We start from the raw sequence: 56,834 nt of genomic DNA, 5'->3' as shown, positions 1-56,834 counted from the left end.
GTTGCGGGAAGGGGTGGGCCCGGTGAGAAGCTAATGACGCGCCCATGACATGTCTATGGTTGAGGCGTGAATCTTTCGCGGGGAAGCCTGAGCGGGGGCGTGGCGTACCCTGGAGGGCGCAGAAGGGGAGTAGCCCTACGCCGGACCGTCGACATACTGCTCAGCCCGCTGAGCCGGCGCCCGGAGGCCGACCACCGCGAGACCGCGGGGGTGGGCCGGCGAGACCTTCGGCATGCAGTGCACACCCGTGCCGCACGGTACGGGTGCCGTGCGCACTGCCGTGCCGAGGTGTCCGCGGAATCGCACAGCACTCTCGGCGGGGCAGTCCCGACCGATTGAGGAACCGTTGATCAGCCTGACCGTGACGGCCGTCGTCTTCGGCGTCGTCTTCCTCGCCGAACTGCCCGACAAGACGGCGCTCGCCGGACTCGTCCTCGGCACCCGCTACCGCGCCTCGTACGTGTTCGTCGGCGTCGCCGCCGCGTTCGCCGTGCACGTGGCGCTCGCGGTGGCCGCCGGCAGCGTGCTCACCCTGCTGCCGCAGCAGCTCGTGCAGGTGATCACGGGCCTGCTCTTCCTGGGCGGCGCCGCCGTGCTGACGTTCCGCAAGGACGAGGACGAGGAGGAGATCCGCAAGCCGGAGAACCAGTCCTTCTGGAAGGTCTCCGGGGCCGGCTTCATGCTGATCCTGGTCGCCGAGTTCGGTGACCTCACGCAGATCATGACCGCCAACCTCGCCGCCCGCTACGACGACCCGCTCTCCGTCGGCCTGGGGGCGGTGCTGGCGCTGTGGTCGGTGGCCGGGCTGGGCATCGTCGGGGGCAAGGCGCTGATGAAGCGGGTGCCGCTGCGGCTGATCACGCGGATCGCGGCCCTGCTGATGCTGGGCCTCGGTGTCTGGAGCCTGTGGGAGGCGGCGACGGCGTGACCTGCCGCCGGGCAGTTCCCGCGCGGGCACTGCCCGGCGGGTCACGGCCAGGGTGCGCGGTCACGGCCGTGGGCGCGCGGGCGGTGCGGGGCGGTCGCCGCGGGCCGGTGATCCGCGCGCCGGGGGCAGGGGGCCGGCTTCCGGCGCCGTTCCGGTCCGGGGTGGTCGCCGTGGCCCGGTGGTCCGGGGTGCCGGTCGGCCGGGCCGCCGGGCCGTGGCGGAGCCACGCCCCGCCGTTCGGGGGGCGGCACGGGTGGTCCGGGGGTGAACGCCCGGCGAACGGATCGTGACCTCGGTGGCAGGTCCGGGAATTCTTTTGTACCGTGGATGAACAAAGTGGCTCCCGCCCGTTCTCCCTGACCGGCGGGCGGGGCCGCCTTGTTTCGCCTTGTTCCCCGCCCCGCCGGGGCCCGGTCCGTCCCGTCCGGAGTCCGGCCCGCGACCTCCTGGAGCTGCCGATGACGGCCCCCCTCGTGCTCACCGCCCGTGCCCTGCTGCTCGACATGGACGGCACCCTGGTCAACTCCGACGCCTCCGTCGAGCGCGTCTGGCGGCGCTGGGCGGCGCGGCACGGGCTGGACGGGGACGAGGTCATGAAGGTCGTCCACGGCCGCCAGGGCTACGCGTCCATGGCACTGCTCCTCCCGGACCGGCCCATGGAGCAGAACCACGCCGACAACGCGCGCATGCTCGCCGAGGAGACCGCCGACACCGACGGCGTGGTGGAGGTCCCGGGCGCGGGCGCCTTCCTCGCCTCGCTCGCCGGTCTGCCGCACGCCCTGGTGACCTCGGCCGACGTCGCGCTGTCCACCGCTCGCATGGCCGCCGCCGGGCTCGCCCTGCCGGACGTGCGGGTGACCGCCGAGTCCGTGGGCGCCAGCAAGCCGCACCCCGAGGGTTTCCTCAAGGGGGCCGCCGAACTCGGGGTCGACCCCGCCGACTGCGTCGTCTTCGAGGACTCCGCCGCGGGCATTGCCGCGGGCCGCGCCGCCGGGATGCGGGTCGTGGGCGTCGGCCCCCGGGCGCCCTTCCTCGACCCGGACGTCGCGGTGCGCGACCTCACCGGGGTGCGGGTCGGGCCGGCTCCCGACGGCACCCTCCGGCTGACCGTGTCCGAAGCGGTGCCCACCCGCCCCGACGCCACCGCCTGAGCCGGCCCCCGCCCGGCGGCCCGGCCCGCCACCGGTCCGGACCGCTCCCGGCCCGCCCTCGGCCCGGACCGGCCCCCGGGACCGGACCGGCCCCCGGGACCGGACCGGCCCCCGGCCCGGACCGCCGGGACGCGGTGGCCGGGCAGCGGGCGCCGAACGGGTCCCGGGGGGTGGGCGGCCGGTCCCGGGAGGGTGGACGACCCGGCGGCGGGTTCCGGAACGGCCGCTGGGCTGCCCGCACCCTCGGGCCGGAGGGCGTCCCCGGGAGGAAGACGCTCCTCGCACCGGGCGCACCCGTCACCGGGCGCACCCGTCACCGGACGCACCCGTCACCGGACGCGCCCGCCGGCCGGGTGCTCACGGCCGGGCTACGGCTCCCGGGTCTCCGACTCCAGCCGGTTCCGGGTCTGCGGGCCGTAGGTCCCCATCTCCCCGCGGAGGCCGCGGGCCCACTGGTAGGTGCGCAGGGCGTCCTCGACGCGCCGGTTGAACTGCCCGTGGATGTCGTCGTTGTACAGGAACAACTGGCGCAGCCTCTGCTGGAGTTCGACCACCTCGGGGCCCCGGTCGCCGCGTCGCAGCACCGGGCCGGCGCCCTGGCCGTCCCCCTCGGCGTCGCCGTCCCCGGGGGCGGCTTCCGCCGGGGTGGCGGACGTCGCGGTCGCGGACGGTTCCGCCGACGGCGACGCGCTCGCCGACGCCTCGGCGGACGCCGACTCCGAGGCGGACGGCGAGGCGGACGCGCTCTCGCTCTCCGACGCGGAGGCGGAGGCCGGGGCGGAAGACGGGGCGGACGGGGACGTGCCGGTGGCCGGTGCCGAGGAGGGCGGGGCGGTCGGCGCGTCCGGCACGCTCGCCCGGACGTCGTCCGGCAGCGCTCCGTCCCGCGAGGGCGTCTCGTAGGAGAACAGGCCGCTGGCCCACCCGGCCGCCCCGATCACCAGCACCACGGCCCCGGCGGCCGAGACCAGTGCCGTCCTGCGGCGCCGGCCCCGCTGAGCGGCGGTGGGAGAGGCGGGGGAGGTGTCCGGTGTGACGCCCGTCGCCGGGCTGGACGCCGGGCCGGACGGACGGGGCTCGAACAGGTGCAGGTCGGTGGCGCTCGGCTCCGTCGTGGGCGGTGCGAGAGGGGTGGGGAGCACCGTCGTGGCATCGGCGGCACCGGCCGGACCGGGGGTGCCGGCCGGGTTCTGCGGGCCCGCCGCACCGTGTCCGGGCGAGGCCGCCGGTCCGGCGCCCGTCGTCCCCGCGGCCCGCCCCGGCCGGGCCGCCGGGGTGTCCGAGGGCCCCGGGGTGACGGCGCGCAGGGTCATCGTGGCGTCGGAGGCCGGTGGCCCGGGCCGGCTCCCGCCCGGCAGCGCGCCCTCCGCCGGACCGCCGACCGGACCACTCGAGAGTCCACCTGCGGGGCCCGAAGCCGGGCCCGAGGAACCACGCACGGGGCCGGCACCCGGGCCCGGCGGATCACCTACGGGGCGGGCCTCCGGGCGCGAGGAACCACCGGCAGGGCCGGAAGCCGGGCCGCCCGTCGAACCGTCCGCCTCGCCGTCCGCCGCGTCGCCCGCCTCGCCGTCGGCGGAACCGTCCGCCTCGGCACCGGCCGGAAGGGCCGCCGGACCGTCCTCCGGCCGTCCCGCCCCACCCGTCGGCGGACGCCCCGCCGCCCTCCCGGGCGAACCGGGCACCGCGCTCCCCGTCGCGTCCCCGGCCGAACCGGCGGCAGGACGCCACGACACGTCGGAGGCCGAACCGGTCGCCGGCCGCCCCGCCGCGTCCTCGGGCGAGTGCCGTGCCGGGCCGTCCAGTTCGACGTAGGGCCGGATCCGGAGCGGGTCGAAGTCCTCGGCCGCCGCCGCCTCGGCGGTGCGGGCGTCGCGCAGGGCGTCGGAGGCGCGCTCGGTGCAGGTGCAGGAAGGGGTGTTGTCCCGGTTCCTGGGCGTGCCGCATTCAGGGCACGGGGATCCCGTCGGTCGGTCCACGCGTCGTCCCTCCCCTCACGAACTCCAGAGATTATGCAGATCATCTCCACACCGCGGTCCCCACGCCCCCGGAATGCAGGCTTCCGGGAGGACTCAACAGGCCATAACGGGTCACACCGATCACGATGGGGGAGGACCACCGGACTCTGTGGAGGGCTTCATGGCCGGGGACGCGCACGGATCGACCCACGACGCGGGCCGCGCGCAGCCCGCACCCGGCGCCGGGCGGCCGTCGGGTGCCACCGCCCGGCCCGCCCCGAAGGGCGCGGCGGGCGCGGCGCACGGCACCGACGGGGGCGCGGCGCCCCCGGACGGAGGGCCGGGGGCGGCGCCCCCGCAGGACGGCGAGGCCCCCGGACGGGTGTCCGGCAGCATCGTCCTCCCGATCGGCGCGCTGCTGCTCGGTCTGCTGCTCGCGGCACTCGATCAGACCATCGTCGCCACCGCGCTGCCCACCATCGTCAGCGACCTCGGCGGTCTGGAGCACCTGTCCTGGGTGGTCACCGCCTACCTCCTCGCCTCGACCGCTGCCACCCCGCTGTGGGGCAAGCTCGGCGACCAGTACGGGCGCAAGAAGCTGTTCCAGATCGCCATCGTGATCTTCCTGGTGGGGTCCGTACTGTGCGGCGCGGCCCAGGACATGGCCCAGCTGATCATGTACCGCGCGCTCCAGGGGCTCGGCGGCGGCGGACTCATCGTGCTGTCCATGGCGATCGTCGGCGACCTGGTGCCGCCCCGCGAACGCGGGCGCTACCAGGGCCTGTTCGGCGCGGTGTTCGGCACCACCAGCGTCCTCGGGCCGCTGCTCGGCGGGCTGTTCACCGAGCACCTGAGCTGGCGCTGGGTGTTCTACGTCAACCTGCCCGTCGGAGTCGTCGCGCTCGCGGTGATCGCGACGGTGCTCCACCTGCCGCGCGCCTCCTCCCGGCACGTCATCGACTACCTCGGCACCTTCCTCATCGCCTCCGTCGCCACCTGTCTCGTCCTGGTGGCCTCCCTCGGCGGCACCACCTGGGCCTGGGGTTCACCGCAGATCATCGGCCTGGCCCTGCTGGGCGCGGGCCTCGCCCTCGCCTTCGTGGCCGTGGAACGCCGGGCCGCCGAGCCGGTGCTGCCGCTGAAGCTGTTCGGCATCCGCACCTTCACCCTCGCCGCCGTGATCAGCTTCATCATCGGCTTCGCGATGTTCGGGGCGATGACCTACCTGCCGACGTTCCTCCAGGTGGTCAAGGGCGTCAGCCCGACCATGTCCGGTGTGTACATGCTCCCGATGGTGGCCGGCATGCTGCTGGCGTCGACCGGCTCCGGCCAGATCGTCAGCCGCACCGGCCGCTGGAAGGTGTTCCCGCTCGCCGGCACCGCCGTCACCACGCTCGGACTGGTCCTGCTCCACCAGCTCCACCCGGGCAGCAGCACCGCCGTGATGAGCACCTTCTTCTTCGTCTTCGGGCTCGGGCTCGGCCTGGTGATGCAGGTCCTGGTGCTGATCGTGCAGAACGCCGTCTCCTACCAGGACCTCGGCGTCGCCACCTCCGGCGCGACCTTCTTCCGGTCCATCGGCGCCTCCTTCGGCGTGGCCATCTTCGGCACGATCTTCGCCGGCCGCCTCGACGACAAACTGCTCGACGCCTTCCGCGGCGCCCCGCTGCCGCCCGGTGCCTCGGTGGAGGGGCTGGAGGCCGACCCGCGCGGCATCGAGAACCTGCCCGCCGCCCTGCGCCCGGCGGCCGTCGACGCCTACAGCACCGCCATCACCGACGTCTTCCTCTACGCGGCCCCGGTCGCCCTCGCCGGGTTCGTCCTCGCGTGGTTCCTCAAGGAGGACCCGCTGCGCGGCTCGGTCACCGCTCCCGACGGTACCGAGACCCTGGCCAGCAACCCCGTGCACCGCTCGTCCTACGACGAGGTGTACCGGGCGCTGTCCCTGCTCGGCACCCGGGAGGGGCGGCGCGAGATCTACCGCACCGTCACCGAACGCGCGGGCTACGACCTGGCGCCCGCGGCGAGTTGGCTGCTGCTGCGGATCCGCAGGCACGGCGAGGTGGAGCCGGCTCTGCTCGCCGAACGCAGTCCCGTCCCGCTGGACGTGGTCATCGAGGCCGCCCGCCAGGTGGAGGTGCGGCGCCTCGCCGTCCGCCGGGGGCTCGGGCTCGTCCTCACCGACGAGGGCCGGCAGGCCGCCGAACGGCTGGCCCGGGCCCGTGAGGAGTCCCTCGCCGAACTCCTCGGCGACTGGTGGGGACCGGACCGCCCGACCGACCTGGTCCACCTGGTCCACGAACTCACCGACGAACTCTGCGGCTCCAGCAGCGAACGCCCGCACGACGAACGGGCGGTGACGCGGGCCCCGTGACGGCCGGGGAGCCGGGCGCGGACGGACGTCGCGCGCTCCGGAGGGCGGCGCCCAGCCGCCCGCACGCTCCAGCCGCCCGCACGCCCCGCCGCCCGCCCGCGCAGCCGCCCGCCCGCTCAGCCGAGCGTCTTCGCGAACCAGAGCTCGGCCGTGGGCTCCGCGTTGTGCGGCTCCGTCTCCCCGTACCCGAGGCGGGCGTACAGGGCGCGGGCCTCGACGAGGTCCGCGCGGGTGTCGAGCACCATCCGGGTCGCTCCCGCCGCCCGGGCCGCCTCCTCCACGGCGCCCACGAGCAGCGCCGCGCCGCCGGTGCCGCGCCGGTGCGGGCGCACGAACACCCGCGTCATCTCGGCGGTGGAGCCGTCCCCGAGCAGGCGGAAGCCCGCCGTGCCGGCCGGCTCGCCCGCGTACCGGCCGACCAGCAGCCGGCCGGTCGGCGGGGTCAGCTCGCTGCCCGTGGCGGCGGCGATCTCGCGCTCCAGTTCCTCCGGTTCGGTGCGCCGCCCCTCGTGCAGCAGGTACCAGCGGTCGCTGACCTCGGTGTAGTACGCCCGCCACAGGGCCAGCGCGTCGGCGGAGTCGTACGGTTCGGGGGCCACGGTCCAGTTCATGCCCGTAGCGTGCGAGGAACGTGCGCCGGTCCGCAAGCGGGTGACAGGGCCTCCGCCCCGCTCCCGGGTTGCGGACCGGCCCGGTTTGTGGCACGGGCTTCGGGACACCCGCAGAAAGGAACCGGCTCGCGAGGAGTGCCGGTCGGACCGGAACCCGGAAGGCATTCATGTCCACTGGCCTGATCATTGCGTTGATCGTGATTGTTGCGGTCGTCGCCGTCGCCGCGGCCCTGCTGATGCAGCGCAGCCGCGGGCCCCGGCACGGTGTCGGCCTGAAGCGGCGCTTCGGACCCGAGTACGACCGGGCGGTGGCCCGGCACGACGGGGACACGAAGGCGGCCGAACGGGAACTGGCCGCTCGCGTGGAGCGCCACGGCGACCTGCGGGCACGGCCGTTGGAGCCCGCCGAGCGGGAACACTACGAGGCGCGCTGGACGGCCGCGCAGGAGCGGTTCGTCGACTCGCCGGGTGACGCGGTGGCCGAGGCGGACCGGCTGCTCGCCGAAGTCGCGGGAGCCCGGGGCTTCCCGGACGCCGGCCAGTACGAGGAGCAGCTCGCCGCGCTGTCCGTGCACCACGCCCACCACGTCGAGGGCTACCGGCGCGTGCACCGTGTCGCGCAGGCCCGCGTCAACGGCGGCCACGAGGGCGGCGCCGGCACCGAGGAGCTGCGCGAGGCCATGGTCGACGCCCGCGCCCTGTTCGAGGACCTCGTGCACACGTCCCGGCACGACGGCGGGCGCCACCACCGCGCATCCCGTGACGACGGCCACCGGGCCCCGGCCGCACGCGGCTCCCGGATGCCGTCCCTGCTGCACCGTCGCCAGGCGAAGGAGAGCTGATCCATGTCCGACACGACCCGCCGCCCCCTGGACGAACACCACGGGACCGGCCACGACCTCCACCGCGACACCGTCGGCGGCGACCTGGCCGGTGCCCGCGAGGGCGCCCCGGACCGGCAGGCCGGCCCGACGGGTACCACCCGCCCGACCGGCGCGACCGGCGTGCAGGACGGCACCTCCGGTCTCCGCGACGACGCGTACGGCCGCACCGACGGCCGCACCGGGACCGGCACGACGCCCGGCGACGGGCAGCCGTCCGGCCCGGCGGCCACGACCGGCCGCACCACCGCCCCGGCCGCCACGCCGGGTGCCGCCCCGGCCCCCGGTACCGCCCCCTTCGGGGACGGCGGCACGCGAACCGGCCCCGACACCGGGCACACCCCGTCGGCGCACGGCGGTTCCGGCGGCACCCTGCTCCCGCACGGCGAACTCGACGCGCTCACCGCGCAGTTGCACCACGCCGTCACCGGGTTCGTGGACGCCCCGCGGGAAGCCGTCGAGGAGGCCGACCAGGTGCTCCAGGAACTCACCGCCCGCTTCACGGAGGCGGTGACCGAACGCCGGCGCACCCTGCGCCGGTCCTGGCAGACCACGGACGGCTCCCCGGAGCCGGCCGCCGCGGCGACCGACACCGAGCAGCTGCGGCTCGCCCTGCGGGACTACCGCGAACTGGCGGAACGGCTGCTGCACGTCTGAGGCGTCCGGGGCGGGCGTCCGGGGCGGCTGCTACCCGCCCGCCCCGCCCGCGTCCGCCCGGCGCTCCCGCCACTGCCGTACGACGTCCTCGACGTCGTACGGCTTCCTGCCCAGCGGGGGGCCGGGCGGCGGCTTGTACATCATCTCGCGGATACGGGCGTTGATCTCCGTGAGGATCTTCCGCACGGCCCGTTCCGAGGGGGCCGCGAGGGCCGCCTCCAGGGCGTCCTCCGCCTCCTTGCGCAGGGCCAGCCCCGGCGGCAGGTACGAGATGCCCTCGCGGGCCATCTTCCGCTTCACCCACCACATCTCGTCGTAGGCCGTCTCCACCTCCGGCGGCAGCGGCCTGCCCGCGCCCGGCAGCCGCTCGAACTCCCCCCGGCGCTCGGCGTCCCGGATCTGTTTGTCCACCCAGGTCCCGAAGTCGACGCCCGGTGGCTTCCGCTCGGTCATGAGCCCCATTGTGCCGGACGCCGTGCGGCCGGGCGTTTTATCATGCGGCGGCAGCGAGCCGTTCCGGCCGCCGCACCGGGCCGACGCGGCCCCGGGGACCGGGACCGTACGGGGCCCGCCAGGACTGCTCAGGAGGAGCGCACGTGCTCGAACTCACCATGGCCGCCGTGTCCGCGGCGGAAGAGGGCGCCACGGCCGGGATGCTCATGGCCGACGCGCCCAGCGAGCCGGGTGCCGTGCTGCTGGTCGGGCGGGACCGGGCGGTGTGCCGGCTGTCGACACCGGACGACTGGCTGTTCGTCTCCCGGGTGCACCTGGAGTTCCAGTGCGGGCAGGACGGCGGCTGGCACCTGACCTGGCTGCGCGGATCCCTGCCGGAGCCGTCCTCCGAGGTCCGGATCACCGTCGGGGAGCACGCCCACCCCGTCCCGTACGGCGGCAGCGTCGCACTGCCCCGGGGCGGGAGCGGCGAGGTCGTCATCCAGGACCGCGCCGCGCCCCGCAGCGTCAACGTGGGCTTCTACCACGAGGTGTGATCCGCCGGGCCCGGCACGCTCCCGCGCCGCCCCGGCTGCCCGCGCCCGCCCCGGCTGCCCGCCCCGCCCCGGCTCCCGATCCCGCCAAGGGCTCCCCGCCCCGCTCAGGCCACCACGCGGGCCAGGGCGAAGCCGTCGTAGCCCTTGACGCCGACCGTCTGGATCGCGGTGCCGTCCAGCCGCGGGTGGCGGCCGATGAGGTCGAGGGCCGCGCGGGTACCGGTCACGTCGGGGGCGTCGTCGTCCGGGTCGGCGACCCGGCCGCCGCGGACGACGTTGTCGACGATGATCAGCGAACCGGTCGTGGTCAGCTTCAGCGCCCCCTCCACGTAGTGCGGGTTGTTGGCCTTGTCGGCGTCGATGAAGACCAGGTCGAACGGCTCCGCGCCCTCCTCGGCCAGCCGGTCCAGCGACTCCCGGGCCGCGCCCACCCGCACCTCCACCCGCTCCGCCAGCCCGGCACGGGCGAGGTTGCGGGTGGCGACCTCGGCGTGGTGCGGGTCGTACTCCAGGGTGATCAGCCGCCCGTCGTCCGGCAGGGCGCGGCCCAGCCAGATCGTGCTGTACCCGCCGAGCGTGCCGATCTCCAGGATGCGGCGGGCGCCCTGCACCCGGGCGAGGAGGTGCAGCAGCTTGCCGTGGGTGGGCGCGACGGCGATCGGGGGCAGCCCGGCGGCCTCGCTGTCGCTCAGGGCCGCCGCCAGGGCGTCGTCGGGTTCGCCGGTCAGGAGCCGGCCGGCGAAGTAGTCGTCCACGTCGTGCCACAGCTGCGCGTCGTTCAAGGTCCCGTGCCTTCCGGTCAGGTGAGGGTCGCCGGTGTCCACCGGCGACCGCCGAGGAACATACGCCGGGGGCCCCGGACCCCGCAGGGCTTTCCGCCGTGTGTCCCGGTCGCCGCACCGGGCCGCACTGCCGGGCCGCGCCGACGGGGCCCCGGTGACGCCCCCGGCCGCGCTCGGGTCGTGGGACGGGGAGGCGGGTCGGCGGTCCGCCGTCTATCGTCTTCCGGACAAAAGCGGAAGAGACGTCAGGTGAACCGCGGGTGCACCGCGTCTCTCCGGGGGGCGGAGCGAGCCCCGTAGGGTTCGTGGAGGATCCCGCGCGCCGGAGCGCGCGGCGACGGGGCGGGAGGCCGACGAGGCGTGGCGAATGCGGAGCACAGAGGGCGGCCGGCACCTGCGGGGGGCGCGACCGCCGTCAGCGGGAACCCGGCACGGCTGAACACGCTGCGCCTCGGACTGTGGCTGGTCGCCGCCCTCCTCGCGGCACGCCAGGTCGCCCTCGTCCTGACCTCCCCGCGCGGGGAGCGGCTCACCGACCTGGAGACCTGGCTCGGCCCGGAGGGCGTGCTGCGGGTCGGCGGCTCGCTCTACGACTCCACCAGCTTCACCGGCACCCCCTTCAGCGGCCTCGTCCTCAAGCCCTTCACTCGTTCGGCTGAACAAGCCCTCGGCTGGGGGTGGACCTTCGGCACCCTGCTGCTGGTCGTCGCCCTCGGCCTGGTCGCCGCCCGCGCCCTGCCCCGGCCGGTCGGCCGCCGCACCGCCCTGCTGGCCGCGCCCGTCGCCGTCAGCCTGCTGATGCTCTCCCTGCCGGTGCGCAACACCCTCTGGCTCGGGCAGACCAGCATCCTGCCCGTCCTGCTGGTCCTCCTCGGCTGCTTCGCCGTCCGCGGCTCGCGCACCAGCGGCGTCCTCGTCGGCCTCGCGGCGGCCCTCCAGCCCACCCTGCTGCTGTTCGCCCCGCTGCTGTGGTTCACCGACCGCCGCCGGGCCGCCGCCACCACCGGCCTCACCTTCGCCCTCGGCACCGCCCTGGCGTGGGCCGCGATGCCCGAGGACTCCACCGCCTACTGGACGCGGCACATCTCGGGAGTCGGCCTCGGCGGCCCCGCCGACGCCCTCGCCAACCAGTCCCTGCACGGCGCCCTGCTCCGCCTCGGACTGGAGGGCCCGCTCGAGATCGGCCTGTTCCTGATGATCGGCGCGGCCGTCGTCGTGCTCGGTCTGCGCCGCGCCGTCCACTACGCCCGGGACGGCCAGCTGCTCCTCGCGGTCGCCGTCACCGGCTGCGTCGCCATCGTCGTCTCCCCGGCCGCCTGGCAGCACCAGCTGCTGTGGCTGCTGCTCGCCGTCGTCGGCCGGGTCGGCAAGCGCGCCTCCGACCGGCTGCTGTGGCCCGTCGCCGTCGTCCTGGTGATGACGCTGCCGGCCACGATGATCCTGCCGAACCTGTCGGTGCTGCACCCGGTGCGGGACAACATCGTGCTGCTCGCCGCGCTGGCCGCCGCCACCGCGATCCCCTTCCTGTCCCGCACCTCCCGGTACTACGACGAGCCCGTCCCGACCCGGTACGCGCCGCCGGCCCCCACCCGCTTCCGGTTCGTCCCGCTGCTGCCGTTCCTGCGCCGGGTCCTCACCCGCCCCAACCTGCTGCTCGAACTGCTGCTGATCCGCGTCACCTACGCCGCGTACTCCCAGGTCCGGCTGGCCGCGACCGGCGGCAGCAACTCCGCGGGCCGGGCCCGCGCGGAGGAACACGGTTGGCAGATCCTCGACCTCGAACGCGTCCTCCACCTGGACATCGAGTACGCCGTCAACCACGCCGTGGTGAAGATCGACTGGCTGCGGAACTTCTTCGACTTCTACTACACGTCGTTCCACTTCGTCGTCCCGCTCACCGTGCTGGGACTGCTGTACTGGCGGCGCCCCGTCGACTACCGCTGGGCCCGTTCCGCGCTCGGGTTCACGACCCTGCTCGCCCTGGTCGGCTTCTGGCTCTACCCGCTCGCCCCGCCCCGCCTGATGCCGGGCCTCGGCATCATCGACACCGTCCACGGCGTGCAGGACTTCAGCAAGCCGGACTACGGCACCCTCACCGCCCTCACCAACCAGTACGCGGCGATGCCCTCCCTGCACTTCGGCTGGTCCCTGTGGTGCGGTGTGGTCGTCGCGGTCATCGCGCCCCGGACCTGGATGAAGCTCGTCGGCCTGCTGCACCCCCTGTTCACCGCCGCCGCGATCGTGGCCACCGGCAACCACTGGATCCTGGACGCGGTCGGCGGCGCGCTGGTCGTCGCCGCGGGCTTCGGCCTGACCCACGTCCTCCAGGGGCCGCGCGCCCGCACGGTGACCGCCGCCGTCAGCAGCGAGCGGCCACCGGTGCCGGAGAAGGACCGTACTCCGAGCTGATCCGGTACTCGCCCGGCGCGGGCACGGTCAGCCGGGTCATATCGCCCTGCCGGCTCAGGCAGCCGCCGTCGGACCGCAGCCACGGCGAGTACGCCACCCGTACCGTCACCGGACCCGGCCGGGAGACCAGGACCACGATCTCCGCGCCCGAGGTGCGCACCACGGAACCCGGGGCGGACACCAGGGGCACCGCGTCCCGCACCCGGAAGACGCGCCAGTGCGCGTCCCGCCAGACCGGCTCCAACCAGTCGGGGCGGTCCTCGCGGATCAGCCGCGCCTCCTGCGCGGCGAAGCCGTCGGGCCGGGCCTCGGGCAGCACGACGAAGCCGACCGCCCAGCGGTCCAGCCACTCCCGGTAGGTGGCGGCGGAGAAGGAGCCGTCGTAGAACAGACGGCCGCGCTCCACGTCGAGCTGGCGGTTCCAGCCGCGGGCCAGGTGCACGTGCGGGGCGAGCGCGACGGCCTCCCGGTGGTTGCGGGCGGGCACCACCTCGACGCGGGTGCGGTCGGCGCCGAGCCCCTTCAGCGCGCGCACGACCCCGTCCGTGTGTGCCGCCCAGGCCGGGACGGTGGTGGACACCTTCAGGTCGTCGACGGTCTTCTGGCCCGTCCACACCGTCGAGAACACCAGCACGCCGATCAGCAGCGTCCGCCGCACGGCCCGCAGCCCCGGCCGGGCGAGCAGCGCGCCCAGCAGCACGACGGGGGCCGCGTACTCGGCGAACCGCTCGACGTTGGTGCCGATCGGCGAGGGCACCAGGTACACCGCGACGGTCCCGGCGGCGTACACGGCGCCGCTGAAGCGGGCGACCCGCCAGTCGCGCGGGGCGAGCACGGTGACGGCCAGCCCCAGCAGCACCGGCGGCCAGACGCGCGCCGCGGGCATCAACTGCTCGCCGGAGAAGGGGAACAGCGCGCTCGTCGCCGCGACGACGGCCGGCGGCAGCAGCAGGGCCACGGCCCGGGCACGCTGCCGGTCGAGCAGGTACCCGGCCCCGACGACCGCCAGGAACAGCCCCGCCACCGGGGACGCCATGGTGGCGAGCGCGGCGTGCGCACCGGCCAGGACGTGCCGGTCGCCGCGGCTGAGCATCACCCACGCGGCCAGCGCGAAGGCGGTACCGAGGGCGAACGTGGTCCGCCCCGAGGCCACGTTGCACCACAGGGCGAGCGAGGCGAGGAGGGCCGGCAGCAGCGGCTTCGGCAGCCCGGCCCGGACCACGAGGACGGCCGCCAGCCAGGACCCCGCAACGCCCGCCGCCACGGTGACCGTCCGCACCCCGAGGGCGGCCATCAGATACGGCGACAGCAGGCTGTAGTTGGCGGTGTGCGTGCCCCCGTACCAGGACAGGTTGTACGCGGAACTCCCGTGCCGGGTCACGAAGCCGGCCCAGGCGTCCTGCGCGGCCAGGTCACCACCGCCGGTCGCGAGGACGAGCACCCACAGGGTGTAGAGGGGGAGCACCGGGAGGGTGGCGAGCAGGGGCACGCGGTGCCGTCGGCCCCAGCTGCGGAGGGAACGGTTCCGTGGCCGGACCGGGGCCGCCCACCGGGGCTGCCGGGGCGGTCGGGGCAGGGTGAGATCGGCGTGGGGCACGTGGAGGAGGACGCGGAACGGGGCGCGGGCGTTCAGTCGCCGGACGAGCACGGCGGGTTCCCGAGCCGCCGGCCGGACGGTCACTGCGGGGCGGGCGGCCGACCGGGCGGGTGAGCGCCGCCGGTCGTGCGGCCGGCCGGGCGGGCGCGGGCAACCGGCCGCGCCCGCCCGGGCAACCGGCCGCGCCCGCCCGGGAGATGGAGGACCGTCGCCGTCCGGCCCGGACGGGTTCAGTGCTCGCAGAGGGAGAACTCCCGCTCGTAGAGCTCCTCGTTGTGCTCGGCGACGAAGAACGTGCGCTCGTGCATGAGCTGTTCGCGGTACGCCCTGGCCTCGTCCAGGGTCATGGTCGAGGTGTCGGCCCACGGCTGCTGCGGGGGCACGTCCGACGTCGAGACGATCCGCTTCGACGGGTCGATCAGGAAGAACGCCAGGATCTTCCGGTGCCCGGGCCGGGTGGGATCCGCGAGGCGGAACGGCCCGACGCGGTGCTGCAGCACGTTGGGGAAGGCCAGGCAGCGGCCCGCCGGGGTCGACGCCGTCCCCAGGACCTGGTTCAGCGCGCCCTCGTTCTCCAGGCCGTAGACCTCCCGCATGCCGTTGTCGTCGTTCTGCTCGTAGTCCGGCTCGTCCACTGCCGTCCGGAAGCCGAGCGTGCTCCCGGTGATGTTCTCGCTGTCCCAGTAGTGGATACCGGTCGAGACGATCCGCTCGTTGAGCATCCCCTCGACGTGCCAGGAACCGCCCGCGTACTCGGGCCGGTCGGGGGTCAGGTGGATGCTCGCCAGCTTGACCACGACCTGCAGCCTCCGCCCGCGCAGGCCGACCCGGGCCGACGCGTCGGGCATCTCGGGCGGCGTGAAGTCCGGGGCGTCGGGCAGCACCGGACGGCGGTTCTCCCACCAGTCGTCCATGGCCTCCTGCCACGCCAGGTACGCCTCGCGGTACGCCTCCTTGTCGGCGTAGGAATCCTCGTGCGGGCACTCCGGCTCCGAGTCGTACCAGCCGTACGGATCGGCCTCGATGCGCGGCGGACGCGGATGCCGCAGATCGGTCAGGACGTTCTCGAACAGCGGGCGCAGCCGCGCGAACAGCTCCGGCAGCACGGCGGCCAGCTCCGCGTGCGCCTCGGGGTGGACGTTGTTGACGTAGGAACGGAAGACGACCCCGCCGTCCTCGTCCACGTCGGCGTCCGTCGGCAGCCACTGGAACTTCTCCGAGAACTCGTACGCGTACCCGCCCGGCGACTTCTCCCACGCGTCCTCGGGCCCGCTCACCCCCCGCACCCGGCAGAAGAGGGAGGGGTGCACCAGATCGAGCACCTGGCCCTCGGACCCGGGGTGCCAGTCCCTCTCCGCCTCCGGGACCTCCTCCAGGACGCGGACCGCCGCGCGCAGCCGGGACGCGAGGCCGTCGTCGATCAGCGTGTCCGACTGCCACACCCCGTCGACCGCGGACACCTCGATCCCGGTGCCGGGGTCCCGCAGCGCCGCGTAGTGCCGCAACTCGGCCAGCACGTACCGCACCTGGGCCTCGGTCAGGCCCTGGGCGCGGGCCTCCTCCGCCCAACGGGCCGCGATCTCAGAATCGTTCATCTTGTCGTACCACCCCGGCTTCGCCCGGAGGTGCGCGCTGCACCGCATCATCCGCAGCTCCCCCAGCGTCCGGGGCGTCGCGAGCGGTACGGAACGGGCGGGCCCGTGGAAGGGCAACGGAAAAGCGGACAGACCGGTCACGTGTGTCGATCCTCCAGATCGGGGTGCGATGGCGGGAACAGTAGTGGGGACCACCGACACCGGGCTGGGGGCGGGGGCGGGCCCGGCGGGCTCCGTGCGGCCCCGAACGGGCGAAGGCGACGCCCCGGGGATCAGGGGGCGCCGCCTTCGGTATGGGGGGATGTGCCGTGGGGCCGGGTGGGATCAGTACCAGCCGTTGGACTGCCAGAAGTTCCAGGCGCCGCAGGGGCTGCCGTAGCGGTCCTTCATGTAGTCGAGGCCCCACTCGATCTGGGTCTCGGGGTTGGTCCGCCAGTCGGAGCCGGCCGAGGCCATCTTGGAGGCCGGCAGGGCCTGCACCAGGCCGTAGGCGCCGCTGGAGGCGTTGGTGGCCTTCACGTCCCAGTTGCTCTCGTGCTGCACGATCTTGGAGAAGCACTGGTACTGGGCCGAGTTGCCGATCATCTTCTTCGCGGTCGCCTGTGCCGAGGTGGCCTCCGCGGGGGCGGCCTGGGCGGGTGCGGCGGCGAACAGCGTGCCGCAGGCCGCGGCGGCCAGGGCGGTGCCGGCGACGGCCTTCCTCGGGGTGGCGAGGGAGCGGAGGAGGGAAGCGGCGGACACGGGCGGCCTTTCGGTCGGGGGCGGTGGGTCGCCGCCGTGTGCGGGAGCCGCGGTCACTCCGCGGGGCATACGGCGGCGCCGCGGCCCCTGAGGGCTCGTCGGCGCCTGGCGACGTCGTCCAGAGAAACAGGCCGGACGGATGTCCGCAAAGACCGTTTTTACTAGTTCGGGCGGTCAGGTGGGGGGTGTCCGCCCACCCCGCCGGCGCCGTTCCGCGCAGGTCACGCCGGTGCGCGGCGGGGCCGTCGGCTACGGCCCCGCTTCGTACGTGATCCGCGTCATGTGGGGTGCTTCACGCCCGCGGGGCCGTCGAAGGTGACCGGCGCCTCGAAGGAGGCCCGCCGGGTCGCCCTGCGGAGTGCCCTGAGCACGGGAGGGCCCAGGGTCAGCGTCAGGACGAGGGTGAGCAGGGCGCGCCCCAGGTCCCAGCCGAGGGACGTCGCCAGGCAGTAGGCGAGGAAGCGCGCCAGGTTGGCGGGGACGGACGCGTCCGGGTCGAAGGCGATGTTCGAGGCCAGGGCGGACATGAAGGGCCAGCCCGACATGTTCATCACCGTGCCGTAGACGAAGGCCGCCAGGAAGCCGTACACGGCGAGCATCACCACCTCCGTCCGGCCCCGCAGCCGGTCGGGCCCCGGCAGGAACCCCGCGGCCATGGTGAACCAGCCCATCGCCAGCATCTGGAACGGCAGCCACGGTCCGACCCCGCCGGTGAGCAGGGCGGACGCGAACATGGTGATCGCACCGAGGACGAAGCCGAAACCGGGGCCGAGGACCCGGCCGCTGAGCACCATCAGGAAGAACATGGGCTCCAGCCCGGCCGTGCCCGCCCCGAACGGGCGCAGGGCCGCCCCCGTCGCCGCCAGGACGCCCAGCATGGCCACGGCCTTCGGGCCCAGCCCGGATTCGGAGATCGTCGCCGCCACCACCGCGACCAGCAGCACCAGCAGGCCCGCGAACAGCCAGGGGGCGTCCTGGGCGTGGGCGTTCAGGGTGGACGTGGGCGGCGCGAGGAACGGCCACCCGAACCCGGCCACACCCACCGCGCTGACCAGCGCCAGCGCGACCAGGGAGCGGGGCCCGAGGCGGACGGCGCGGGCCTGCCGGTCCCGGGGACGAGGCCGCGGGCCGGCGCCCGGCCGGGATGCGCGGGGGCTCATGACAGCGCCTCGCGGACCTCGGGCACCGTGAGCCAGGGCTGCGGGGCGAGGATCTTGGCGACCTGCGGAGCGAAGGACGGGGACGCGACCACGACCTCGGCCGAGGGGCCGTCGGCGATCACCTCGCCCTCGGCGAGCAGCACGACCCGGTGCGCGAGGTCCGCCGCCAGCTCCACGTCGTGGGTGGCCATCACGATGGCGTGACCGTCGGCGGCCAGCCCGCGCAGCAGCGCCACCAGGCGGGCCTTCGCGCCGTAGTCCAGGCCGCGGGTCGGCTCGTCCAGCAGGAGCAGCGGCGGGCGCGCGGTGAGGACCACCGCCAGGGCGAGCGTCAGGCGCTGGCCCTCGGACAGGTCGCGGGGGTGCGTGTCGTCGGCGATGCCGGGCAGCAGCTCGGACAGCAGCGCCCGGCAGGTGCCCGGTGCGGCGTCCGCGTCCTGGTCGGCGGCGGCGCACTCGGCGGCGACCGTGTCCGCGTAGAGCAGGTCGCGGGGCTCCTGGGGGACGAGGCCGACCCGGCGGATCAGGTCCCGGGGGCGGGTGCGGTGCGGGACCGCGTCACCGGCGCGGACCGAGCCGCCGGACGGCTCCACCAGGCCCACCAGCGCGCTGAGCAGCGTCGACTTCCCGGCGCCGTTGCGTCCCATCAGGGCGATGGTCTCGCCCGGGACGACCGTGAGGTCGACCCGGCGCAGCGCCTGGACCCGGCCGCGGCGGACGGCCAGGTCACGGACCTCGGCCACGGTGGGCGGGGCGGGGGCCTTCGGTGCGGACCGCCGGAACAGCCGACCGCGGGCCGGGGACGCCGTGGCCGCCCCGGATGCCCCGGCGGGCTCCCGCGCGCCCTCCGCCCGTGCCGCAGCCGCCCCCGCCAGCCGTTCCCGCAGCGGTGCGGCCCGACGGCGCGCGTCGCGGACCGTCAGCGGCAGCGGTGTCCAGCCCGCCAGCCGCCCCAGGTCCACCACCGGCGGGAACACCGGGGAGACCGCCATGATCTCGGCCGGGCCGCCCAGCCGCGGGGCCTCGCCCGGGCCCGGCAGCAGCACGACCTGGTCGGCGTACTGGATGACGCGTTCCAGGCGGTGCTCGGCCATCAGGACCGTCGTGCCCAGGTCGTGCACCAGCCGCTGGAGGACCGCCAGGACCTCCTCGGCCGCCGCGGGGTCCAGCGCGGAGGTCGGCTCGTCCAGCACCAGCACCCGTGGGTGCGGGGTGAGGACCGAGCCGATGGCCACCCGCTGCTGCTGGCCGCCGGACAGGGTGGACAGGGAGCGGTCGCGCAGGTCGGCGAGGCCCAGCAGGTCGAGGGTCTCCTCGACGCGGCGGCGCATCACGTCGGGAGCGAGACCCAGCGACTCCATGCCGTAGGCGAGTTCGTCCTCGACGGTGTCGGTGACGAAGTGGGACAGCGGGTCCTGGCCCACCGTGCCGACGACGTCGGCGAGTTCACGCGGCTTGTGGGTGCGGGTGTCCCGGCCGGCGACCGTGACCCGGCCGCGCAGGGTGCCGCCGGTGAAGTGCGGCACCAGGCCGCTGACCGCGCCGAGCACGGTCGACTTGCCGACCCCCGACGGGCCGACGAGCAGGACGAGTTCACCCTCGGGGACCTCGAAGTCGACGCCCCGCACGGAGGGTTCGTCCGCGCCGTCGTACGTCACGGAGACGTTCTCGAAGCGGATCACAGGGGCTCCTTGCGGTTGTCCTCGGGGGCGGGCGTCACGAAGGCGGGCAGCAGACCGATCAGCACGGCCGCCGCCGGCCACAGGGGCAGCGTCGGTGCCACCAGCGGCACCACGCCGGGGTGCAGCGCGGCCGGATCCCGCGCCGCGGCCACGAACAGGGCCGCGGCGACGGCCGCGCCGGAACCGGCGACCAGCCAGGCCCGGACGTCCCAGTGGTCCGGGCGGTACCGGGTCCGCAGGGACCTGCGCCCGCCGAGCCACAGGCCCGCCAGCGCGGTGGCCAGCCCGGCGAGGAGGACGGGCAGGCCGTACCGTCCCCCTTCGGCGGTGAGCAGCCCGTACGTCCCGGCGCAGACCCCGAGCAGGCCGCCGAGGGTGAGGGCGGCGGTGGTGCGGCGGACGGCGGGCGGCACCTCGGCGGTCCGGCCGTAACCGCGGGCGTCCATCGCGGCGGCCAGCGCCACCGACCGCTCCAACGCGCCCTCCAGGACCGGGAGCCCTACCTGCATCAGGCCGCGGACGCCCTTGTCGGGCCGTCCCCGCAGGCGCCGGGCGGCGCGCAGCCGCTGGACGTCGGAGATCAGGTTCGGCGCGAAGGTCATCGCCACGACGACCGCCACGCCCATCTCGTACAGGGCGCCGGGCAGGGACTTCAGCAGGCGCGAGGGGTTGGCGAGGGCGTTCGCCGCGCCGACGCAGACGAGCAGGGTGGCCAGCTTCAGGCCGTCGTACAGGGCGAACGTGAGAGCCTCGGCGGTGACGTCGCCGCCGAGCCGGATGCCCTGCGCCCACGCGGGCAGCGGGACTTCGGGGAGCGACACCAGGACGTGACTGCCGGGGATGGGCGACCCCAGGACGATCGCGAACAGCAGCCGGATGACCAGCACGGCCAGCGCCAGCTTGACGAACGCGCCGTAGGAGCGGGCCCAGGGCGCGTTCGGGCGGCGGGTGGCCACGACGTATCCGGAGACGGTCGCCAGGAGGCAGAGCAGCAGGGGGTTGGTGGTGCGGGTGGCGGCGGTGCCGAGCCCGAGCGCCCACAGCCACCAGGCACCGGGGTGCAGGGACGGCCCGGACCGGTGCCCCCGGGCGGTCGTGCCGAGCGGACGGCGGGGGCGCGCGGCGGCCCCGCCCGGCTCACGGCGGGGGCCGCGGCCGGGGCGGTCTCCGGGGCGGGGGCGGGTTTCGGGGGCGGGGTCGGGGGCGCCCTCGGGGCCCGGGTGGGCACGGTCACCGGAGCCGGTGCTGTTGCTGGGGCGGGCGTCGCTGCCGGTCGGGGCCTCGTGGCGGGGGCGGGCCTCACCGCCGGTCCGGGCGTCACCCGCGGGGCGGGCCTCACCCGCGGGGCGGGCCTCATCGGCGGGGCGGTCGGCGGCGCCGTCGGAGGGGTGGCCGCCGTCCCCGGGGCGGGGGCCGGTGTCGGCCCGGTGGCCGCCGTCCTCCCGGCGAGGGCCGGCGGCCGGTGGCCGGGGGGCGCCGGCCGGGCGGGGCCGGGGATCAGCCACGGCGGCGTACCTGCCAGATCGCCGCCCCGCCCAGCAGCGCCACGAGGGCGATGCCGGCGACCAGTCCCAGCGCCGTGCTGCCGCCGTCACCGTCCGAGGAGTCGGAGGCCGAGGTGTCCGTGGACCCCGACCCGTCCCGCCCGGTCGCCGACGGGTCCCGGTCCGGGCTCCCGGAGCCGTCCGGGCTCTCCCGGTCCGGCGCCGTGCCGGAGACCTGCTCCCCGCAGCCCGACTTCGGGTAGCCCTCGATCGCGCACAGCAGGGCGCTGGTGTTGTAGCGCAGCGGCTCGGCCACGGCGGCCAGGGCGTGCGCCGTCGTCGCGTTCCCGGCGACGCGGGCGCAGGCCGTCCGCCGCTCCGGCGGGGTCTCCCCGGACGGGGCGTCGGCGGCCGTGCCGAAGTCGATGACCAGCGCGACGCGCTTCCTGCCGTCCTGCGCCGGGGTGTCGGCGCAGATGGTGTCGAAGTCGGCGGCGCCCCGGGGCTTCGCCGCGTCGCCGGAGTCCTCGCTGACGGAGAAGCGGAAGCCCTGGACGTCACCGTCGGCGGGACGCGCCGTCGACGGGCCCTCGGTGGCGTAGGTCCACTGTCCGCCGTCGCGCTCCCAGAAGGACCAGTAGCGGTAACCGGCCGCCTGCGCCGGCCCCGCGCCCGCCAGGACGGCGGAGAACGGGACCAGCGCGGCCAGGAGCAGGACGGAGAGGCGCCGGATCACGACTGCTTCCGCTTGTTCCGGCCGCTGACCAGGAAGCCGACGCCGATGCCGGCGACCAGGCAGACGCCGACGAACCACCAGATGCCGAAGCCGGACTCCGACTCGTCCTTCTTCTCGTCCTTGTCGTCCGCCGTGTCGTCCGTTCCGGACTGCGCCGAGCGCGCGCCCTCGGACGCCTCCGGGCCGGTCGCGCCGAGCTTCGCGACCAGGTCGGTGCCGCCGAAGGCGCGGGGGTCGGCGCCGGTGGCGTGGGCGGCGAGGATCAGCTGGGCGTAGGCGCCGGGACCGCTCTGGGCGGCCCAGTCGGCGGCGTTCTTCTCCAGCCAGGCGAGCGACTTCTTCGCGGGCGCGGTCGCCCCCTGCGCGGACAGGGCCACGACCGCGTCGGCCGTGTTGCCGTAGTCGGGCTGGTCGTCGGCGCCGGGGAGGGAGGAGACGAGGTGACCGTCCTCGGCCAGGGCCTCGGTGAGGTACGCGGCGCCGTTGGCCGCGGCCTGCTCGGGGGTGTCCGCCTTCGCGCAGCCGTCGGGCGTCGTCCCGTCGGCCTTGCCGGGCTCGACGACCAGGCCGGCGCCGAGGGCACCGAGCACACCGGCGGCGGTGGCGTCCGCGTTGGGGACCAGGGTGCCCTTCTTGTCGGGCTGGAAGGCGAAGGCGCCCGGACCCTCCTTGTCGTCGCACGGCAGCGCCAGCTTCAGCAGCGCGTCGTAGGGGGACTTGCCGTCCTTCGTCACCTCGGCGGGCTTCTCCCCGGCGGCGGCGAGCGCGCCGATCACGACCGAGGTGGAGTTGGTGTCGCTGGCCCCACCCGCGGTGTAGCCCCAGCCGCCGTCCTTGTTCTGCACCGACTTCAGCCAGTCGACGGCCTTCGTGGTGACGGCGTCGTGCCCGCCGAGCGCGGTGAGCGCCTGCACGGCGGCGGCGGTCTGGTTGGTGTCCACCATCGTCTTGGCGTCGCACGCCTTCGAGGTGTCCGCACGGTACGGGCCGAAGGAGCCGTCGGCGCACTGCTGGCCGGTCAGCCACTCCACGGCCGACGCGGCGGGCTCGACGCCGGCCGTGTCCTGGGCGAGCAGGGCGAGCGACTGGCGCCAGACGCCGTCGTACTGCGGGTCGCCGTCGCCGAACAGGGCGGCGGGCAGCTTCGCGGACGGCGAGGGCGACGCGGTCGAGTCGGCTGCGGCCGGCGCGGCGGAGCCGATGACGGCGACGGCGGCCAGGGCCGCGGCGCCACGGCGGAAGTTCATGATGGGCGGGTGCCTCTCCCTGAGGGGAGTCGGGCAGCACGGGACACCCCGGCGGCTCGGCTCCGTATACCTCGACGGTGCCGTGCTCCGGCGGAACTGCCGGGCACGTGAGCCGGTCACGATCCGCGCGGGGCATTCCGGCTCGCCGTCCGCTGGGACGGCTCACGGCTGCGGGTCAGCGCCGGATTCGCACCGGCTTCCCCCCGTACGGGTGTGAAACGACGCGGCCACTCTACCCGCCCCTGACCGGGCCACCAGGGGCGGTGGCGGGGAGGTGGCTGAGGTCACGCAGGAGGTGTGACGGGGGCGCGGCCCGGGTGAGGGGGCGGGGAGGGGTGAGGAGCGGGGCGGGGGGTGGAGCTGGCGGGGTCTGGAGCGTGGCGGGGTGTGGAGACGGCACCTGTGCGACTCCGTCCCCGGGCCGCCTTGGGGCGGCTTCGGCTTCGGCTTCGTTCCGTTCGCGTCCTCGTGTCCCCCGTGTCGGAGCCCTCGCGTCGCGAGCCCCGCTCGCCGTCGGAGCCCTCACGCCCGAAGTGCGGCTCCGGGGCCCCGCGTCAGAAGCCCGCCCTCGGGGGTCCGACGTCAGGAACCCTCCGCCTCCGTCGCCGTCAGGTCGATCAGCCGGGACGCCGTCTCGATGTCGATCCGGACCTGCGCGATGGAGGCGCGCCCCGAGAGCCAGGTGATCAGGGCGGAGTGCCAGGTGTGCTCGATGACCCGGACCGCGGACAACTGCTCGGCGGTGGGCTCCCGGTCGTCCAGCCCCATGGCGTCCAGGATGATCGCCGTGGTCTGGCGCGACACCTGGTCGACCTCGGGGCTCACACTGCGGTCGGCGAAGGTCAGCGCCCGCACCATCGCGTCGGCCAGGTGCGGTTCGCGCTGGAGCGCGCGGAAGGCCCGCATCAGGGTCTCCGCGACCCGCTCGGCCGCCGTCTCCCCGGCCGGGGGCTTCTTGCGCAGGGTGCCGTGCAGGTGCTCCAACTGGTCCTGCATCGTGGCCACCAGCAGGTGGATCTTGGACGGGAAGTAGCGGTACAGCGTGCCCAGCGCCACGTGGGAGGACTCCGCGACCTCACGCATCTGGACCGCGTCGAAGCCGCCCCGGCAGGCCAGTTGGGCGGTCGCCTGCAGGATGCTGCGCCGGCGTGCCTCCTGCCGCTCGGTGAGCGGGGACGCCGGGGAGGTGAGCCGTGCGCCGTCGCCCCCCGCCGTCGTCGCCCGGGCCGCCCGGTCCGCGTTCTCGGCGTTCTCCGGCTTCTCCGCCGTTCCCGGCTTCTCCGCCGTTCCCGGCTTCTCCGCCTTGGCTGCCTTGGCCGCCTTGGTCGCCTTGTGTGGGTTGGCTTCCGCGGGCATGGGTCCCGTTCCGTGACAGTCGGTGAGGGTGGATGATCGGACAGCATGGCACGCCGTCGGCCGTGGCGTGAATCACCTGATCCACTGCGCCCAGCGCTTCTACCTGCCGGTAGATTCGGAGCCTCCGAACGATCAACTCTGTAACTTGTTCTAGATTAGCGTCCCGGCGTAACCTCGCGGGACAGTGCAGGGAGAAGGGGGCCCAGAGTGACCGCTGAGGCCAGTCAGGCCGGGCCCTCGCAGGGCCCCGCAGCCGACGGCTTGCGACCGCTCCGCATCGCACTCCTCACCTACAAGGGAAACCCGTTCTGCGGCGGTCAGGGCGTCTACGTCCGCCACCTCTCGCGCGAACTCGCCCGGCTCGGGCACCGGGTCGAGGTCATCGGTGCCCAGCCCTATCCCGTCCTCGACGTCCTCGGGCCGGGCCACGACGGACCGAGGCTGACCGAGCTGCCGAGCCTGGACCTCTACCGGCAGCCGGACCCCTTCCGCACCCCCGGCCGGGGCGAGTACCGCGACTGGATCGACGCCCTGGAGGTCGCCACCATGTGGACCGGCGGCTTCCCCGAGCCGCTGACGTTCTCCCTGCGGGCCCGCCGTCACCTGCGCGCCCGGCGCGGCGACTTCGACGTCGTGCACGACAACCAGACGCTCGGCTACGGCCTCCTCGGCGACCTCGGCGCGCCCCTGGTGACCACGATCCACCACCCCATCACCGTCGACCGGCAGCTCGAACTCGACGCCGCCACCAGCCGCAGGCGGCGCTACGCGGTGCGCCGCTGGTACGCGTTCACGCGGATGCAGAAGCGCGTCGCCCGCCGTCTGCCCTCGGTGCTCACCGTCTCCGGCACCTCCCGCGACGAGATCGTCGACCACCTCGGCGTCCGGCAGGACCGCATCCACGTCGTCCACATCGGCGCCGACACCGACCTGTTCTCCCCGGACCCCTCGGTGCCCGTCGTGCCGGGTCGGATCGTGACCACGTCCAGTGCCGACGTGCCGCTCAAGGGCCTGGTCTTCCTGGTCGAGGCGTTGGCCAAGGTGCGCGTCGAACAGCCCGACGCCCACCTCGTGGTCGTCGGCAAGCGCCCCGAGAAGGGGCCCGTCGCCCAGGCGATGGAGCGCTACGGCCTCGAAGGCGCCGTGGAGTTCGTCAAGGGCATCACCGACGCCGAACTGGTCGACCTGGTGCGCTCCGCGCAGGTGGCGTGCGTGCCGTCGCTGTACGAGGGCTTCTCGCTGCCCGCCGCCGAGGCCATGGCCACCGGCACCCCGCTGCTCGCCACCACCGGCGGCGCCATCCCCGAGGTGGCCGGCCGCGACGGCGAGACCTGCCTGGCGGTGCCGCCGGGCGACGCCGGGGCCCTGGCCGCCGGACTGACCCGCCTGCTGGGCGACGCCGCGCTGCGCGCCCGGCTCGGCGCGGCCGGACGGGACCGCGTGCTGCGGCACTTCACCTGGGCGCGCGCGGCGGAGGGCACCGTGGCCCGCTACCGCGACGCGATGGACCGCGCCGCCGCCCCGGCCCCCGGCCGGCCGGGCCGGGCACGGACCGCCCCGGCACCGGCCCCCGCGGCCACTCCCGCGTCGGCCACCCCCGCGCCGGCCGCCGCCACGACCGCCGTGGCCCCCGTTCCTCCCCACGCCGTTGAAGGTGCCGACTCTCCCGAAAGCAGGGCCACGTGCTGACCGTCGACTTCACCCGGTTCCCGCTCGCCCCGGGCGACCGCGTCCTGGACCTCGGATGCGGTGCCGGACGGCACGCGTTCGAGTGTTACCGGCGCGGCGCGCAGGTCGTGGCGCTGGACCGGAACGCGGAGGAGATCCGCGAGGTCGCCCGGTGGTTCGCGGCGATGAAGGAGGCCGGTGAGGCGCCCGCCGGGGCCACCGCCACGGCCATGGAGGGCGACGCCCTCGCCCTGCCCTTCCCCGACGCGTCCTTCGACGTCGTGATCATCTCCGAGGTGATGGAGCACATCCACGACGACAAGGGCGTCCTCGCGGAGATGGTCCGCGTCCTCAAGCCCGGCGGCCGCATCGCCGTCACCGTGCCGCGCTACGGGCCCGAGAAGGTCTGCTGGACCCTGTCCGACGCCTACCACGAGGTGGAGGGCGGCCACATCCGCATCTACCGCGCGGACGAACTGCTGGGGCGGATCCGCGAGGCGGGCCTCAAGCCGTACGGGACCCACCACGCGCACGCGCTGCACTCGCCGTACTGGTGGCTGAAGTGCGCCTTCGGCGTGGACAACGACCGGGCGCTGCCGGTGCGGGCGTACCACAAGCTGCTGGTCTGGGACATCATGAAGAAGCCGCTGGCCACCCGGGTCGCCGAGCGGGCGCTGAACCCGCTGATCGGCAAGAGCTTCGTGGCCTACGCCACCAAGCCGCACCTGCCGCCCACCGGCGCGGACGCCGGGATCCCGGCCGGGGCCGCGACGGGTGCCGAGGCCGGCGCCGGGTCGAAGGCGGCGGCGACGTGACCACTCCCCGGACGGAACACCTGGTCCTGACCGGGGTCCTCACCGCGGGTCAGGCCGCCGAGACCGTCGCCGGCATCCTCGCCGGGCAGCGGGCCGACGGCGCGATCCCCTGGTTCCGCGGCCACCACCTGGACCCCTGGGACCACGTCGAGGCCGCCATGGCCCTGGACACCGCGGGCGCCCACGAGGCCGCCGAGCGGGCCTACCTGTGGCTGGCCCGGCACCAGAACGAGGACGGCTCCTGGTACGCCGCCTACGCCGACGGCGACCACCGTGACGTCACCGACCGCGGCCGGGAGACCAACTTCGTCGCCTACGTCGCGGTCGGCGTCTGGCACCACTACCTCTCCACCGGCGACGACGCCTTCCTGGACCGCATGTGGCCCTGCGTCTACGCGGCCGTGGAGTTCGTGCTGCGGCTCCAGCAGCCCGGCGGGCAGATCGGCTGGCGGCGCGACGACGACGGCACGGCCACCGCGGACGCCCTGCTCACCGGCTCGTCCTCGGTCCACCACGCGCTGCGCTGCGCGCTCGCCATCGCCGAGCAGCGCGAAGAACCGCAGCCCGACTGGGAGTTGGCCGCCGGCGCGCTCCGGCACGCGATCCGGCACCACCCCGAGCGGTTCCTCGACAAGGACCGCTACTCCATGGACTGGTACTACCCCGTCCTCGGCGGCGCGCTCACCGACGAGGAGGCCAGGGCCCGCATCGCGGAGGGCTGGGACCGCTTCGTCGTCCCCGGGCTCGGCGTGCGCTGCGTGATTCCCAACCCATGGGTGACGGGGGGCGAATCGGCCGAACTCGCGCTGGCGCTCTGGGCGATCGGCGAGTCCGACCGCGCGCTGGAGGTGCTCCAGTCGATCCAGCACCTGCGGGACCCGCAGACCGGCCTGTACTGGACGGGCTACGTCTTCGACGACGGGGCGATCTGGCCGCGGGAGCTCACCACGTGGACCGCGGGTGCCCTGCTGCTGGCCGTCGCCGCCCTCGGCGGCCACGAGGCCACCTGCGCGGTCTTCGGCGGCGAGCACCTGCCCAGGGGCCTGGACCCCGACTGCTGCGCCCGGCGCTGAGAGGGCGTCCGCGCCGCGCCGCCCGGACGGCCGTGGCGTGTGCCGACCGGACGGCCGTGGCGTGTGCCGCCCGGACGGCCGCGGCCTGTGTCGACCGGAGGCCGTGGCTGTGCCGACCGGACTACCGCGGCCGGCGCCGACCGGACACCGCGCCCCGCGCCGGCGGCGTCCGCCCGCCGTAGGACGATCCGCGCGCCCTGCCCGAACACCGAGGCGGGGCGCGCGTCGTCGCACGGGGCCCCGCACGCCGGCCGGTCCGGGCCGGCCACCCGCGTCAGCGGCGGTGGAGGCGGTTGGCGATGGCGTGGCCGATGAACAGGTAGACCACCGCGGCCAGTCCGTAGCCCGCGACGACCCGCGCCCACGCCTCGTCGAAGGTGAACAGGTCACGCGACCAGCCTGCCAGCCAGTTGGCCGCGTCGTGGACGAACTGCACCAGGGCGTTGGCCCGGTTGGCGTCCATCAGGTACATCAGAATCCACAGGATGAGGATGACGGCCATGATGTCCGCGATCACCGCGACGACCGTCCCTGCCGAGGTGGAACCAGTGCGATAGCGAGGGGACATGCTTTCCGTCTGGCCCCGGAACCCCGCTTGAAACCCCGGAGCGCCCCGGGCCGTCGGGGGAGTTCGGCGCGGGGCGCCGAGGCCCGGGCCGACGGTCCGGGGCGGCCCGGGGGAGCCCGCGGCGGCCCGGGAGGGCGAGCGGCGCGGGCGGGGCGCACCGGTGGGTCGGCCGTGGGTCGGCGGCGGGGCGGCGGGGCGGTGGAGGCCGGCCCGGACGCCCGGGTCAGCGGTGGCTGAGCAGCAGGCGCCACGCCTCCGGTCCCCGCTCCAGGTACTCCACCGCGAACGTGTCCGGGTGCCGGCTCTCGATCTGCCGCAGCAGCGGCAGCGGGTCGTGCGGCGCCACCAGCACCAGCGCCCGGCCCGCGGGCACGGCGGACAGCGCCCCGAAGACCGTCGCGTGACGGATCGCGTGCGGGACCTCCCGCACGTCGAGCTCGGGCGCGTCGACCTCGTCCGAGCCGCCGCAGGCGCAGCTCCCGCCGCACCCGCCGCCGGACCCGGCCGCCGCACCCTCCGCGCCGCGCTCGTGCTCGTGCCCGGGGCCGTGCTCGTGCTCGTGCCCGGGACCGTCCTGGTGCTCGTGCTCGGGTCCGCGCCCGTCGTCGTGGCCGTGGCCGAGGAGTTCGTGCATGCCTGCCAGGAGACCGTGCAGGGAGACGTCCGGAGCACCCGCCAGCAGGGGCAGCACCAGGGTGTTCTCCTTGTCCAGGTGCTCCTCGAACAGGACCTGGAGGGCCCACGCCTCGGCCGCCGCCCGCACCGGCGAGCCGGCTCCCCGCACCGCCTCGACCAGGGCGGTCAGCCTCCGGTGCTCGGCCAGCATGCCGTCGACCAGCAGCCGCGCGCCGGCCAGGTCCCGGGCGGCCGGGTAGAGGGTCCGCTCCTCGGCCGCCGCGTGCGGCAGCAGGTCCCGCTCGCAGAAGCCGACCAGCCCCGAACGGACCGCCTCCGCCTCCGCCGGGTCGCCGTCCGCCGCCGTGAGCAGCAGGGCCACCCGCCCGGCCAACTCACCCGCCAGCCGCGCGTGATGGGTCTCGACGGCCTCGGCTGCCGCCGCGTCCTGGGGATCCGATGCGATGGTCAAGGTGCTCATGGCGGCGTCCTTCCGGAGGTGGACGACCCGTCCCGGCCGGTCCGGGTCGAGGGCTCACGTGCAATATAGTACGGACATGACCGTGGAAAATAACGGACCGCTTCCCGGCAGTGGCGCGAACCGGGTGCCGCTGTCCCGGCAGCGGCGTGGTGTCCTGCAGTACCTGCGCGGGCAGTCCGGCCCGGTGACGGTCACGGCGCTGGCACAGGTGTGCGCGCTGCACGTCAACACGGTCCGGGAGCACCTCGACGCCCTGGTCGACGACGGCCTCGCCGTCCGGGAGCGGGCCGCCCCCGCCGGCCGGGGCCGCCCGGCCCAGCTCTACCGGGCCCGTCCGCCGCAGGCGTCGCCCGCACGGGAGTACGCCGGTCTCGCCGCCGTCCTGGCCGCCCGGATCGCCCGGTCGAGCACCGACCCCCGCGCGGACGCCCTCGCGGCGGGCGAGGACTGGGGGCGCGTCCTCACCGCCGGGCAGGAGCCGAGCACGGACCCGGAGGAGGCGCGGCGCCGGGTGCTGGACCTGCTGGAGGAGATCGGCTTCGCGCCCGAGGCGGACGACGAGGCCCGCCGGGTCCGGCTGCCGCGCTGCCCCTTCGTGGAGACGGCCCGCGAGCACCCCGGCGTGATCTGCGGCGTCCACGAGGGACTGACCCGGGCTGCCCTCGCCGCGCTGGGCGGGGCGCCCCAGGACGTCGAGCTGCTCCCGTTCGCCGAGCCCGACGCCTGCCGGCTGCACCTGGCCACCGGCCGGAACGGACTGCGACGGCCCCCGCACCCGCCGGCCGCCACCAGCGCCCCGACGCCCGACGGCCCCCACGCGGCCGGCCCCCCGGGTGTGGACGACGGCCCGACGGGCCCAGCCGGACCCCCCGGTGCCGCCGACCCCGCCGCCGGCCCTGCCGATGGCCCGGGTCCGTCCCGCGCCCCGGACCTCGGGGGTCCCGCGCGGCCCTCCGGCGCGGTCGAGGACCCCCGGTGACCCCGGGCGGAGGGCCCGCCACCGGCGGCCCATCCACCGACGGGCCCGCCGGTCGTCCCGCGCGGGGCGTCGCCGGTCGCCCCGCCTGGAGGGCCGCCGACCGCGCTGCCGACCGTGCCGCCGACCGCGCCGCCCGGCGTACGGGCGCCCGGCGGGTGCCGTTCCTGCTGGCCGCCGGGCTCTGTCTGCTCGCCGGGCTCGACGCCGCCCTCGTCCTGCTCGACCTGCCCGCCCCGGTCACCGGCGACCGGCTGCCGTCGGTGCACGGCGTCCTGCTCGTCCTCGGCTTCGCCGGCACCCTGGTGGCCCTGGAACGCGCGGTCGCCCTGGGCGGCCGGTGGCCCTACGCCGCCCCCGCCCTCCTCGGCGCGGGCGGCCTGCTGCTGCTCACCCCCGCCGACCCGGCCGTCCCCCGGCTGCTGCTCGTCGCCGGGTGCGCCACGCTCGTGGCCCTGTACGCGTGCTTCTGGCGCCGCCGGCCGAGTGCGGCCCTGGCGGCCCAGGCCGCGGGCGCCGTCTCCGCGCTGGGCGGAGCCCTGCTGTGGCTCGGCGGCCTGGACGTGCCGCGTCTGCTGCCCTGGCTGGTCGCCTTCCTCGTCCTGACCATCGCGGGGGAGCGCCTGGAACTCGCCCGGGTGACCGTCCTCGCCCCGGCCGCCGAACCCGCCTTCCTGGCCTGCGTCGCGGCCGTGGCCGCCGGTGTGGCCGCCACCCTCATGTGGCCCGCGCCGGGCACGCTGCTGCTGGGTGCCGCACTCCTCGCGCTGGTCGCCTGGCTGGTCCTGCACGACGTGGCCCGCCGGCTCCTGCGGTCCACCGGACTGCCCCGCTTCACCGCCGGATGCATGCTGGCCGGCTACGGCTGGCTGGCACTCGCGGGCACGCTGTGGCTGGTCACCGGACCGGTCACGGACGGCACCCGTTACGACGCGGTGGTGCACGCCGTGTTCCTCGGCTTCGTGATGTCCATGATCATGGCGCACGCGCCGGTGATCCTCCCCGCGGTGCTGCGCCGCCCCCTGCCCCACCACCCGGCGATGACCGTCGCCGCCTGGCTGCTCCACCTCTCCTTGGTCCTCCGGGTGTTCCTCGGCGACCTGCGGGACGCGGAGGCGGCCTGGCGGCTCGGCGGCGCGCTCAACATCGCCGCGGTCCTGCTGTTCGCCGTGACGGCGGTGACGGCCTCGGTCACGGCGACCCGGAGCGGTGACCGGGCCGCCCCGAAGGGCCACGCCCGGCGGGACGGCAGGCACCCGACGTCCGGCCCCACCCCGGCCCCGGCCTCTGCGCCCGATGCGGACTCGCTCTCGGCTCCGGCGACGGACCTGGCCTCGGCGTCCGCTCCGGACACGGACCCGGCCCCGGCCTCCGCGCCCGACCGCGACCCGGACCCGGCCGCTGCGTCTGTTCCGGACCCGGCGGCTGCCTCCGTTCCGGCCCCAACCCCCGACACCGACCGGCCGAGGACGTCCCGATGACCACGAGCCCGTCCATCCCCTCCCGGTCCGGAGGCCCCGCCCCGCAGCCGCCCGGACGGTCCCCGCGGGCCCTCTGGCACCTGGGGGTGAACGCGGTCGTCGTCGTATGGCTGGCCCTGTTCGCCGGGGTCGGCGCCGCCCACCACGTCGTGCCGCACGCCCGCTGGCTGCTCGTGCACCTGCTGCTCCTGGGCGCCGTCAGCAACGCCGTCATCATCTGGTCCGGGCACTTCGCCGCCTCCGTGCTGCGGCTGCCCGAGGCGAACCGGGGCGCGCCCGCGGTTCTGCGGCTGGCGTGCTTCAACGCCGGTGCCGTGGGCGTGATCACCGGGTTGCTCACCGGGCGCCTGCCCGTCGTCCTCGCCGGCGCGGTCCTGGTCGCCGGCGCGGTCGCCGCCCACGCCGTGTGGCTGGTCCGGCTGCTGCGGCGGGCGCTGCCGGGCCGGTTCACCATGACCGTGCGCTACTACGCCGCCGCCTCGGCCCTGTTGCCGGTCGGCGCCGCCCTCGGGGTCGTCCTGGCGCGCGGCGACCTCCCCGGCGACCTCCGCGAACGGGTGCTGCTCGCCCACGAGATGGTCAACCTGCTCGGCTGGGTCGGCCTCACCGTGGCCGGCACGCTCATCACCCTCTGGCCGACGATGCTGCGCACCAGGGTCGCCGACGGCGCCGAACGGGCGGGCCGGCGCGCGCTTCCCGTCCTGGTCGCGGGCCTCGTCCTCGCCGTGGCCGCAGCGCTGATCGCCCCGCCGCCCGTGGTCGCCCCCGGCGTGGTCCTCCACACCGCCGGGCTGGTGATCGCGGGCAGGCCCTGGCTGCGCGAGGCCCGCGCCAAGCCCCCGCGCTCCTTCGCGGCCTGGTCGGTCGCCGCGGGCGCCGTCTGGCTCACCGGCTCCCTGATCGCCCTGACGGCCGTCCTGCTGTCCTCCACCTCCTGGGCCACGGTCGCCTCCCGCACGTCCCTGCTGACGGCGCCGCTGGCCGCGGGGTGGATCGCCCAGGTGCTGCTCGGCGCGCTCGGCTTCCTCGTCCCGGTGGTCCTCGGCGGCGGTCCGGCGGCCGTACGCGCCGCCACGGCCGGACTCGAACGGGCCTGGCCGGCCCGGCTGACCGTCACCAACACGGCGCTGCTGCTCTGCGTGCTGCCCGTGCCGTCCATGGTCAGAGTGGCCTGTTCGGCGCTGCTGCTGCTGGTGCTGCTGCACTTCCTCGTCCTGCTGGTGCACACCGTCGCCCGCGGCCTGCGGACCCGGCGCACGGCAGCACCCGGACGCCCCGTCCCCGCCCAGCCCACTCAGTCCACTCCCGCGCCGTCCTCTCCCGGCCGGCCTCGTCCGTCCTCTCCCGGCGCGCCTCCTCCGTCCCCTCCCGGCCGCTCCGCGTCCGGCCACCGGGTCCTCGGCGGTGTCGTGGCCGGGCTCGCGGTGGTGATGCTGGCGGTCGCGGGCGGGGGCGCGATGGACGTCCGGTCGCTTCCGGTGGCCGCGGGGCCGGCCGCCACGACCTCCGACGGCGACGGCGAAGTGCGGCCCACGGGCCGGACCACCACCGCCGACGTGAGCGTCCGGGGCATGCGGTTCGCCCCCGCCACCGTCGAGGTGCCGGCCGGGGACCGGCTGGTGATCCGGCTGCACAACACCGGAACCGACACCCACGACCTGGTGCTGGAGACCGGCGCCCGTACCGACCGGCTCCGCCCCGGTGAACGGGCGACCCTGGACGCGGGCGTGGTCGGCCGGGACCTGTCGGGCTGGTGCTCGGTCGTCGGTCACCGGCAGATGGGCATGGTGCTCGCCGTCCGCGTCACCGACGGCGGCACAGCGCCCGACCACCACGCCGGCACCGGAACCCACAAGGACGGCACCGACGACACCGACAGCGCCGACGGCGGCTCCGGGGGCGCGTCCGAGGGGCCTTCCGCCGCCGAGGCGTTCGACCCGATGGCCGAGCCCGCCCCGGGCTTCCGCGCACGCGATGCCGAACTGCCGCCCGTCGCCCCCGCCTCCGGCCCCCGGCTGCACCGGCGGACCCTCACCGTCACGGAGAAGGTGACGGAGGTGGCCCCCGGCGTCCGGCAGAGGCTGTGGACCTTCGGCGGCACGGCACCCGGGCCGGTGCTGCGCGGCCGGGTCGGCGACACCTTCGAGATCACCCTGGTCAACGACGGCACCATCGGCCACTCCGTGGACTTCCACGCCGGGGCGCTCGCCCCGGACCGGCCGATGCGCACCATCCCGCCGGGGAAGTCCCTGACGTACCGCTTCACGGCGACGCGTAGCGGGATCTGGATGTACCACTGCTCGACCATGCCGATGTCGCTGCACATCGCCAACGGCATGTTCGGCGCGGTGATCATCGACCCGCCCGGCCTGCCGGACGCCGACCGCGAGTACGTCCTCGTCCAGTCCGAGTTCTACCTGGGCGCACAGAACGGCACCGCCGACCCGGACAAGGTCAACGCCAAGGAGTCCGACCTGGTCGCCTTCAACGGGTACGCCAACCAGTACGACCACGACCCGCTCACGGCCCGTGCCGGAGAACGGGTCCGCGTGTGGGTGCTGAGCGCGGGCCCCAACCTGCCCAGCTCCTTCCACGTAGTCGGCGGGCAGTTCGACACCGTCTTCCGGGAGGGCGCCTACGCGCTGCGTCCGGGCGGTGCCGAGCACGGCGGCGCCCAGGTCCTGGACCTGGCGCCCGCCGCCGGCGGGTTCGTCGAGCTGACCTTCCCCGAGGCGGGCACCTACCCGTTCGTCACCCACGCGATGACCGACGCGGAACGGGGCGCACACGGCGTCTTCCGGGTGCGCTGACCCGCTCCGTCCGGGGCGGTGCTCGATCCGGGGCCGGTGGGCCGGTGGGCCGAGGTCGGGCCGCTCCGTCTCCGGGCGAGCGCCACTTGACCGGGGAGGAAACTCAGACGCGGCCCCAGCAGCCGAGCGCCGGACCGAGCCACCGAGCCGCACCCAGCCGCCGAGCTGTACCAAGCCGCACGCCTGTCTCCTGACGGTGCGTCAGTCGAGGCGGGCGTCGACCGCATGGCAGACCGCATGGCGGACCGCATGGCGGACCGCATGGCAACGGCCCCCCGCCCGGAGGGGCGAGGGGCCGCGACGAACAGGGGGCCGGGGCGGGCCGGGCTCAGCCGCGCTGGATGCCCGAGGTGTCCTGGAGGACACCGCGGCGGCCGTCCTGGGTCTGGGCGACGAGCGCCTGACCGCGCTGCTCGACCGCCAGGTACCAGGTACCGGGCGCCAGTTCGGCGATCGGGGCGGGGGAACCGTCCTCCGCGAACAGCGGGCGGGCCACCGGCACGGCGAACCAGAACGGCGAGAAGTCACCGGCGGGCGGAGCGGCCGGCTGCCCCTGCGGCTGGCCCGGGAACGGCTGCTGACCGGGCTGTCCCGGCTGCGGCTGACCGCCGAAGGACGCCTGCTGCGGCGCGCCCGGGTAGCCGTAACCGCCGGGCGGCTGCGCACCGTAGGGCTGCGGGGCCGCGGGGCGCGCGGCCGGGATGAGCGCCCCCTTCAGGGCGGGCACCAGCGGGGTGGCGATCGCCGCGGCGGCCAGCAGCAGCGCCGCGATCAGACCGAGGATGAGGCCGGCACCGGCGTCCGGCTCACTGCTGCTCAGGCGGGAGAAGACCTGGTCGAACGCCCCCATCGGGTCGATGATCGACCAGAAGGAGGTCCACGCGGCGAAGACCGTCAGGGCCACACCGAACTGGCCCAGGTCGAGACCGGCGACCTTGGGCGGCTGGGGCAGCGCGCGGGCCACGACGATGAGGGCCGCACCGGCGATGCCGGCGATGTACACGCTCATCACCAGGCCGAGGTTGTCCCAGGCGTTGGGGATGTCGTCGCCGTCGCCGCCGAACGTGTCGAGGAACGACGCGATGAACAGCAATACCGCTGCTCCGATCACCACGCCGTCGCCTCGAGTGAGGGAGCGGATATTCACTTCAGGTCCTTCGGGTCGTCTCGTCGTCGGAAGAGGCGTCGCTGTCACCTTGTCGCCCTCAGGCTCCGGTGTGAAGCGCGGGGGTGACCCCTCATCGTAGGAGGACACTACCGTCCGCACACTGGGGCTGTCCGCCCGGATCAGCGCGCCGACCTCTACCCGCGCAGGAAACTCACGATTCCCTCAGAGATCCCCCGTGCCGCTTTCTGCCGCCAGGCACCACTGGTCAGGAGCGCCGCGTCCTTGCTGTCGCGCATGTTGCCGCACTCGACGAACACCTTGGGAACCGTTGACAGATTGAGACCGCCCAGATCCGTCCGCGTGACCAGTCCGGTGCCACCGCCGACATAGTTGGACGGCGCGTTGCCCGTGACCCGGACGAAGTGGCCCGCGATGCGTTCACCGAGTTCGCGCGAAGGGCCCACGATGGCGCGGGTGTCGGCCTCGCCGGCGTGGACGGCGCCCGGCAGGATGACGTGGAAACCGCGCTGCCCGGCACCCGCCCCGTCCGCGTGCAGCGACACGACCGCGTCGGCCTTCGCCTCGTTGCCGATCCGCGCCCGCTCGTCGATGCACGGCCCGAACGGCCGGTCGGCGTCCTGCGTCAGCTTGACCGTGGCACCCTGCTCCTCCAGGACGGCACGCATCCGGCGGGCGAGGTCGAGGGTGAACTTCGCCTCCGGGTAACCGTCGTTGGAGGCGGTCCCGGTGGTGTCGCACTCCTTCCGGTTCGTCCCGATGTCCACCTGCCGGTTGATCTCGGTGGTGTGCTGGAAGTTGCCGGGGTTGTGCCCGGGGTCGATGACGACGACCTTCCCCTTCAGCGCGCCCGACCCGGCCGGTGCGGACGCCGGGGCGGAGGAGGAGGTGGACGCGGAGGCGCTCGGCGTCCCGTCGTCCGGGCCGGCGGAGCCCGACGCGGAGGCCCCGGACGGGGACGGCTCCGCCGACGACGCCGGAGCGGACGCGGACGAGGCGGACGCGACGTCCCCGTTGCCCCCGTCGTCGCCCGAACCGCCCACGGCCGCGTAGACGGCCCACCCGAGCAGGGCCCCGGGCACGAGCGCGGCGACCGCCACGGTCAGGGGGCGCCGCCGGGAGTTCGAAGGCTGGGGCGGATCGAAATCGGGACCGGTGTACGACACGGAGCCACCCTAACGGCCACGGCCCGGCCCCACGGGCTCATCACCCGACGCCGGACGCGACGAGGAGATTCGACGGCGCGACGCGGCGACGAGACGCGACGGTGCGACGCGGCGACGAGACGCGATCGTGCGACGACCGCTGTACGACAGGGCGGGCCACCCGTGCCCTCACGCCCCTGAGATCGGGTCTCCCGTCCCGGCCGCCTCTGGCCTCGGAGACCTCCCGTCCCGGCCGCCTCTGGCCTCGGAGACCTCCCGTCCCGGCCGCCTCTGGCCTCGGAGACCTCACGTCCCGGCCGGCTGACGTCCCCGACGTGTCAGGTGCCCGGCCCGGTGCGGCGCAGCACCCGCAGGGAATCCGTCGCCGAGACCTCGGTGAACGCGCCTGAGGCGAGGGCGCGCAGGTAGACGCGGTAGGGGGCCTGGCCGGTGAACTCGTCGACCGGGTCGGGGAACACGTCGTGGATGACGAGGAGGCCGCCCTCGGCGACGTGCGGCGCCCAGCCCTCGTAGTCGGCGGTGGCGTGCTCGTCGGTGTGGCCGCCGTCGACGAACACCAGGCCGAGCGGGCTGTTCCAGAGCGCCGCGATCTGCGGGGAGCGGCCCACCAGGGCCACCACGTGCTCCTCCAGACCGGCCCGGTACAGGGTCCGGCGGAACGAGGGCAGCGTGTCCATCACCCCGAGCGCGGGGTCGACCGTCTCCGGGTCGTGGTACTCCCAGCCGGGTTGCTGCTCCTCGCTGCCGCGGTGGTGGTCGACGGTCAGGGCGGTCACCCCGGCGGCCCGGGCCGCGTCGGCCAGGAGCAGCGTGGAGCGCCCGCAGTAGGTGCCGACCTCGAGCAGCGGCAGGCCCAGCCGGCCGGCCTCCACGGCAGCCGCGTACAGGGCCAGACCCTCGTCCACGGGCATGAAGCCCTTCGCCGCCTCGAACGCGGCCAGGATCTCGGGCTCGGGTGCCGGCGCCATCGCCGTCCTCTCGGGTGCTCGTTCCGGGCTCACTCGGGTGCTCACCCGGGGCTCACTCGGGTCTCGTTGTTTCCGGGCGCCATGCTGCCCTACCGGCCGGGTGGCCGGACGACAGGGGTGCCGGTCGGTGGCGGGGGCGGTCCCCTCCGGTCGGGCCGGCCACCGGCACCTCCCGCCCGGCTGCCCGCTGCCCGGCCGCCGGTCCGGCCCACCGGCCTTGCGCCCGGTCCGGCCCAGCGGCCTAGGTGTGCTGTCCCGGCACCGCCCCGGGCCTAAGACTCCGGGACGAGGACCCGCACGGCGAAATCCCGATGCACGGGGCATCCGTCGCTTGAGAGCATGGCCCTCATGCTCGACGCCCAGGAAGCCTCCGCCGAAACCGCCCGCCGCCGTCCCTCACCTCCCGCCTGGATGGTGGTGGCGCTGGCGTGCGCGGGGCAGTTCCTCGTCGTGCTCGACGTCTCCGTCGTCAACGTCGCGCTGCCGTCGATGCGGACCGGCCTCGGCCTGAGCGAGCAGGGCCTGCAGTGGGTCGTCAACGCGTACGCCATCGCCTTCGCCGGATTCATGCTGCTCGGCGGACGCGCGGGCGACCTCTTCGGCCGCAAGCGGATGTTCCTGGTCGGCCTCACCCTGTTCACGCTGGCCTCCCTGGCCGGCGGCCTGGCGCAGGAGGGCTGGCAGCTGCTCCTGGCGCGGGCGGTGCAGGGGCTCGGGGCGGCCGTGCTCGCCCCGTCCACGCTGACCATCGTCACGGAGGCCGTGCCGGAGGGCGCCGCCCGCGCCCGGGCGATCGCCACCTGGACCGCCGTCGGCGCCGGGGGCGGCGCGGCGGGCGGCTTCGTCGGCGGGGTCCTGGTCGACCTGCTGTCCTGGCGCTGGGTGCTGCTGATCAACGTGCCGGTGGGCGCGGTCGTGCTGGCCGGTGCCCTGGCCTGGCTGGCGGAGAGCCGGGCCGGGGACGGGCGCCGGCTCGACCTGCCCGGCGCGCTCCTGGTCACCGGCGGCCTCGCCACCCTCGCCTACGGCATCTCGCAGACCGAGGCCGAGGGGTGGGCCGCCACCGCCACCGTGGTCCCCCTCGCCGTCGGCCTGCTGCTGATCGCGCTGTTCCTGCTCGTGGAGGCCCGTACCCGGGCGCCGCTGATGCCGTTGGGCCTGCTCCGGCTGCGCTCGGTGTCGTCGGCCAACGTGGGGATGTTCCTGTCCGGCTCGGCGATGTTCTGCATGTGGTTCTTCATGACCCTGTACGCGCAGAACGTCCTCGGCTACACCCCGCTGCAGGCCGGCTTCGCGCTGGTGCCCAGCTCCCTCGCCGTGGTCTTCGGCTCCAAGCTGGCGCCACGCCTGATGAACCGGCTCGGGTCCCGCGCCGTCGCCGTGCTCGGCACCCTGGTGGCGGTGACGGGCTTCGCCTGGCAGTCGACGATGACCGCCGACGGGACGTACCTGACGGCGATCATGTTCCCCGGCATCCTGATGATGCTGGGCGCGGGCCTCGCCGGAACCCCGCTCGCCAGCGTCGCCACCGGTGGCGCTGCCCCAGAGGAGGCCGGTCTGGTCTCCGGGATGATCAACACCTCCCGCACGATGGGCGGTTCCCTGGGCCTCGCGGTGATGTCGACCATCGCCGCCTCCCGCACGGGCGGCAGCAGCAGCCCGGAAGCCCTGACGGAGGGTTACGCCCTCGCCTTCCGCACCGGCACGGCGGTCCTCCTCGCCGGTGCCCTGCTGATGTGGCTGTGGCTGCCGAGGAAGGCGACGGACCCGCACTGACGGACCCACCATGACGGACGTGGGCTGACGGGCCCACCAGGCCGGACCTGGGCTGACGGGCCCGCCACGCCGGACCCGGGCTGAGGGGCCCACCATGACGGAACCGGAACAGCCCCGGAGCAGTCCCTGAGCAGCCCCGGAACGGCCCGACGTCCACGGAAACGGGTCCCTGTCAGGTCCGCCGGATGGGAGGCGGCGGGAGGTCGGCGTACCCACCGGAAAAGTGTCCGTCGGGCCGCCGGGAAACCGGTGCGGACGGCCTTCGGTGCCGTCCGTGAGCCATTTCCCCACGGGCACGGGGAGGGGTGTCCGCCACCCCGCCGACCACCCCGCGACGGCCCGCCCAGGCCCTTCCCGCCGATCACTCAAAGCTGCTCTGACCTGGGGTTTTCCTGTTTCCGGCGATAGAATTGCCCCCTCTGGAAAGGGGACCGGATGGACCGGAGCACACGCACTGTCGACGACGTACTCGACCTGCTGGACACCCTGTTCGCACCGGAGGCCGACCGGTGGACGGACCGGGGCGCCGACTGGTGGGACGGCTTCTACGCCGACCGCTCCCGCCCGGTGCCGTTCTTCGCCGCGAAACCCGACGCGCACCTCGTGTCCTGCGTGGAACGGGGACTCCTCACCGGGGGCCGGGCGCTGGAACTCGGCTGCGGGCCCGGACGCAATGCGCTGTACCTGGCGGCCCAGGGCTACGACGTGGACGCGGTCGACCTGTCCCCGGCCGCCCTCGCCTGGGCCCGGGAGCGGGCGGCGGAAGCGGGTCGGACGGACCGTCTCCGCTTCCACTGCGGGGACGTCTTCACCCTGACCGGTGTGCGCGTGACCACCGCGACCGCGCCCGGCAGCAACAGGGGCGGAGACACCGCCGCGCTGACCGGCCCCTACGACCTCGTGTACGACTCCGGCTGCTTCCACCACCTGCCCCCGCACCGCCGGATCACCTACCTGGCCCTCCTGGACCGGGTCCTCGCACCGGGCGGCCACTTCGCCCTCACCTGCTTCGCGGCCGGCGGCATGGGCTCGGAACTCCCGGACGCCGCGTTCTACACAGGGGGCGGTCTCCGGGGCGGGCTCGCCTACACGGACGCGTCCCTGCGCCGGATCTTCTCCGGTCTGACGGAGGTCGAACTGGGCCGGATGCGCGACGAGTCCGAGGAGGCACCGGTCTTCGGCAGGGACTTCCTGTGGGCTGGCCTCTTCCGGCGCCCTGAGCAGCGCGGCACCGGCGCCTCCGGCTCGGGGAGCACCGGCACTTCCGGCACCTCCGGGGAAACAGGCACCTCCGGCCCCGGGGAAACAGGCACCTCCGGCTCCGGGGAAACAGGCACCTCCGGCACCTCCGGCTCCGGGGGCACCGGCACCTCCGGCCCCCGGAACCGGTGAAGCGGCCGGAAACGCACCCCTGTGCCGGAGGTTCCGCCGTGCGGAGGAGGATCTGTCCCATGCCCGTCGACGCAGCCAAGGCGCTCGCCGCCCGGCCACGTATCGGTGAGATCGCCTGGGGCGTCCGGGACGTCCTGCTCTACCACCTCGCGCTCGGGGCCGGTGTTCCCGCCACCGACCCGGGAGAGCTGCGCTACACCCTCGAACCCGGGCTGTGCGTGCTGCCCGGCTTCGCCACCGTTGCGGGCGGTGGGCCGCCGGGCGTGATCGGCGCGCTGTCCCTGCCGGGGGTGGACGTGGACCTCGCCCGCGTGCTGCACGGCGGTCAGGCGCTGACCCTGCACCGCCCACTGCCGGTCGAGGGCAGGGCCACCGCCACCCGCCGGATCGTCGCGGTGTACGACAAGGGCACGGCGGCCGTCCTGGTGATGCGTACCGACGTGGCGGACGCCGACGGGCCGTTGTGGACCGACGAGGCCGAGGTCTACGTCCGCGGCGAGGGCGGCTGGGGTGGCGACCGGGGACCCTCCGCCCGCCCCGGAGCGCCCGCAGGGGAGCCGGACCTGGTTGTGGAACGCCCCGTGCGGGAGGACCAGGCCCTGCTCTACCGCCTCACCGGCGACCGGAACCCCCTGCACGTCGACCCCGAGTTCGCCGCCCGAGCCGGTTTCGAACGGCCCGTCCTGCACGGCCTGTGCACCTACGGCATGACCCTCAAGGCCGTCGTCGACACCGTCCTCGGCGGCGACGTCACTCGCGTCCGGGCCTGCACCGCCCGCTTCACCGGAGTGGTGTACCCGGGCGAGACCCTGCGGATCCGAATCCGGCGGGCGACGGACGCCGGGGGGCGCTGCGCCGGCGCGGACCCGCCCGGCAGACGGGCCGGGGAGGCGGTAGGGGAGGTAGCAGGGGACGTGGCCGGGAAGGAGCTCCGGGCAGAGACGGGTCGGGTGCGCGTGGCCGTCGGCGTGGTGGAGCGGGGCGACGCGTCGGTCCTCGTCGGCACCATCGTCGTGCCCGACTGAACGTCGCCGTCGGCCGGCCCGGGGAGTCGTCGCCGACCGAACGGCCGACGGCGCACCACGACTCCGCCCGGAACGAGTCCGGCCCCGCCCGTCGTACGACGGGCGGGGCCGGACCGTGTTGTTTCCCCACGCTGTTGCTGCGTCAGGCGGCCGATTCGGTGCGCTCCTGCTCCTCCACCGGCCTGCGGTGCCGTCCGCGCGGAGCGGTGTCGCCGTCCTGCATGGAGACCGGCCCGCGGTGCTTGCCGTGGCCGGGGGCGACCTGCCCGCCGTCGGCGGTCGGCGCCTGCTGCGTCATGGCGTCGTTCATCGAGAAGAATTCACCCCGTCATACTGATCTTTCCTACAGCCGGGCGAGTCTAACCGGCACCCGACCCCCCGGATCCAGGCGAACGCACCGACCGCCACTACTTCGTTACAAGCCGTGCCAGGGGCGCCTGTTGGAGCGGAACGGGCCGCGGCGCGGAGGGGACGGCGGGGTCGGAAGGGGACGCTCCGGATCCCCCTCCGGGCACGTCTCCGAAGCTTCCGGACGACGCCCCGGCCCCGGTCTCCGTGCCGGTGCCCTGCCCCGCCGCTGTCCCGGCTGCTCCCGGCCCCTCCGGGGTCCCGGACGCCCCCGGGGCACCCGGTGCGGTGCCCGAAACATCGCCGCCGTCCCCGCTGTTCCCGCTGTTCCCACCGTCCCCGCCGCTCCCGCCGTCCGTCCCGTCCCGGCTCGCTTCCGGCGCCGGCGCCTGCACCCGCGCCACCCCGCACGGGACGTCCCGGGTGGCGTACGGAAGGCCCAGCACCCCGTCCTCCGTCCACCAGCCGGTGCCGGTCAGCCACCCCTCCGGCGCCGGGAGGTGACGGACCTGCCGCTCGGCCGGCCGCCACAGCCCCACCCAGCTGCCGAACGGACCGTCGAGGCGCAGCGCCACCGCACAGCCCTCCGGCGTGAGCACCTGGCCCGGCTGGATCGCGAACGGCGTGACCACGCAGTCCGGCACCCGCAGACACTCCGGGAACCGCACCGGCAACGTGCTGCCCAGTACGCCCCAGCCCACGCGGGGCGTGCCCGGCGAGGGCGCGTCCGAGCTGATCAGCAGCAGCCCGCTGTCCGGGTCGGCGAGCAGGACCCGGTCGTCGCTCCCGGCCGCGATCTGCAACAGCGGCGACACCTCGCCGTCGCGCTCCAGGTCCACCACGACCGCCTTGGTGCGCCCGCCGGTCTCCCGGTCCAGCGCCAGCATCCGGCCGGAGTGGTCCAGCCACACCCCGCCCGAGCAGCGCCCCGGCAGGTCGGCCACCCGCTCCGGCCCGAACGCGCCGCCCGCCACCATCCACACCGTCGTGGACCGCCGGCCCACGGCCAGCGCGTACGCCCGGTCCCCGCCCGGCGCGGGCGGCAGCAGTCGCAGCCGTGTCCCTGCGTCGGGACACTCGACCGCGCCCAGCGGCACCTCACCGGTGCCGGGACCGGTCGGGTAGAGCAGGAAGAAGGCGTGCCTCCCGGCCACCGGCCGGTGGATCAGCACCCGTCCGTCGCTCAGCGGCTGGACCTCGGTGCCCGGCTCCTCGGGCCGGCTGCCCGGCAGCGGGACCGCATAGGGCTCGGGACCGTCGAGGGTCCACCGCTCCGGGACCGGGGAGCCGTCGGCGGGCGTGAGACGCGCGGCGTAGGAACGGTCCGCCGTGATGGCGCAGCCCGTCGGCCCGGTCCGGGACCCGGCCCCGTCGTCGTGACCGGTCGCAGGTTCGATCGCACAGGCCGTCATGGTTCGGTCACCTCCGGCCACGAACGTAGTTTTCGCACGCACGGGCGGGGGAGCGGCGGCACTCCGCTTCACACATAAGGGTGTTCCAGAATCGATTCGCCTGAGGAAGCGGGAACGCGTGTGCTCCCGCCCCGGACCCCGGCCCCGGCCCGTGTGCTGACCGCGCCGGTCGCTCGGGCCCGGCTCGATCCGACCGTCCACACGACCCGGCCACACGACTCCCGCACCGAACGCCGTCCCGTCCCGCCGACCCCGTACCGTCCCGCCGACCCCGTACCGAACGCCGTCCGTCCCGCCGACCCCGCATCGAACGCCGTCCGTCCCGCCGGCCCGGAACGTCCGCCGTGCTGCCGTCGAACATCCCGTTACAGCGGCGCCGAACAGCCAGGTAGCCTGTGCTGCGTGCCCCGTCTGTCTGAAGTCATCACCGCGCTGGAGAACCTGTGGCCCGCCGAACGGGCCGAGTCCTGGGACGCGGTCGGCACCGTCGTGGGCGATCCCGACCAGGAGGTCTCCCGGGTCCTGTTCGCCGTCGACCCCGTCCAGGAGATCGTCGACGAGGCGGTGACGCTGGGCGCCGACCTGCTCGTCACCCACCACCCGCTCTACCTCCGCGGGACGACCACCGTCGCGGCCTCCACCTTCAAGGGCCGCGTGGTGCACACGCTGATCAAGAACGACATCGCGCTGCACGTCGCCCACACCAACGCCGACAAGGCCGACCCGGGCGTCAGCGACGCGCTGGCCGGTGCTCTGGACCTGCGCGTCCTGGGCCCGCTCGTCCCGGATCCGACCGACCCCGAGGGCCGTCGCGGCCTGGGCCGCGTCTGCGAACTCGACCGGCCGGTCACCGTCCGCGAACTCGCCGACCGGGCCGCCGCCCGGCTCCCCGCCACGGCCCAGGGCATCCGGGTCGCCGGCGACCCCGACGCCCCGGTGCGCAGGGTCGCCGTCAGCGGCGGCTCCGGCGACAGCCTCTTCGACGACGTACGGGCCGCCGGGGTGGACGCCTTCCTCACCGCGGACCTGCGCCACCACCCGGTGTCCGAGGCCCGCGCCCAGCACCCTCTCGCGCTGCTCGACGCGGCCCACTGGGCCACCGAGTGGCCCTGGTGCGAGCTGGCGGCGGCCCAGCTCGACGAGATCTCCGACCGCCACGGCTGGGGCCTGCGGGTCCACGTGTCCCGGACGGTCACGGACCCCTGGACCGCCCACGCGGCGTCCGCCGACCCGTCGTCCACCACCGACACCACCGACCGGAGGACCGCCCCGCGCGCCTCCTCCGATTCCGACCCCTCTGGAGCCCCCAACTGAACGCCGCGCCCGCCGACCAGATCCGACTCCTCGACGTCCAGGACCTCGACGTCCGCCTCCAGCAGCTGGCGCACAAGCGGAAGTCGCTCCCCGAGCACGCCGAGATCGAGTCGCTGACCAAGGACCTCACCCAGCTGCGCGACCTCCTGGTGGCCGCGCAGACCGAGGAGAGCGACTGCGCCCGCGAGCAGACCAAGGCCGAGCAGGACGTGGACCAGGTGCGCCAGCGCGCCGCCCGCGACCAGCAGCGCCTCGACTCCGGTGCCGTCTCCTCGCCGAAGGACCTGGAGAACCTCCAGCGGGAGATCGCCTCCCTCGCCAAGCGGCAGGGTGACCTGGAGGACGTCGTTCTGGAGGTCATGGAGCGCCGCGAGTCCGCGCAGGAGCGGGCCGGGGAGCTGACCGAGCGGGTCGCCTCCGTCCAGGCGAAGATCGACGACGCCACCGCCCGCCGGGACGCGGCCTGCGAGGGGATCGACGCAGAGGTCGCCTCCGCCACCAAGGAGCGCGAGGTCATCGCCGGGTCCGTCCCCGCCGACCTGCTCAAGCTGTACGAGAAGCTGCGCGAGCAGCAGGGCGGCGTCGGCGCGGCGAAGCTGTACGCCCGCTCCTGCCAGGGATGCCGTCAGGAGCTCGCCATCACCGAGCTGAACGAGATCCGCCAGGCGGCCCCCGACACGGTGGTGCGCTGCGAGAACTGCCGCCGCATCCTGGTGCGCACCTCCGAGTCGGGCCTGTAGGGAGCCTGCCGGTGCGGGAGTTCATCGTCGAGGCGGACGGCGGGTCGCGGGGCAACCCCGGGCCCGCCGGGTACGGGGCCGTGGTGAGCGACGCGGCGACGGGGGAGACCCTGGCGGAGGTCGCCGAATACCTCGGCGTCGCCACCAACAACGTCGCCGAGTATCGGGGCCTGCTGGCCGGCCTGCGGGCCGCCCGCGACCTGGACCCGGAGGCCGTGGTCCGCGTCCGGATGGACTCCAAGCTGGTCGTCGAGCAGATGTCCGGCCGCTGGAAGATCAAGCACCCCGACATGAAGCCGCTGGCGGCCGAGGCGGCGCGGATCTTCCCGCGCGAGCGGGTGACCTACGAGTGGATCCCGCGCGAGCGCAACAAGCACGCCGACCGGCTGGCCAACGAGGCGATGGACGCGGGCGCCCGCGGGGAGCAGTGGTCCGCCTCGGCCTCCACCGCCGACCTGGACACCCCTGCCGCCCGCCCCGTACGCCCGGCGGTCCCCGAGCCGGAGGGCCCGCCCGGGGACGCGGCGGCAGGTGCCGCCCGGGCGCGGGCGGCTCTGGCGGAGGGCGCGGCACGCAACCGCGCGACCGCCGCCCGGGCGCAGACTCCGGCGGCCCCCGACGCCGGCCACGACAGCCCCGCCGGCGCGGCCGTTCCCGCGTCCGACACCGATGCCACGTCCGAGGCCGGGCAGGCCGGTCCCGGTCCCACGTCCGAGGCCGGGAAGGGCGACGAAGACGCCGATCTCACATCCGAGGCCGGGCAGGTCGGCTCCCGTCTCACGTCCGAGGCCGGGCAGGTCGGCTCCGGTCGCACGTCCGAGGCCGGGCAGGTCGGCTCCGGTCGCACGTCCGAGGCCGACAAGGCCGACGCCGACGTGCGCGCCGCCGAGGCCGTCGCCACCCCCCGCTCCGGCTGGGGGCCCGCCGACATGGGCCCGCCGGCCACCTTCGTCCTGCTCCGGCACGGCGAGACGCCGCTGACCCCGCAGAAGCGTTTCTCGGGCAGCGGCGGCAGCGACCCGTCCCTCTCCGACGCCGGCCGGGAGCAGGCCGAGCGGGTCGCCGCGGCCCTGGCCCGGCGCGGCACCGTGCAGGCGGTCGTCGCCTCCCCGCTCGCCCGGACCCGGGAGACCGCACGGATCGTCGCCGCTCGCCTGGGCCTGGACGTACAGATCGAGGAGGGGCTGCGCGAGACGGACTTCGGTGCCTGGGAGGGCCTCACCTTCGGTGAGGTCCGCGAACGCCACCCCGAGGACCTGAGCGCCTGGCTGTCCGCACCCGACGCCGAACCCACCGGCGGTGGCGAGAGCTTCGCGGCCACCGCCGCCCGGGTCGCCGCGACCCGCGACAAGCTGATCGCGGCCCACGCCGGCCGCACCGTCCTGCTCGTCACCCACGTCACGCCCATCAAGACACTCGTCCGGCTCGCTCTGGGCGCCCCGCCCGAGGCCCTGTTCCGCATGGAACTGTCGGCGGCCTCCCTGTCGGCGATCGCCTACTACAGAGACGGAAACGCCAGCGTCCGCCTGTTCAACGAGACGTCCCACCTGCGCTGAGCCCGGCCGCCGCCCGGGCCAGCCGCTCGACGCGCGCCCAGTCCCCGGCGGCCACGGCGTCCGCCGGGACCATCCAACTGCCCCCGACGCAGCTCACGTTGGGCAGCGCCAGATAGTCCGGCGCGTTGTCCGGCCCGACCCCGCCCGTCGGGCAGAAGCGCGCCTGCGGCAACGGCCCGGCGAGCGCCTTGAGGTACGCCGGGCCCCCCGAGGGTCCGGCGGGGAAGAACTTCATCTCCCGCACCCCGCGCTCCAGCAGCGCGACCACCTCCGAGGCCGTCGACACCCCGGCCAGGAACGGCACCCCCGACGCCCGCATCGCCTCCAGCAGCCGCTCCGTCCACCCGGGGCTGACCAGGAAGCGGGCACCGGCGTCCACCGCGTCCCCCACCTGCCCCGGCGTGAGCACCGTCCCCGCCCCGACCACGGCCCCGGGCACCTCGGCGGCGACCGCCCGGATCGCGTCGAGCGCGGCGGGCGTCCGCAGGGTCACCTCGACCGCCGGCAGCCCCCCGGCCACCAGTGCACGCGCCAGCGGCACGGCGTCGGCGGCGTCCTCGACCACCACCACGGGCACGACGGGAGCCAGGTCCATCAGGGAGGCGGTGGGGGCACTCGTACCAGGGCGGGAGGCAGCGGCGGGGGAGGGGCCCGAAGGCGGGTCGGAAGACGGGTCGGAAGAGGGCAGGGGTGAACTCATGCCGGTCATGCTGCCGCGCGAAAACACTCTGCGCAAAGCGCATTGCGCAGAGTGCAACGGCATGGTCGTATGCGCGCCTTCGAACCTCAGTGCACGTCCGTCACCAGCACGTCCAGCGCCCACGCCGCCCCCGCCCTGGCGGGCGCCTCGCACTCCACCTCGTACCCGAGCTCCCGCAGCGCGTCGACCAGCTCGGCCGGGTTCCCCGGCGCCGACCCCGCCGACAGCAGACTCCGGACGATCCGGCCCTTGGTCGCCTTGTTGAAGTGGCTGACCACCTTCCGGGTGGGCGCGTGCAGCACCCGCACGGTCGCCGTCCGCCCCGCGATCTCGCCCTTCGGCTTCCAGGCCGTCGCGTACGCCGCCGAGCGCAGGTCCAGGACCAAGCCGTTCCCCGCCGCCTCCGGCAGCACCTCCGCCATCGCCGCCCGCCAGTGCGCGCCCAGCGCCCCGAGGCCCGGCAGCTTCACGCCCATCGAACACCGGTAGGACGGGATCCGGTCGGTGACCCGTACCGCACCCCACAGTCCCGAGAACACCAGCAGCGAGCGCGCCGCCCGCCGCTTCGCCGCCGCGTCGAGCGTGGCGAGGTCCAGCGCGTCGTAGAGCACCCCGGTGTAGATCTCCCCGGCGGGCCGGGTCCCCGCCGTCCGCAGCCCCGCGTTCTTGGCGACCTCGCCCCGCAGCCCTTCGCTGAGGCCCAGCACCTCGCGTGCCTTGTCCTCGTCCCCGGTGCACAGGTCCACCAGTTCGGCGAGCACGGCCTCCCGGGCGGCGGTCAGCCCCGGCAGCGACAGCGACTCCGTGCGCAGTGGGGCACCCCGGCCGGAAGCGGCCTTGCCTTCGGACGGCGGCAGCAGGACAAGCACACGTACTCCTCGGATCAGGACCTCACGGTCCCACCTCCCGGCCGTCCGCAGCCCGGACACGGGCCGACGGTGGAACTCCGCTGAAAGGGTACGGGGCCCGGCCCGCGGCCCCGTGCGCCGGACTCCCCGGTTCCGCCTGTCGTCGCCGTCCGCGGCTCCGGCCGCCCGTCGCCCGTCGCCCGTCGCCCGTCCAGGAACTCCGCGAGGCACCCCAGCAGGCATCCTGCGTAGATCCCGGGAGTACGTGCGCCCCACCAGCCCCGCCCGCCTCACCAGTCCCCCTGTTCACCCCTCCTCTCGCTCCTCCCCCTCCTGCCCCTCCTCTCCCGCCGGTTTCCGCCCCGCCCGTTCCCCGAGCCTCCGCAGCAGCCGCCGGATCACCTCGGCCTGGGCGGGAGCGAAGTCCGCGTACAGGGCCCGCAGGAAGGCGTGCTCCTGATCGACGAAGCCCGCCCCATCCGGGGCCAGTTCCTCGGGCAGGGCGGTGGCGAGGAGTTCGACGGCCTCGTCGACCCGCGGGTCGTCCGTCCCCGCGTCGACGAGCTCGTCCAGCAGGGCGTAGGCACGCTGCGCCCGTTCCAGTCCTCCGGGCGCGGACAGGGCGCTGCCGACCAGGCCCATGAACCGCTCCCGCTCCTCGGGCGGTGCCGTCGACTCGATCAGCGCGAGCACCTCCCGGTCCTTGGCCGCCGAGGGTGAGCCGGCGAGGCCGCCCAGCTCCTCGAACAGGGCGGCCAGCTCCGGGGACACCGGCCCGTCGGCGGTCAGCCCGCCCTCCGTCTCCAGCAGTGCCCGCAGCCGCGCCCGCCGCTCCCGGATCGCCGCCTCCTGCCGGGCCAGGTCCTCGTCCAGCTCCGTCAGCACCTCGGCGAGGTCCTTCCCGGCGTCGTCCGCGAGCACGTCCCGCACCTCGGCCAGTCCCAGCCCCAGCTCCGTCAGCCGCCGGATCCGCGCCAGCACGACCGCGTGCCGCAGCGTGTAGTTCCGGTAGCCGTTGCCCAGCCGCTCCGGCTCCGGCAACAGCCCGAGATGGTGGTAGTGCCGCACGGCCCGCGTGGTGACGCCGACGGTGGCGGCGAGTTCGCCGATCCGCATGCCTCCCAGTAGAAACGTTGACGCTGCGGCAGGGTCAACCGGTTGCCGTCGCACCGCCCGCCGGGCCGCTCCGTGTGCCACGATCGAGGGAACGACTCCCGATCCACGGCCAGGTGATCACCCGATGCCCCACTCCGGTGAGCGACCGAAGGAGGGGCGTGACGTGACTGCCATGGCCACGAGCCGCTCTCGCAGGCGGATGTCCTGCTCGAGGGCTTCCTCGCCCTGGACACCCCGGAGGGTTTCCGGGCGGAGCTGATCGAGGGGGAGATCGTTGTGACGCCGCCGCCGGACGGGGACCACGAGGACTACATCGGGCTGGTCGTGACGCAGGTGATCAGGGAATCCCGGACCGCCATGCAGTTCTCCGGGAACAAGGGCCTGAGGCTGAGCAGCGGCGGGGCGTGCCCGAAGAACCACGTCATCCCGGACGGCGTCTTCGCGCCCGCGGCCTCGCGCCTGTACCGGGGAGCGGACCCCTGGATGCCGTGCGACGGCGTCGCGCTGGTCATGGAGGTGACCTCCGGCAAACCTCGGACGGACCGCGAAGCCAAGCGCCACTGCTACGCGCGCGGAGCCATCCCCCTCCACCTGCTCGTCGACCGCGGCATGTCCTCGGTCACGCTGTTCAGCGACCCGGAGAAGGACGAGTACCGGGAGCAGTGCACCCGCCCCTTTGGCAAACCGATCGCCCTGCCCGAACCCTTCGCCTTCGACCTGGACACCGCCGACTTCGTCTGATCCCCTGATCCGGGGGGTGCGCGGTGGGAAACGCGGTGGGGAACACGGGGAACGTACGGGAACAGGCACGCTGGACCAGGGCGCGGCTCGGCCGGTGCGGGCCGTCACTCGACCTGCTCACCGCCCGCTTCGACCGGCACGAGTACGCCCCGCACGCCCACGACGAGTACACGGTCGGCGTGACCGTCGGCGGCCTGGAGGTCATCGCCTACCGCGGCGGACGCATCGTCTCCGGCCCCGGATCGATCGTCGTCCTCGAACCCGGCGAGATGCACACCGGCGGCCCCGCCGCGCCCGACGGCTACGCCTACCGCGCCCTCTACACCACCCCCGCCCTCCTCGCCGACGGCACCCTCGGCACCGGCCTGCCGCACTTCCGCGAACCCGTCCTCGACGACCCCGAACTCGCCGCCGCCCTGCACCGCACCCACACCGACCTCAGCGCCCACCCCGACCCTCTGGAGGCCGAGTCCCGGCTGCCGTGGCTGCTCACCGCCCTCGCCCGGCGCCACTCCACGGCCCGCCCGGACGACGACACCGTCCCCGACGCCGGCCCCGTCGCCCGCGCCGTCCGGGACCGCCTCGCCGACGAACTGCTCGCCCCGCCCTCCCTCGCCGAACTGGCCGCCGGCCTCGGCCTGTCCCGCTACCAGCTCCTGCGCGCCTTCCGGACGACGATGGGCGTGCCGCCCTACGCCTGGCTCGCCCAGTACCGGGTGACCAGGGCCCGCGCCCTCCTCGACGCCGGACTGCGCCCCGCCGAGGCCGCCCCCCTCGTCGGCTTCGCCGACCAGGCCCACCTCACCCGCTGGTTCCGCCGCGTCCTCGGCGTGACCCCGGCCGCGTACCGCAACAGCGTTCATGGGGCTGCCGGGTACCGCAACAGCGTTCAAGACGCCCCCTGCTGACCGCCGCCACACTCACCGCATGACTGCACGCGGCTGGCTTCTGTTCTCCCTGATGGGCCTGGTCTGGGGCATCCCCTACCTGCTGATCAAAGTGGCCGTGGACGAGGTGTCCCCGTCCATGGTCGTCTTCGCCCGCTGCGCCCTCGGCGCCGCCCTCCTGCTGCCCTTCGCCCTGCGCCAGCCGGGCCTGACTCGGAACCTGCGGGCCCGCTGGAAACCGATGCTGGCCTTCGCCGTCATCGAGATCATCGCGCCCTGGTACACCCTGACCGACGCCGAACGCCACCTGTCCAGCTCCACCGCGGGCCTGCTGATCGCGGGCGTGCCGATCGTCGGCGTCCTGCTGTCCCGCTTCTTCGGCGCCGCGGAGACACTGGGCGCCCGCCGCCTCGCCGGCCTCGGACTGGGCATCGGCGGCGTCGCCGTCCTCACCGCGCCCCACCTCACCGGCGGCGACGCCCTGTCCCTGGCGGAGGTCCTGGTCACCGTCGTCGGCTACGCCACGGCCCCCCTCATCGCCAACCGGCACCTCAAGGACGTCCCCACCCTCCACCTCATCGCCCCCTGCCTGGCCCTGGCCGCCCTCGTGTACGCCCCCGCCGCCTACCTCACCCGCCCGGCCGCCCTGCCCTCCGCCGAGACCCTGGCCGCCCTCGCCGCCCTCGGCGTGGTCTGCACGGCGGTGGCCTTCGTCGCCTTCCTGGAACTGATCAAGGAGGCCGGCCCGATCCGCGCCTCGGTGATCACCTACGTCCACCCGGCGATCGCGGTCGCCGCCGGCACCGTCTTCCTGGACGAGGCCCTCACCGCCACCGTCCTGGCCGCCTTCGCCCTCATCCTCACCGGCTCGGTCCTGGCGACGGCGGCGGGACCGAAGGGCGGGGGCGCGGAGGCCGCACCCCCTGAAGCCGAGTCCGCGGACACCGAACCGGAGGGCGCCGAACCGGAGGGCGCCGAGACCTCCTCGACCCCGCCGGCCTCGACTGCGTCCGCCGGAGCACAGTGACCGGGAACCGCCTGATCCACACCCGAGAGCACCTGCCTCCTGCCGTCGCGGCACCGGGACCCCGCCGGCGCCCGGTACCATGGTCCACACGGCAGACGAGCCGGGCGGACGGCCGCGTGGAATCCCTCACGGGACTCCCCGAGGAACGTCCGGGCTCCACAGGGCAGGGTGGTGGCTAACGGCCACCCGGGGTGACCCGCGGGACAGTGCCACAGAAAGCAGACCGCCGGGGACCTCGGTCCTCGGTAAGGGTGAAACGGTGGTGTAAGAGACCACCAGCGCCTGAGGTGACTCAGGCGGCTAGGTAAACCCCACCCGGAGCAAGGTCAAGAGGAGACGCCTCTTCGGAAGCGTCTCTGCGCGGACGTTCGAGGGCTGCCCGCCCGAGTCCGCGGGTAGACCGCACGAGGCCGGTGGCAACACCGGCCCTAGATGGATGGCCGTCGCCGGCGGGCCCGCGAGGACCCGCCGGAACAGAACCCGGCGTACAGCCCGACTCGTCTGCCGCTCAGCATCTCGCTCCGCGTGCGCCTTCCTGCGGCCCCCACGTCTGATACGACCCAATGGGTCGCCGGTTCCGCCGAGTTCGGCGGAACCGCTTCCGGGGGAAGTCGGGTCAATCGGGTCTCGTGGCGGCTCCTCTTTGGTCATCATCAGGGCATGCAGAAACTAGAGGCGCACGAAATGCCCCTGCACAAAGTGTTCAGCAGTGACTACGACTTCCAGATCCCCGACTACCAGCGCCCCTACGCGTGGCAGGAGGAACAGGCGTCCCAACTGCTGATGGACTTGCAGGAGGCCCTGGACCGTGGGACGGACGAGCCGTACTTCCTCGGCTCCATTGTGCTCGTCAAGGACGGCGGGGCCCCGAGGGCGGACGTCATCGACGGCCAGCAGCGTCTCACGACCCTGACCATCCTCCTGTCCGTCCTGCGCGACCTCACCGAGGATGCGGATCTGCGCGGCGACCTCGACCGGCTGGTCATGGAGCCTGGTGCCAAGATCCGTGGACTCGCTCCGAGGCCGCGGCTCACCCTGCGGAGCCGGGACGCGGACTTCTTCGAGAAGTACGTGCAGACGAAGGGCGCGGTGGACACCCTTCTCGAACTCCAGGAGGATGCCCTGCGGACCGACGCGCAGAAGGCGGTCCTCCGTAACGCGACGGTCCTGCACCACAGCCTCACCGCGCTCCCCGAGAAGCATCGGCTGGAGCTGGCGCAGATGCTCGCCGAGCGGACGTTCCTGGTCGTCGTCAGCACCCCGGACCTCGACAGTGCCCACCGGATCTTCAGCGTCATGAACTCCCGGGGCCTGGACCTGTCGCCCACCGACATCTTCAAATCGCGGATAATCGGTGATCTCGACGAGGAGACCTCCGAGGCGTGCGCCATCACCTGGGAGGACGCCGAGGAGATGCTGGGGCGCGACGACTTCGCGGAACTCTTCCTCCACCTGAGGATGATCTTCGCCAAGAAGCGGGCGGAACAGGAACTGCTCAAGGAGTTCCCGGAACAGGTGCTCAGCCACTATCTCCCCGGTCATGCGGAGGCTTTCGTCCACGACGTCGTGCGGCCGTACGCCGAGGCCTACGCCCAGATCCGGGAGGCCCGTTACGAATCCGCCTCGGGGGCGGAGACCGTCAACGCCTGGTTCAGGCGGCTGCAGCAGATCGACAACTACGATTGGCGACCCGCCGCCCTCTGGGCGCTGCGTCATCACGAGAACGACCCGGTATGGCTCGACGCGTTCATGAGAGCCCTGGAGCGGCTCTCGGTCAGTATGTTCGTCCGCCGCGTCTACACGACCCCTCGCGTCACCCGTTACGCCGAGCTGCTCCGCCAACTCGACGAGGGGCACGGCCTCGACTCCCCGGCCTTCGAGCTGAGGGAGGACGAGAAGGCGGAGACGCGGGCCAGGCTGGACGGTGACCTCTACCTCGTCCGCAGGATCCGCAAGTACGTGCTGCTCCGGCTGGACGAGCTGCTGGCCCGCGGGCAAGGAGTGACCTACGACCACCCGTTGATCACCGTGGAGCACGTCCTGCCGCAGAACCCGAAGGTCGACTCCCGGTGGGTCGAACTCTTCGACGAGGAGCAGCGCGCCCGGTGGACGCACCGTCTGGGGAACCTGGTCCTGCTGAACCGCGCCAAGAACTCGGCGGCCCAGAACTACGACTTCGCCGCCAAGAAGGCCAGGTACTTCACCGGCCGCGGGGGAGTGGTCCCCTTCGCGCTGACCAGCCAGGTGCTCCAGCACACCGAGTGGACTCCCGAGCTGCTCGAGGCCCGGCAGAAGGAACTGCTGAGCGTGCTCGCGGAGGAGTGGCGTCTGTGAGCGCGGGGGGCGGGGTGCCGGGGTGTGACGCCCGACAGCTACCAGAGGTACCCAGAAGGGGGTGCCTCCCGCCTGCTCACGGCGACCGACACTCGCACTCTCGTCATACGCGTATTACGCTGTCCTCATGGCGAAGACTCGGATCAGTATCAGCCTGGAGCAGGACCAGGCCGAACGCATCAAGCAGCATGCGGAACGGGCGGGCATGGACGTCTCGGCCTACCTGGTCCACGCCGCAACGCGCCAGATGGCCGAGAGTGACGCCATAGAGGAACAGTTCGCCGAGGTGGACGCACTCATCGCCCGGGCGGAGCGGGCAGCGGACGGGCTTTCCGACGAACGCGCCTCCGAACCTGTCGCGGAGCTGACGGAACAGGAACGCCGAGAGGTCGAGGAGGCCCTCGGGCTCGTCCGGGGCCGGGACCGGCAAGGCCGCCGTCCGGGACACGCCGCGTGAGCGCACGGGTGCCGGTCTACGACACCGGGATGCTCATCGCGCTCGCCGACCGCAAGGCGAAGGCGGTTGCTCTCCACGAGGGACTGCGCCAGGTCCCGCACCGGGCACTGGTGCTCGGACCGGTCCTCGCCCAGGTGTGGCGCCCCCAACCGGCTCTGGTGCACGCTCTGTCCGGCGCTCTGAAGGACTGCACGGTTCCCCAGGCCCGTACGTCCGAACCGCCCATGCGGGAGACGAAGGCGGGACGCCCGGATTGTCTGGCCTGCGCGACGGGCCCTGACCTCGCGGACTGGCGGCGCATCGGCACCGCCCTGGGCCGGGCGGCCCTGCCCGCGAAGAAGCGGCCGGACGCGGTGGACGCCTGGGTCGCACTGGCGGCGGCACGGCACGGCAGCGCGGTGATCTTCACCACCGACCCGGGAGACATCCACGCCTACCTGGCGGTCCTTGCACCGACGGACGTGCACGTGGTTGCCGTCTGACGGCTGGGGGTCACGTTCCGCCCGGTCCTGATGGCCGCGCCAGCGGTGAACGGACCGTCGGCAGGAGCGGGCGCGGCGCGGGGCGCGGCGCGGCGCGGCGCTCGAGCCTTCGCAGGCTCGCTCCGCGAACGGGTGCCGGGACGATCAGCCGGCAACCGTAACGGCCATCCAGTGCCACGGCTTGCCTGCCCGCCGCTCCTGAAATGCGCCCCTTTGCTTCCCCTGCTTCCCCGCGAGGCGAAATCTCCCCGGCTCCGCCACGTCCGGGTCCGTGTGAGGGCGCCCGCCGTACCGCGCCCGGCCGGGGCCGTGAGCGTTGCCCGGGTGGCCGGGGCAAGTCGAGTCGGCCGGGGGTGAGTCGAGTCGGCGGGGGGTGAGTCGAGTGGGCCGGCGCACCAAGTCGCCTGTCGGGGCTGCCCGGTTGGGGCGGTTGGTAGTTGAAGGCTTCTTGTACCGATGGGTTGACCCTCCCGAGGAGCCGGCCCTAGGTTCCCCGCATCAACGTCCGTACGGCCTGCGCACGTTCACCGTGACTCATCCAGGAGGCCCTGTGCGTCGTCTGCCAGCCGGGTTCGTTGCTCTCGCGTTGCTCGC

48 protein-coding genes, 1 other RNA gene, 1 pseudogene and 1 riboswitch (1 of these 51 only partly in view) are annotated in these 56,834 nt (G+C 74.8%); of the genes and pseudogenes, 27 read left to right on the top strand and 23 right to left on the bottom strand.

The window, feature by feature from the left end; genetic code table 11:
- Window positions 1-346 precede the first annotated feature (346 nt).
- Together AB0F01_RS02540 and AB0F01_RS02535 are read left to right on the top strand one after the other, a co-directional pair.
- Complete coding sequence (locus AB0F01_RS02540; RefSeq protein WP_362089257.1) at window positions 347-928, top strand: TMEM165/GDT1 family protein; 582 nt, start codon at window positions 347-349, stop codon at window positions 926-928.
- Between the two features lie 458 nt (window positions 929-1,386).
- Complete coding sequence (locus AB0F01_RS02535) at window positions 1,387-2,079, top strand: HAD-IA family hydrolase (protein WP_362089256.1); 693 nt, start codon at window positions 1,387-1,389, stop codon at window positions 2,077-2,079.
- 368 nt (window positions 2,080-2,447) lie between these two features.
- Here the strand turns inward: AB0F01_RS02535 and AB0F01_RS02530 are convergent, their stop codons facing one another.
- Window positions 2,448-4,058: a peptidoglycan-binding protein gene (locus tag AB0F01_RS02530; RefSeq protein ID WP_362089255.1), complete on the bottom strand. Its 1,611-nt coding sequence runs from the start codon at window positions 4,056-4,058 to the stop codon at window positions 2,448-2,450.
- 160 nt (window positions 4,059-4,218) lie between these two features.
- Here AB0F01_RS02530 and AB0F01_RS02525 point away from each other — a divergent pair, with 160 nt between their 5' ends.
- Window positions 4,219-6,411: an MFS transporter gene (locus AB0F01_RS02525; RefSeq protein ID WP_362089254.1), complete on the top strand. Its 2,193-nt coding sequence runs from the start codon at window positions 4,219-4,221 to the stop codon at window positions 6,409-6,411.
- A gap of 116 nt (window positions 6,412-6,527) precedes the next feature.
- Here the strand turns inward: AB0F01_RS02525 and AB0F01_RS02520 are convergent, their stop codons facing one another.
- Window positions 6,528-7,022: a GNAT family N-acetyltransferase gene (locus tag AB0F01_RS02520; protein ID WP_362089253.1), complete on the bottom strand. Its 495-nt coding sequence runs from the start codon at window positions 7,020-7,022 to the stop codon at window positions 6,528-6,530.
- 167 nt (window positions 7,023-7,189) lie between these two features.
- Here AB0F01_RS02520 and AB0F01_RS02515 point away from each other — a divergent pair, with 167 nt between their 5' ends.
- Both AB0F01_RS02515 and AB0F01_RS02510 read left to right on the top strand, forming a co-directional pair.
- Window positions 7,190-7,864, top strand: coding sequence for a hypothetical protein (locus tag AB0F01_RS02515; protein ID WP_362089252.1), 675 nt, complete (start codon window positions 7,190-7,192; stop codon window positions 7,862-7,864).
- 3 nt (window positions 7,865-7,867) lie between these two features.
- Window positions 7,868-8,560, top strand: a complete 693-nt coding sequence (locus tag AB0F01_RS02510) for a hypothetical protein (protein ID WP_362089251.1) — start codon at window positions 7,868-7,870, stop codon at window positions 8,558-8,560.
- Window positions 8,561-8,590: 30 nt separating this feature from the next.
- On the opposite strand, the gene AB0F01_RS02505 is transcribed toward AB0F01_RS02510, so the two are convergent.
- A complete protein-coding gene (locus tag AB0F01_RS02505; protein WP_362089250.1) occupies window positions 8,591-9,013 on the bottom strand; it encodes a DUF1992 domain-containing protein in 423 nt (140 codons plus the stop codon).
- Window positions 9,014-9,156: 143 nt separating this feature from the next.
- On the opposite strand from AB0F01_RS02505, the gene AB0F01_RS02500 reads away from it, so the two are divergent.
- Complete coding sequence (locus AB0F01_RS02500; RefSeq protein WP_362089249.1) at window positions 9,157-9,549, top strand: hypothetical protein; 393 nt, start codon at window positions 9,157-9,159, stop codon at window positions 9,547-9,549.
- Window positions 9,550-9,653: 104 nt separating this feature from the next.
- Here the strand turns inward: AB0F01_RS02500 and AB0F01_RS02495 are convergent, their stop codons facing one another.
- Window positions 9,654-10,331 carry an O-methyltransferase gene (locus AB0F01_RS02495; RefSeq protein ID WP_362089248.1) on the bottom strand — a complete coding sequence of 226 codons (678 nt, stop codon included), beginning with the start codon at window positions 10,329-10,331 and terminating at the stop codon, window positions 9,654-9,656.
- 360 nt (window positions 10,332-10,691) lie between these two features.
- Between AB0F01_RS02495 and AB0F01_RS02490 the strand changes: the two genes are divergently transcribed.
- Window positions 10,692-12,740, top strand: coding sequence for a bifunctional glycosyltransferase 87/phosphatase PAP2 family protein (locus AB0F01_RS02490; RefSeq protein WP_362089247.1), 2,049 nt, complete (start codon window positions 10,692-10,694; stop codon window positions 12,738-12,740).
- On the opposite strand, the gene AB0F01_RS02485 is transcribed toward AB0F01_RS02490, so the two are convergent.
- The 9 genes from AB0F01_RS02485 to AB0F01_RS02445 form a co-directional block, all read right to left on the bottom strand.
- On the bottom strand, window positions 12,691-14,316 hold the full coding sequence (locus AB0F01_RS02485) for a hypothetical protein (protein ID WP_362090200.1): 1,626 nt from the start codon (window positions 14,314-14,316) through the stop codon (window positions 12,691-12,693). The two genes, AB0F01_RS02490 and AB0F01_RS02485, sit on opposite strands and share 50 nt — an antisense overlap.
- A 251-nt stretch (window positions 14,317-14,567) precedes the next feature.
- Window positions 14,568-16,073 carry a DUF4246 domain-containing protein gene (locus AB0F01_RS02480; protein WP_362089246.1) on the bottom strand — a complete coding sequence of 502 codons (1,506 nt, stop codon included), beginning with the start codon at window positions 16,071-16,073 and terminating at the stop codon, window positions 14,568-14,570.
- Between the two features lie 183 nt (window positions 16,074-16,256).
- Window positions 16,257-16,673 carry a transglycosylase SLT domain-containing protein gene (locus AB0F01_RS02475; RefSeq protein WP_362089245.1) on the bottom strand — a complete coding sequence of 139 codons (417 nt, stop codon included), beginning with the start codon at window positions 16,671-16,673 and terminating at the stop codon, window positions 16,257-16,259.
- 278 nt (window positions 16,674-16,951) lie between these two features.
- A complete protein-coding gene (locus tag AB0F01_RS02470; RefSeq protein ID WP_362089244.1) occupies window positions 16,952-17,833 on the bottom strand; it encodes an ECF transporter S component in 882 nt (293 codons plus the stop codon).
- Window positions 17,830-19,515: an ATP-binding cassette domain-containing protein gene (locus AB0F01_RS02465; RefSeq protein WP_362089243.1), complete on the bottom strand. Its 1,686-nt coding sequence runs from the start codon at window positions 19,513-19,515 to the stop codon at window positions 17,830-17,832. Before AB0F01_RS02465 ends, AB0F01_RS02470 begins: the two co-directional genes overlap by 4 nt.
- Entirely contained in the window at window positions 19,512-20,579 is a 1,068-nt protein-coding gene (locus AB0F01_RS02460; RefSeq protein WP_362090198.1) for an energy-coupling factor transporter transmembrane component T, read from the bottom strand. Before AB0F01_RS02460 ends, AB0F01_RS02465 begins: the two co-directional genes overlap by 4 nt.
- 433 nt (window positions 20,580-21,012) lie before the next feature.
- Window positions 21,013-21,735 carry an SCO2322 family protein gene (locus tag AB0F01_RS02455; RefSeq protein WP_362089242.1) on the bottom strand — a complete coding sequence of 241 codons (723 nt, stop codon included), beginning with the start codon at window positions 21,733-21,735 and terminating at the stop codon, window positions 21,013-21,015.
- Window positions 21,732-22,982: a prenyltransferase/squalene oxidase repeat-containing protein gene (locus AB0F01_RS02450; protein ID WP_362089241.1), complete on the bottom strand. Its 1,251-nt coding sequence runs from the start codon at window positions 22,980-22,982 to the stop codon at window positions 21,732-21,734. The genes AB0F01_RS02455 and AB0F01_RS02450 overlap by 4 nt, the downstream gene beginning before the upstream one ends.
- A gap of 130 nt (window positions 22,983-23,112) precedes the next feature.
- Window positions 23,113-23,185: riboswitch (cobalamin riboswitch) on the bottom strand.
- Between the two features lie 379 nt (window positions 23,186-23,564).
- Entirely contained in the window at window positions 23,565-24,338 is a 774-nt protein-coding gene (locus tag AB0F01_RS02445) for a TetR family transcriptional regulator (RefSeq protein ID WP_362089240.1), read from the bottom strand.
- A 207-nt stretch (window positions 24,339-24,545) separates the two neighbouring features.
- Between AB0F01_RS02445 and AB0F01_RS02440 the strand changes: the two genes are divergently transcribed.
- Genes AB0F01_RS02440 through AB0F01_RS02430 form a run of 3 tightly spaced genes read left to right on the top strand, consistent with a single transcriptional unit; the run spans window position 24,546 to window position 27,894 of the window.
- Complete coding sequence (locus AB0F01_RS02440; RefSeq protein WP_362089239.1) at window positions 24,546-26,027, top strand: glycosyltransferase family 4 protein; 1,482 nt, start codon at window positions 24,546-24,548, stop codon at window positions 26,025-26,027.
- Window positions 26,021-26,821 carry a class I SAM-dependent methyltransferase gene (locus AB0F01_RS02435; RefSeq protein ID WP_362089238.1) on the top strand — a complete coding sequence of 267 codons (801 nt, stop codon included), beginning with the start codon at window positions 26,021-26,023 and terminating at the stop codon, window positions 26,819-26,821. Before AB0F01_RS02440 ends, AB0F01_RS02435 begins: the two co-directional genes overlap by 7 nt.
- Window positions 26,818-27,894 carry a prenyltransferase gene (locus AB0F01_RS02430; RefSeq protein WP_362089237.1) on the top strand — a complete coding sequence of 359 codons (1,077 nt, stop codon included), beginning with the start codon at window positions 26,818-26,820 and terminating at the stop codon, window positions 27,892-27,894. Before AB0F01_RS02435 ends, AB0F01_RS02430 begins: the two co-directional genes overlap by 4 nt.
- Before the next feature lie 274 nt (window positions 27,895-28,168).
- Here the strand turns inward: AB0F01_RS02430 and AB0F01_RS02425 are convergent, their stop codons facing one another.
- Window positions 28,169-28,462 carry a hypothetical protein gene (locus tag AB0F01_RS02425; protein WP_362089236.1) on the bottom strand — a complete coding sequence of 98 codons (294 nt, stop codon included), beginning with the start codon at window positions 28,460-28,462 and terminating at the stop codon, window positions 28,169-28,171.
- Between the two features lie 223 nt (window positions 28,463-28,685).
- Window positions 28,686-29,558, bottom strand: a complete 873-nt coding sequence (locus tag AB0F01_RS02420) for a DUF2249 domain-containing protein (RefSeq protein WP_362089235.1) — start codon at window positions 29,556-29,558, stop codon at window positions 28,686-28,688.
- 76 nt (window positions 29,559-29,634) lie between these two features.
- Between AB0F01_RS02420 and AB0F01_RS02415 the strand changes: the two genes are divergently transcribed.
- The 3 genes from AB0F01_RS02415 to AB0F01_RS02405 are packed head-to-tail and all read left to right on the top strand — an operon-like array spanning window position 29,635 to window position 34,825.
- Window positions 29,635-30,537: a helix-turn-helix domain-containing protein gene (locus AB0F01_RS02415; RefSeq protein ID WP_362089234.1), complete on the top strand. Its 903-nt coding sequence runs from the start codon at window positions 29,635-29,637 to the stop codon at window positions 30,535-30,537.
- The gene (locus tag AB0F01_RS02410) at window positions 30,534-32,015 is read left to right on the top strand and encodes a hypothetical protein (protein ID WP_362089233.1); all 1,482 of its coding nucleotides are present in this window, start codon (window positions 30,534-30,536) and stop codon (window positions 32,013-32,015) included. Before AB0F01_RS02415 ends, AB0F01_RS02410 begins: the two co-directional genes overlap by 4 nt.
- Window positions 32,012-34,825, top strand: coding sequence for a multicopper oxidase domain-containing protein (locus AB0F01_RS02405; RefSeq protein ID WP_362089232.1), 2,814 nt, complete (start codon window positions 32,012-32,014; stop codon window positions 34,823-34,825). Before AB0F01_RS02410 ends, AB0F01_RS02405 begins: the two co-directional genes overlap by 4 nt.
- Window positions 34,826-35,153: 328 nt before the next feature.
- Here the strand turns inward: AB0F01_RS02405 and AB0F01_RS02400 are convergent, their stop codons facing one another.
- The 3 genes from AB0F01_RS02400 to AB0F01_RS02390 all read right to left on the bottom strand — a co-directional run bounded on the left by AB0F01_RS02400 (window position 35,154) and on the right by AB0F01_RS02390 (window position 38,085).
- Window positions 35,154-35,972 carry a hypothetical protein gene (locus tag AB0F01_RS02400; protein WP_362089231.1) on the bottom strand — a complete coding sequence of 273 codons (819 nt, stop codon included), beginning with the start codon at window positions 35,970-35,972 and terminating at the stop codon, window positions 35,154-35,156.
- A gap of 155 nt (window positions 35,973-36,127) precedes the next feature.
- Window positions 36,128-37,117, bottom strand: a complete 990-nt coding sequence (locus tag AB0F01_RS02395; RefSeq protein ID WP_362089230.1) for an N-acetylmuramoyl-L-alanine amidase — start codon at window positions 37,115-37,117, stop codon at window positions 36,128-36,130.
- Window positions 37,118-37,434: 317 nt separating this feature from the next.
- Window positions 37,435-38,085 (bottom strand): class I SAM-dependent methyltransferase, encoded by a 651-nt coding sequence (locus AB0F01_RS02390; protein ID WP_362089229.1) that lies wholly within the window; start codon window positions 38,083-38,085, stop codon window positions 37,435-37,437.
- Between the two features lie 339 nt (window positions 38,086-38,424).
- Here AB0F01_RS02390 and AB0F01_RS02385 point away from each other — a divergent pair, with 339 nt between their 5' ends.
- The 3 genes and pseudogenes from AB0F01_RS02385 to AB0F01_RS02375 all read left to right on the top strand — a co-directional run bounded on the left by AB0F01_RS02385 (window position 38,425) and on the right by AB0F01_RS02375 (window position 42,278).
- Complete coding sequence (locus AB0F01_RS02385; protein ID WP_362089228.1) at window positions 38,425-39,861, top strand: MFS transporter; 1,437 nt, start codon at window positions 38,425-38,427, stop codon at window positions 39,859-39,861.
- A 435-nt stretch (window positions 39,862-40,296) separates the two neighbouring features.
- Window positions 40,297-41,079: pseudogene (locus AB0F01_RS02380) on the top strand (class I SAM-dependent methyltransferase); the annotation flags it as partial.
- A 233-nt stretch (window positions 41,080-41,312) separates the two neighbouring features.
- Complete coding sequence (locus AB0F01_RS02375) at window positions 41,313-42,278, top strand: MaoC/PaaZ C-terminal domain-containing protein (protein ID WP_362089227.1); 966 nt, start codon at window positions 41,313-41,315, stop codon at window positions 42,276-42,278.
- A 142-nt stretch (window positions 42,279-42,420) separates the two neighbouring features.
- Here the strand turns inward: AB0F01_RS02375 and AB0F01_RS02370 are convergent, their stop codons facing one another.
- Together AB0F01_RS02370 and AB0F01_RS02365 are read right to left on the bottom strand one after the other, a co-directional pair.
- The gene (locus AB0F01_RS02370; protein WP_362089226.1) at window positions 42,421-42,588 is read right to left on the bottom strand and encodes a hypothetical protein; all 168 of its coding nucleotides are present in this window, start codon (window positions 42,586-42,588) and stop codon (window positions 42,421-42,423) included.
- Between the two features lie 97 nt (window positions 42,589-42,685).
- A complete protein-coding gene (locus AB0F01_RS02365; RefSeq protein WP_362089225.1) occupies window positions 42,686-44,038 on the bottom strand; it encodes a hypothetical protein in 1,353 nt (450 codons plus the stop codon).
- A gap of 402 nt (window positions 44,039-44,440) precedes the next feature.
- Here AB0F01_RS02365 and AB0F01_RS02360 point away from each other — a divergent pair, with 402 nt between their 5' ends.
- From AB0F01_RS02360 to AB0F01_RS02350, 3 genes are read left to right on the top strand one after another with little or no spacing between them, the layout of a single operon-like run.
- Window positions 44,441-45,352: a Nif3-like dinuclear metal center hexameric protein gene (locus AB0F01_RS02360; RefSeq protein WP_362089224.1), complete on the top strand. Its 912-nt coding sequence runs from the start codon at window positions 44,441-44,443 to the stop codon at window positions 45,350-45,352.
- On the top strand, window positions 45,349-46,092 hold the full coding sequence (locus AB0F01_RS02355; protein WP_362090196.1) for a C4-type zinc ribbon domain-containing protein: 744 nt from the start codon (window positions 45,349-45,351) through the stop codon (window positions 46,090-46,092). The genes AB0F01_RS02360 and AB0F01_RS02355 overlap by 4 nt, the downstream gene beginning before the upstream one ends.
- Before the next feature lie 11 nt (window positions 46,093-46,103).
- Window positions 46,104-47,648 carry a bifunctional RNase H/acid phosphatase gene (locus tag AB0F01_RS02350; RefSeq protein WP_362089223.1) on the top strand — a complete coding sequence of 515 codons (1,545 nt, stop codon included), beginning with the start codon at window positions 46,104-46,106 and terminating at the stop codon, window positions 47,646-47,648.
- Here AB0F01_RS02350 and eda read toward each other — a convergent pair.
- The 3 genes from eda to AB0F01_RS02335 all read right to left on the bottom strand — a co-directional run bounded on the left by eda (window position 47,623) and on the right by AB0F01_RS02335 (window position 50,312).
- Entirely contained in the window at window positions 47,623-48,243 is a 621-nt protein-coding gene (gene eda, locus AB0F01_RS02345) for a bifunctional 4-hydroxy-2-oxoglutarate aldolase/2-dehydro-3-deoxy-phosphogluconate aldolase (RefSeq protein ID WP_362090194.1), read from the bottom strand. The genes AB0F01_RS02350 and eda overlap by 26 nt on opposite strands.
- A gap of 191 nt (window positions 48,244-48,434) precedes the next feature.
- Entirely contained in the window at window positions 48,435-49,217 is a 783-nt protein-coding gene (gene yaaA, locus AB0F01_RS02340; protein ID WP_362089222.1) for a peroxide stress protein YaaA, read from the bottom strand.
- 285 nt (window positions 49,218-49,502) lie between these two features.
- The gene (locus AB0F01_RS02335) at window positions 49,503-50,312 is read right to left on the bottom strand and encodes a MerR family transcriptional regulator (protein WP_362089221.1); all 810 of its coding nucleotides are present in this window, start codon (window positions 50,310-50,312) and stop codon (window positions 49,503-49,505) included.
- A 204-nt stretch (window positions 50,313-50,516) separates the two neighbouring features.
- On the opposite strand from AB0F01_RS02335, the gene AB0F01_RS02330 reads away from it, so the two are divergent.
- The 8 genes from AB0F01_RS02330 to AB0F01_RS02295 form a co-directional block, all read left to right on the top strand.
- Window positions 50,517-51,053 carry a Uma2 family endonuclease gene (locus AB0F01_RS02330; RefSeq protein WP_362090192.1) on the top strand — a complete coding sequence of 179 codons (537 nt, stop codon included), beginning with the start codon at window positions 50,517-50,519 and terminating at the stop codon, window positions 51,051-51,053.
- Window positions 51,054-51,088: 35 nt separating this feature from the next.
- Window positions 51,089-51,961: an AraC family transcriptional regulator gene (locus AB0F01_RS02325; RefSeq protein ID WP_362089220.1), complete on the top strand. Its 873-nt coding sequence runs from the start codon at window positions 51,089-51,091 to the stop codon at window positions 51,959-51,961.
- A gap of 19 nt (window positions 51,962-51,980) precedes the next feature.
- A complete protein-coding gene (locus AB0F01_RS02320) occupies window positions 51,981-52,967 on the top strand; it encodes a DMT family transporter (protein WP_362089219.1) in 987 nt (328 codons plus the stop codon).
- A 96-nt stretch (window positions 52,968-53,063) separates the two neighbouring features.
- Window positions 53,064-53,471, top strand: an RNA gene (rnpB, locus tag AB0F01_RS02315) — RNase P RNA component class A.
- 180 nt (window positions 53,472-53,651) lie between these two features.
- Entirely contained in the window at window positions 53,652-55,301 is a 1,650-nt protein-coding gene (locus tag AB0F01_RS02310; RefSeq protein WP_362089218.1) for a DUF262 domain-containing protein, read from the top strand.
- 127 nt (window positions 55,302-55,428) lie between these two features.
- Window positions 55,429-55,758 carry a ribbon-helix-helix protein, CopG family gene (locus tag AB0F01_RS02305; RefSeq protein WP_362089217.1) on the top strand — a complete coding sequence of 110 codons (330 nt, stop codon included), beginning with the start codon at window positions 55,429-55,431 and terminating at the stop codon, window positions 55,756-55,758.
- Window positions 55,755-56,240 (top strand): hypothetical protein, encoded by a 486-nt coding sequence (locus AB0F01_RS02300; RefSeq protein ID WP_362089216.1) that lies wholly within the window; start codon window positions 55,755-55,757, stop codon window positions 56,238-56,240. The genes AB0F01_RS02305 and AB0F01_RS02300 overlap by 4 nt, the downstream gene beginning before the upstream one ends.
- A gap of 550 nt (window positions 56,241-56,790) precedes the next feature.
- Window positions 56,791-56,834: the 5' portion of an ABC transporter substrate-binding protein gene (locus tag AB0F01_RS02295; protein ID WP_362089215.1), read on the top strand. The gene runs 946 nt beyond the window's last position; 44 of the gene's 990 nt are visible here — the first part of the coding sequence; it begins with the start codon at window positions 56,791-56,793; the stop codon falls past the right edge of the window.

It is taken from the genome of Streptomyces sp. NPDC029526, from assembly GCF_040637405.1.
Lineage (GTDB): Bacteria > Actinomycetota > Actinomycetes > Streptomycetales > Streptomycetaceae > Streptomyces.
The sequence above is the reverse complement of the archived record's forward strand: the minus strand, read 5'-3'. Positions and strand labels throughout refer to the sequence as shown.

What these genes read in the sequence shown, in the direction of transcription:
- AB0F01_RS02525 (WP_362089254.1), top strand. Translation starts at nt 4,219, where the DNA reads ATGGCCGGGGACGCGCACGGATCGACCCACGACGCGGGCCGCGCGCAG.
- AB0F01_RS02445 (WP_362089240.1), bottom strand. Translation starts at nt 24,338, where the DNA reads ATGCCCGCGGAAGCCAACCCACACAAGGCGACCAAGGCGGCCAAGGCA.
- AB0F01_RS02385 (WP_362089228.1), top strand. Translation starts at nt 38,425, where the DNA reads ATGGCCCTCATGCTCGACGCCCAGGAAGCCTCCGCCGAAACCGCCCGC.
- AB0F01_RS02425 (WP_362089236.1), bottom strand. Translation starts at nt 28,462, where the DNA reads ATGTCCCCTCGCTATCGCACTGGTTCCACCTCGGCAGGGACGGTCGTC.
- AB0F01_RS02510 (WP_362089251.1), top strand. Translation starts at nt 7,868, where the DNA reads ATGTCCGACACGACCCGCCGCCCCCTGGACGAACACCACGGGACCGGC.
- AB0F01_RS02305 (WP_362089217.1), top strand. Translation starts at nt 55,429, where the DNA reads ATGGCGAAGACTCGGATCAGTATCAGCCTGGAGCAGGACCAGGCCGAA.
- AB0F01_RS02450 (WP_362089241.1), bottom strand. Translation starts at nt 22,982, where the DNA reads ATGAACTTCCGCCGTGGCGCCGCGGCCCTGGCCGCCGTCGCCGTCATC.
- AB0F01_RS02515 (WP_362089252.1), top strand. Translation starts at nt 7,190, where the DNA reads ATGTCCACTGGCCTGATCATTGCGTTGATCGTGATTGTTGCGGTCGTC.
- AB0F01_RS02320 (WP_362089219.1), top strand. Translation starts at nt 51,981, where the DNA reads ATGACTGCACGCGGCTGGCTTCTGTTCTCCCTGATGGGCCTGGTCTGG.
- eda (WP_362090194.1), bottom strand. Translation starts at nt 48,243, where the DNA reads ATGGACCTGGCTCCCGTCGTGCCCGTGGTGGTGGTCGAGGACGCCGCC.
- AB0F01_RS02470 (WP_362089244.1), bottom strand. Translation starts at nt 17,833, where the DNA reads ATGAGCCCCCGCGCATCCCGGCCGGGCGCCGGCCCGCGGCCTCGTCCC.
- AB0F01_RS02365 (WP_362089225.1), bottom strand. Translation starts at nt 44,038, where the DNA reads ATGACGGCCTGTGCGATCGAACCTGCGACCGGTCACGACGACGGGGCC.
- AB0F01_RS02335 (WP_362089221.1), bottom strand. Translation starts at nt 50,312, where the DNA reads ATGCGGATCGGCGAACTCGCCGCCACCGTCGGCGTCACCACGCGGGCC.
- AB0F01_RS02415 (WP_362089234.1), top strand. Translation starts at nt 29,635, where the DNA reads ATGACCGTGGAAAATAACGGACCGCTTCCCGGCAGTGGCGCGAACCGG.
- AB0F01_RS02505 (WP_362089250.1), bottom strand. Translation starts at nt 9,013, where the DNA reads ATGACCGAGCGGAAGCCACCGGGCGTCGACTTCGGGACCTGGGTGGAC.
- AB0F01_RS02520 (WP_362089253.1), bottom strand. Translation starts at nt 7,022, where the DNA reads ATGAACTGGACCGTGGCCCCCGAACCGTACGACTCCGCCGACGCGCTG.
- AB0F01_RS02310 (WP_362089218.1), top strand. Translation starts at nt 53,652, where the DNA reads ATGCCCCTGCACAAAGTGTTCAGCAGTGACTACGACTTCCAGATCCCC.
- AB0F01_RS02535 (WP_362089256.1), top strand. Translation starts at nt 1,387, where the DNA reads ATGACGGCCCCCCTCGTGCTCACCGCCCGTGCCCTGCTGCTCGACATG.
- AB0F01_RS02390 (WP_362089229.1), bottom strand. Translation starts at nt 38,085, where the DNA reads ATGGCGCCGGCACCCGAGCCCGAGATCCTGGCCGCGTTCGAGGCGGCG.
- AB0F01_RS02405 (WP_362089232.1), top strand. Translation starts at nt 32,012, where the DNA reads ATGACCACGAGCCCGTCCATCCCCTCCCGGTCCGGAGGCCCCGCCCCG.
- AB0F01_RS02375 (WP_362089227.1), top strand. Translation starts at nt 41,313, where the DNA reads ATGCCCGTCGACGCAGCCAAGGCGCTCGCCGCCCGGCCACGTATCGGT.
- AB0F01_RS02370 (WP_362089226.1), bottom strand. Translation starts at nt 42,588, where the DNA reads ATGAACGACGCCATGACGCAGCAGGCGCCGACCGCCGACGGCGGGCAG.
- AB0F01_RS02420 (WP_362089235.1), bottom strand. Translation starts at nt 29,558, where the DNA reads ATGAGCACCTTGACCATCGCATCGGATCCCCAGGACGCGGCGGCAGCC.